Origin of the sequence: Pseudomonas sp. WJP1 (assembly GCF_028471945.1) — a bacterium.
Classification (GTDB): domain Bacteria; phylum Pseudomonadota; class Gammaproteobacteria; order Pseudomonadales; family Pseudomonadaceae; genus Aquipseudomonas.
Genome location: NZ_CP110128.1, coordinates 5,578,748 through 5,635,713, shown reverse-complemented (window position 1 = coordinate 5,635,713; position 56,966 = coordinate 5,578,748). Strand labels below are relative to the sequence as shown.

Here is a 56,966-nt window from a genome sequence, read left to right as displayed (position 1 = left end):
TGGTGTAATGGATTCGGTAAACCAGCGCACGCAACTGGTGGGGCAGAATCGCCTCGAGTTGCTGTTGTTCCGTCTCGACGGCCAGCAGCTGTATGGGATCAACGTGTTCAAGGTGCGGGAGGTGCTGCAATGCCCCAAACTGACGCTGATGCCCAAGTCCAGTCCTGTCGTGTGTGGCGTGGCGAATATTCGGGGGGCGACCATTCCGATCCTTGATCTGGCGATGGCGACCGGCTCCGGTGGCTTGAAGGACAAGAACAACCCCTTCGTGATCATCACGGAGTACAACACCAAGACCCAGGGATTCCTGGTGCGCTCGGTGGAGCGCATCGTCAACATGAACTGGGAGGAGATTCATCCGCCACCCAAGGGCACGGGACGTGATCACTACCTGACGGCTGTGACGCGGGTCGACAACCAGTTGGTGGAAATCATCGACGTCGAGAAGGTGCTGGCGGAAGTGGCCCCCACCCCGGAAGCGATTTCCGCTGGCGTGGTGGATGTCGAAACCCAGCACAAGGCGCTCTCCTTGCGGGTGCTGACGGTCGATGACTCGTCGGTGGCGCGCAAGCAGGTCACCCGGTGCCTGCAAACGGTCGGTGTTGAAGTGGTGGCGTTGAACGACGGTCGGCAAGCGCTGGATTACCTGCGCAAGCTGGTCGACGAGGGCAAGAAGCCGGAGGAGGAGTTCCTGATGATGATTTCCGACATCGAGATGCCGGAAATGGACGGATACACCCTCACGGCCGAGATCCGCAACGACCCCCGAATGCAAAAGCTTCACATCATCCTGCATACTTCGTTGTCAGGTGTGTTCAATCAGGCGATGGTCAGGAAGGTCGGTGCCGATGATTTCCTGGCCAAATTCCGTCCTGATGACCTGGCATCCCGGGTAGTCGACCGGATCAGAGCAGCAGACATCAGCTAGGGGCGTCCGGCCCCCGGCAGTCAACACGATTTTAGAGGCGGCAGCATTGTCTACGGGTAATTTGGATTTCGAACAGTTCCGGGTGTTCCTGGAAAAAGCCTGTGGCATTTTGCTCGGTGAAAACAAGCAGTATCTGGTCTCCAGCCGTCTCAACAAACTGATGGAGCAGCAAGGCATCAAGTCCCTGGGTGAGCTGGTCCAGCGCATTCAGACCCAGCCGCGCAGCGGGTTGCGCGAGATGGTGGTGGATGCGATGACGACCAACGAAACCCTATGGTTTCGTGATACCTATCCGTTTGAAGTCTTGAAGAACAAGGTGTTGCCCGAAGCGATCAAGGCCAGTCCCGGCCAGCGCCTGCGGATCTGGTCGGCGGCGTGCTCGTCGGGTCAGGAACCGTATTCGCTGTCGATGTCCATCGACGAGTTCGAGCGGTTCAATCCCGGGCAATTGAGGATGGGCGTGCAGATTGTGGCCACCGACCTGTCCGGCACCATGCTGAACAACTGCAAGACCGGCGAGTACGACAGCCTGGCCATCGGCCGCGGCCTGTCACCTGAGCGGCTGCAGCGTTATTTCGACCCCAAGGGGCCGGGGCGCTGGGCCATCAAGGCGCCGATCAAGAGCCGGGTCGAGTTTCGCTCGTTCAACCTGTTGGACAGCTACGCGAGCCTTGGCAAGTTCGACATCGTGTTCTGTCGCAATGTGCTGATCTACTTCTCCGCCGAAGTGAAGAAGGACATCCTGTTGCGCATTCACAGCACGTTGAAACCGGGTGGCTATCTGTTTCTCGGTGCTTCCGAAGCGCTGAACGGATTGCCGGATCATTACCAGATGGTCCAGTGCAGCCCGGGGATTATTTACCAGGCGAAGTGATTTTGTCGGTGTCATCAAAACGGGAGCCCCCAAGGGCTCCCGTTTTTTATGGCTGCTGATTTTTCACAGTCGCCGCATGACCCTGTGGGAGCGAGCCTGCTCGCGATTGCGGTGTGACAGATTGCATAGATGTCGACTGACATGACGCCATCGCGAGCAGGCTCGCTCCCACAGGGTAATGCGGTGTCCTTTCGAACGAGACAAGCGGCAGAAAAGCGGCATCCAGCGGAAACCGGTTGCCGCTTTTCTGTCGTTGCCTCCTGGGCCGGTGCCCGCAAAGCCCCGGTTTATGGGGATTTCTGAATTGGCATGACGCTTGCTATATCCATCGTACGAAAAATCAGGTCAGCCGAAGGTTTCCCGCCATGAGCATCAGCTTCGATAAAGCGCTCGGTATTCACGAAAAGGCATTGGGCTTCCGCGCCCAGCGTGCCGAAGTCCTGGCCAACAACATTGCCAACGCCGACACCCCGAACTACAAGGCGCGGGACCTGGAGTTCTCGAAGGTGCTCGAGGCGCAGAACGACAAGGCCAAAAATGGCACCTTCGCCTTGAACATGACCAACAGCCGTCATATCGAAGCCCAGGGCTTGGGCAATGGCGACGAGTCGCTGATGTACCGCACGCCGATGCAGCCGTCGATCGACCAGAACACCGTGGACGCCCAGCTGGAGCAGTCGAACTACGCGGAAAACTCGGTCAACTTCCAGGCCAGCTTCACCCTGCTCAACAGCAAATTCAAAGGGCTGGTATCAGCCTTGCGCGGAGAGTAAGTCATGTCTCTATCCAGTGTTTTCAACATTGCCGGTAGCGGCATGAGTGCCCAGACCACACGCTTGAACACCGTGGCCTCGAACATCGCCAACGCCGAGACGGTCTCGTCGAGCATCGACCAGACCTACCGTGCGCGTCACCCGGTGTTCGCCACCATGTTCCAGGGCGCTCAAGGCGGTGGCGGCGACTCGCTGTTCCAGAACCAGGACGCGGCCGGTCAAGGCGTACAGGTACTGGGCGTGGTCGAAGACCAAAGCAACCTTGAGGCACGCTACGAGCCGAACCATCCGGCCGCCGATGCCAAGGGCTATGTCTACTACCCGAACGTTAATGTCGTGGAAGAAATGGCTGACATGATTTCCGCGAGCCGTTCGTTCCAGACCAACGCCGAAATGATGAATACCGCCAAAACCATGATGCAGAAGGTCCTGACCCTCGGTCAGTGATAAGGGGCGACTCAGATGAGTGTTACCGATACCACCAGTGGTCTGAGCCTCAACGACATCCTGGCCAACTCGTCGATCAAGACCAATACCAATGCCGATAGCCTGACGTCGGCGGCCAGCAGTGCCACGGGCAAAAAGGCCCTGGGCAAGGACGCGTTCCTGCAATTGCTGGTGACCCAGCTGAAAAACCAGAACCCGCTGGAGCCTCAGGGCAACGGCGAGTTCGTGGCACAGCTGGCGCAGTTCAGCAGCCTGGAAGGCATCACCACGCTCAACGATACCGTGTCCGGCATCGCCGGCAACTACAACTCGTCCCAGGCGTTGCAGGCTTCGGCGCTGGTGGGGCGTTCAGTCATCGCGCCGGGCGACAAGGCTGTGGTCGACACCACGAAGGGCATGACCGGTGCGGTTGTCATACCGCAATCGGTGGCTGAAGTGGCGGTGAAAATCACCGACAAGGATGGCAAGACCGTCCGCACCATCACCCTGGACGATCAGAAAGCCGGCACCGGCAGCTTCACCTGGGATGGCAAGGACGATGCCGGCAAGGTCGTTGATTCGGGTACTTATACCTTTGCGGCGAACACCACCATCGATGACAAGGGCGTGGCACTGGTCACCAATCTGCCGGCAACGGTCAACAGCGTGACCATTAGCCAGACCGGCGGCGAGTTGATGCTCAACCTGGCCGGGCTCGGCAGTGTCGCCCTGTCCAAAGTGCAAACCATTGGTATATAGAGCCGACTAACGCGGCACAAAAGGAGTGGAATATGTCTTTCAACATCGGCCTTAGCGGTCTCTATGCTGCCAACAAACAACTGGACGTCACCGGTAACAACATCGCCAACGTGGCAACCACCGGCTTCAAATCGTCCCGCGCAGAATTCGAAGACGTGTACTCGGCGACCAGACTGGGTACGGGCAGCAAGGTCACCGGCAGCGGCGTGCGCCTGGCCAACGTTTCCCAGCAATTTACCCAGGGTGATATCACCTCCACCGGTAACGTGCTGGACATGGGCATCAATGGCTCAGGCTTCTTCGTACTGAACAACAGCGGCTCGCTGTCCTACACCCGTGCCGGTACGTTCAAGGTCGACAAGGAAGGCTACGTCACCAACACTGATGGTACCTCGCGCCTGCAGGGTTACGGCGTGGATGCCAATGGCAAGATTCTCAACGGCGTATTGACCGACCTGCGCATCGACACCTCCAACCTGGCGCCGAAATCCACTACCACGGTGTCGTCGACGATCAACCTGAACTCTACGTCTGCCGTGATCGATCAGACGGTGGCGACCAACAAGTTCGACCCAAGCAAGTCGGAAACCTTCAGCAAGCAGTTCAGTACTCCGGTGTTCGACACCCAGGGCAACCAGCACACCATGGATCAATACATGGTCAAGACTGGGCCCAACACCTGGGATACCTATACCCTGATCGACGATCGCAATCCGGACGGCAGCGACCCGACGGATGCGGCGACACCGCCAATCGCTTCGACCATGACCTTCGACACATCGGGCAAGCTGGTGTCGGTCAGCACGCCGGTTCCACCCACCGTGCCTCCGACCGTTCCAACGCCGGCTCCGGTGATCAGTAACGATCTTAAAATCACCAACTGGACTCCGGGCTCGGTCAAGGATGGCGTCTGGACGGCCAATGGTGCAGCCGCCGATCCGGCCGGCCTGACGATTGCCATGGGTAACACGACTCAGTTCAACGCTGACACCGCACGCTCCATTCCCGTGCAGAACGGCTATGCCACGGGTCAGATCACCAACCTGACCATCGACGGCAGCGGTGTGCTGTTGGCCAACTTCAGCAACTACCAGACCAAACCGATTGGCCAGCTGGCGTTGGCCAGTTTCACCAACGAACAAGGCCTGCAGCCCGTCGGTGGTACCAGCTGGAAGGAAACCTACGCCTCGGGCATCCCGGGCTACGATGCGCCGGAAACCGGCTCGCTGGGTACGATCCGCTCCAACTCCCTGGAAGAGTCCAACGTCAACGTGACCAATGAACTGGTCGACCTGATCAAGGCGCAGAGCAATTACCAGGCGAACGCCAAGACGATCTCTACCCAGAGCACCATCATGCAGACCATCATTCAAATGGCCTGATGCGGGTCAGCTCAAAGCGCTGCACAAGGAACCCCTCGCAAGAGGGGTTTTTTTTTTGATCAATAGATCGCAGCCTCGCTTCGCTCGGCAGCTCCTACATTGAAATACGATCCCTGTAGGAGCTGCCGAGCGAAGCGAGGCTGCGATCTTTTTCATGGACAAAAGAAAACCCCCGACAAGCCAGGGGCCCGTCGGGGGTCTTTATGTTACCGGCTCAGCTTATTGGCAAGCTTCGCAATCCGGCTCGTCGATGGCGCAGGCCTTCGGTACTGGAGCAGGGCCGGCTGGCGCTGCCAGGACTGAGTCGTCACCGTGGTTGCCGCCGCTGGAAACAGCGTTGAGCTTACCGGTGTTGATGGTCGACTTCTCGGTGCTGGTCGCGGCCAGGGCACGGAGGTAGTAAGTGGTTTTCAGACCACGGTACCAGGCCATGCGGTAGGTCACGTCCAGCTTCTTGCCCGAAGCGCCAGCGATGTACAGGTTCAGCGACTGAGCCTGGTCGATCCACTTCTGACGACGGCTGGCCGCGTCGACGATCCACTTGGTGTCCACTTCGAACGCGGTTGCATAGAGCTCCTTGAGTTCTTGCGGGATGCGCTCGATCTGCTGCACCGAACCGTCGTAGTACTTCAAGTCGTTGATCATGACCGAGTCCCACAGGCCGCGAGCCTTCAGGTCGCGAACCAGGTACGGGTTGATCACGGTGAATTCGCCCGACAGGTTCGATTTCACATACAGGTTCTGGTAGGTCGGTTCGATCGACTGCGATACGCCAGTGATGTTGGCGATGGTCGCGGTCGGTGCGATGGCCATGATGTTCGAGTTACGAATGCCTTTCTGTACACGGGCGCGAACCGGTGCCCAATCCAGGGTTTCGTTCAGGTCGACATCGATGTACTTCTGGCCACGGGCTTCGATCAGGATCTGTTGCGAATCCAGCGGCAGGATGCCCTTGGACCACAGCGAACCCTGGAACGTCTCGTAGGCGCCACGCTCGTCAGCCAGGTCGCAGGAAGCCTGGATCGCGTAGTAGCTGACCGCTTCCATGGACTTGTCGGCGAACTCGACGGCTGCGTCGGAACCGTAAGGGATGTGCTGCAGGTACAGCGCGTCCTGGAAGCCCATGATGCCCAGACCCACTGGACGGTGCTTGAAGTTGGAGTTCTTCGCTTGCGGCACCGAGTAGTAGTTGATGTCGATCACGTTATCGAGCATGCGCACGGCGGTGTTCACGGTGCGTTGCAGCTTGGCGGTGTCGAGCTGGCCATTGACGATGTGGTTCGGCAGGTTGATCGAGCCCAGGTTGCAAACGGCGATCTCGTCCTTGTTGGTGTTCAAGGTGATCTCGGTGCACAGGTTCGAGCTGTGGACCACGCCGACATGCTGCTGCGGGCTGCGCAGGTTGCACGGGTCTTTGAAAGTCAGCCATGGGTGGCCGGTTTCGAACAGCATGGACAGCATCTTGCGCCACAGGTCTTTGGCCTGGATGGTCTTGAACAGCTTGACCTTGCCCGGGTACTCGGTCAGGGCTTCGTAGTACTCGTAGCGCTCTTCGAAGGCCTTGCCGGTCAGGTCGTGCAGGTCCGGTACTTCGGATGGCGAGAACAGGGTCCACTTGCCGTCATCGAAGACACGCTTCATGAACAGGTCAGGGATCCAGTTGGCGGTGTTCATGTCGTGGGTACGACGACGGTCATCACCGGTGTTCTTGCGCAGCTCGATGAACTCTTCGATGTCCATGTGCCAGGTTTCCAGGTAGGCACACACAGCGCCTTTGCGCTTGCCACCCTGGTTAACGGCGACGGCGGTGTCGTTCACTACTTTCAGGAACGGTACGACGCCCTGGGACTTGCCGTTGGTGCCCTTGATGTACGAACCCAGCGCACGAACCGGGGTCCAGTCGTTGCCCAGGCCGCCGGCAAATTTCGACAGCATGGCGTTGTCGTGGATCGCGTGGTAGATGCCCGACAGGTCGTCCGGCACGGTGGTCAGGTAGCAGCTCGACAGTTGTGGACGCAGGGTACCGGCATTGAACAGGGTCGGGGTCGACGACATGTAGTCGAAGGACGACAACAGGTTGTAGAACTCGATCGCACGGTCTTCTTTCTGCTTCTCTTCGATCGCCAGGCCCATGGCCACGCGCATGAAGAAGATCTGTGGCAGTTCGAAACGCACGCCATCCTTGTGGATGAAGTAACGGTCGTACAGGGTTTGCAGGCCCAGGTAGGTGAACTGCTGGTCGCGCTCGTGGTTGATTGCCTTGCCGAGTTTTTCCAGGTCGAAGTCGGCCAGGACAGGGTTCAGCAATTCGAATTCGATACCCTTGGCGATGTAGGCAGGCAGGGCCTTGGCGTACAGGTCGACCATCTCGTGGTGGGTCGCGCTCTCGGCGACGCCGAGGAAGCCCAGGCCTTCGGCACGCAGGGTGTCCATCAGCAGGCGGGCGGTCACGAACGAGTAGTTCGGCTCACGCTCGACCAGGGTACGGGCGGTCATCACCAGGGCGGTGTTGACGTCGGTCAGGGCCACGCCGTCGTACAGGTTCTTCAGGGTTTCGCGCTGGATCAGCTCGCCATCGACTTCTTCCAGGCCTTCGCACGCTTCGGTGACGATGGTGTTCAGGCGGCCCATGTCCAGCGGCGCCAGGCTACCGTCGGCGCGGGTGATGCGGATCGACGGGTGAGCGTCGACCGCTGCTTCGGCTGGAGCGTGGGCGGCGCGTTCTTTCGAACGACCGTCACGATAGATCACGTAGTCGCGAGCGACTTTTTGCTCGCCGGCACGCATCAGGGCCAGTTCGACCTGGTCCTGGATCTCTTCGATGTGAATGGTGCCGCCCGATGGCATGCGACGCTTGAAGGTGGCGGTGACCTGCTCGGTCAGGCGGGCCACGGTGTCGTGGATGCGCGACGAAGCGGCAGCGGTGCCGCCCTCAACTGCAAGAAACGCTTTGGTGATGGCGACGGTGATCTTGTCATCGGTGTAAGGAACGACAGTGCCGTTACGCTTGATCACACGCAGCTGGCCCGGCGCGGTGGCGGACAGATCCGAATTCGAATCAGCGGCCTGCGGCAAGGTGCCCTGCGGGTTCTCGCGAGTTGTGTCGGTTTGCATCGGGGGGTGTCTCCACATTCTCTATGTTTGATTGGGCACCATCACGGTGCCCACCGTTCCGTCCTGAAGCACTACAACCGGCCAAGGCCGGGCATAACAACTCCGGGACAGTAGGAAGGGGGCTATTGGGCGCCGCTTCCATGCCGAAGTCTTGGTCTCACGCCTTGGGCCTGAGACCTTGGTCCTTTGAGGTGACAGTTGGGAGGTGGCAGTCGTGACTGCAACACCCGTACCGTTTTTCACCCCATGGGCCGAAATACAGTAGCCATCCGCGCGCGCGGTTTTGGGCTTTGGAAATTACGTTTGGTTCAACCGGAAAGAGGCAATAAAAGCGCTTGAATTTGGTATCCGGTTTGTGTTTGGTTTTTCATGGAAAACCCTACATCTAGGGTTTTTTTTACGCTGGGCTACAAGATAATGCGTTTTGGGGGGTGATTGCAACGTACTACCTGTGGATAAACCTGTGCGTAAATTGTGTGTTGTGAACGGAATCGGCGTGCAGGCCGCGATGCTGCTGGACCCGGCTTTTTTTCATCGATTTTCAAGCCGCGAAAACACTCGAGCGGATTTTTAAGGGCGCGAACCCTATCACAAAAAACTCTGTTGTCCGAACGCATTTACCGGCTTGTGTTCTGCGTGGGCGACGTTTATACAATCGGTCAGCGTGTATGCAATTTATCCACCCCTATCATTACAAAAAGACGGGCGGATCCTTCCTTATAAGTGTTCTGGCAAGTAGAGGTCACCGGTGGAGCAAGAAGCCTGGCAGGTATTGATTGTGGAGGACGATCAACGTCTGGCCGAACTGACGCGCGATTACCTGCAAGCCAATGGCCTGCGCGTATCGATCGAAGGCAATGGTGCGCTGGCGGCGGCGCGCATCATCAAGGAACAACCGGACCTGGTGATTCTCGATCTGATGCTGCCAGGCGAAGATGGCCTGAGCATTTGCCGCAAGGTGCGTGACCGTTATGACGGCCCGATCCTGATGCTGACCGCACGCACCGACGACACCGACCAGATCCTCGGCCTGGACCTGGGCGCCGACGACTACGTGTGCAAACCGGTACGCCCGCGCTTGCTGCTGGCGCGCATCCAGGCATTACTGCGACGCAGTGAGACGCCGGAGGTGACCCCGGAGAAACAACGGCGCCTGCAATTCGGCCCGCTGGTGGTGGACAATGCGTTGCGCGAAGCCTGGCTGCACGATAACGGCATAGAACTGACCAGCGCCGAGTTCGACTTGCTCTGGCTGCTGGTGGCCAACGCCGGGCGCATCCTGTCCCGGGAAGAAATCTTCACCGCCTTGCGCGGCATTGGCTATGACGGCCAGGACCGCTCCATCGACGTGCGCATCTCGCGCATCCGTCCCAAGATCGGCGATGACCCGGACCATCCGCGACTGATCAAGACCGTGCGCAGCAAAGGCTACCTGTTTGTCCCCGAGGCCTGCGTAGACCCGACCCTGTGAATTCGATCTTCCTGCGGATTTACGGCGGCATGTGCGCCGCGCTGATACTGGTGGCGGTACTCGGTGTGCTGGCCTTGCACCTGCTCAACCAGGTGCGCGGAGAGCAATACCGCGAGCGGCTGGCCCACGGTACCTTTTCGTTGATGGCCGACAACCTGCAACCGATGAACCAGACCGAACGCCACCGGGCGTTGTTGGTGTGGGAGCGGCTGTTGGGGATTCCCCTGGCGCTGAAAACTTTCAACGAGACCGACCTCGACCTGACCCAGCGTACCCGCGTGCTGCGCGGCCAGGCGCTGGTGGAGCAGACCGGTCCGCATGCGGCGAAGGTTTACCGCCTGATTAGTGACAAGGAACAGCTCGTACTCACAGGTGAAGTGCAGCAGATCAGCGAGCAATTGGCCCGGGCAACGATTTACCTGTTGGCCGACGAACTGGTGCGTTACCCGGTGGGTGAGCAACCGGTGCGCCTGGCGCAATTAAAGCAAGACAAGGGCTTTGGTTTCGACTTGCGGCTGGTCACGGTGGAAGAAGCCGATATGGACGAAGACCAGAGCCGCCGAGTGTCCGAAGGGGACACGGTGATGGCGCTGGGCAAGGGCGGTGATTCGATCCGGGTGTTCGCTGGCATGGTCGGCACGCCGTGGGTGTTGGAAATCGGCCCGTTGTACCAGATGAATCCTTATCCGCCAGAGTGGCTGGTGCTGATTGCCGCACTGGGGTTGAGTCTGATCGGCCTGATCGTCTATCTGCTGGTACGGCAACTGGAGCGCCGCTTGCGCGGACTGGAATCGGCGGCTACGAGGATCGCCAAGGGCAGCCTGGAAACCCGTGTGCCGACGCGGGGCGCGGACTCGGTGGGGCGACTGGCATCGGCGTTCAACGGCATGGCCGAGCATCTGCAACAGCTGCTGGCCATTCAGCGCGAGCTGGTGCGTGCCGTGTCCCACGAATTGCGCACCCCGGTGGCGCGCCTGCGTTTTGGCCTGGAAATGATCGGCTCGGCCAAGACACCGCAAGCCCTGGAACAATACTGCGAAGGCATGGACCACGATATCGAGGACCTCGACCGCCTGGTCGACGAGATGCTGACTTACGCGCGGCTGGAGCAAGGCTCGCCGGCACTGAATTTTCAGCGTATCGATCTGGATGCCTTGGTCAATCAGGTGATCGAGGAGCTGGCACCCTTGCGCGCCGACGTCACGGTGCAGCGAGGACTGTGCCTGTCGGCCGCCGATTGCGACGACGCGTGGGTCGAGGCCGAGCCGCGCTACCTGCACCGGGCGCTGCAGAATCTGGTGAGCAATGCCATGCGCCATGCTCAATCGCGGGTCACCATCAGTTATCAGGTGGGGCAGCAGCGCTGTCGGGTGGATGTTGAAGATGACGGGCCGGGCGTACCGGAAATGGCCTGGGAGAAAATTTTCACGCCGTTCCTGCGACTCGACGACAGCCGCACCCGGGCCTCGGGCGGCCATGGGTTGGGATTGTCGATCGTGCGGCGGATCATCCATTGGCACGACGGCCGGGCGTTGATCGGCAGGAGCAAAAGCCTGGGCGGCGCGTGTTTCAGCTTGAGCTGGCCGAGGAATCAGGAGAAGCGGTGAGGGCCTGGCGGACAGTGGAAATCTTCAGGCCTTGATACTGACCAGACTCAACAACTGCCCATCCTTGACTCCGAACTGCGCCTGCAGCTCGGTGCCGTTGCGCCATTCGCCGGACAGGTCGGTCAGCAACCGCAACCGCACCTCACCTGACTCGGTCCACTCCAGCACCTCGGCGTGTTCAAAATAGAAACGTTTCCGCACGATCGGGTAGAGCGCCTTGAACAGGCTCTCTTTCACTGAAAAAGTCAGGGTTACCAGCAACGCCAGCTGATCGCGACGCCCGGCGGCCATGCGCTGTAGTTCCGGTGGGGTGAGGATTTCCCCGGCCAGGCGTTCGGCGCGATCGGCATTGAGCAGGTTTTCCATGTCCATCCCCAACCCGCGCCAATGGGTTTTGTTCGCGACGATCGCCGCGGCCCGACCGGTGCTATGAGTGATCGAACCGGTGATGTGCGCCGGCCAGACAGGCGCCCGATCATCGCCGATGGCCGGGCTGAAATTCAGGCCCTCCAGCTGTTGCAGGGCGGCGCGGGCGCAGATCCGCCCGGCGAGAAATTCGGCCTGGCGTTTGGCGACCGAGCGCTGAATGCTCGCTGGCGCCTCGATGGCGCTGCGCTGGAAGTCATCGCTGAGCAGGCGCGAAGTATCGAAGTGGGTACTCAACAGCACAGTATCGGGCAGCACCAACGGCAGAGGCCAATGGGCATCGAGGGGCGTGCAGCAGACGGGCAGGGCGGGGACGGAATTCATGTCGGGCATTTTGCCGGGTTGCCTTGATGCTGGGTAGCCCTGGCGTCCGATAGCGTTATCGAGCATCACAGGTGATTTGACTACCCGCGATGGCCAGCCCGCTGACGGCGAGCAAGAAGAGGGCGAAGAGCATGCGCATGGTCGGTCTCCTGCAAGAAAATCATCGAAACAGCTGGGTGGATATGGTTCAGCTCAGGTTAAGCGCCTGTTCAGGGGGAGTTCAGGGCGGCGTGGGTAATCTTGCCCTGTAGCCAAAACAACGCTAACTCTTGAGGAGCTTCACCCATGACTGGATTCAAAAAATTACTGCTGGCATTCACCGTCTTCGGCGCGAGCACCGCAGCGTTCGCTTCCAACGACAATTTCGCCAGCCTTACTTATGGGCAGACCAGCGACAAGATCAAAAAGTCCCACGCCTTGAACGATAACCTCGACCGTCCGAACGCCGACGGCGTGATTGGCAAGGACAACACCTGGGGCTTGCGTCTGGGCCAGCAAAACAGCCAGGGCCGCTACTACGCCACTTACGATAACGTGTCGGGTTCGCACAATGGCATTAAACTGCGTCAGGAGAACCTGCTGGGCAGCTACGATCTGTTCCATCCCTTGAGTGCTGGCACCAAGTTGTTCGGTGGCGCCTCGGCCGGGTTGACCAAAATGACCCAGGAATCGCCAGGCTTCAGTCGCGACACCAACATCGGTTACGCGATTGGCGCACAGGCAGGGATTCTGCAACAGGTTTCGCAAAACACTTCGGTTGAACTGGGGTACCGTTACCTGCGCAGCAACGCCAGCACCGAAATGAGCGAGCGAGGTGCTGGCAAACAGGGTTCGCTGAGCTTGACCAGCAGCGCACAGACCTACCTTTCAGCCAACTACGCTTTTTGAGAAGTGTGAATGACCGCCGTGCCGGATCAATCCTGGAGATTGATCCGGCACGGCCTGTCAGCCGGAGGTGCGTCGATCGTGCCTCTGGCGTATTTGATTTGCCTGGGAGAGGGAAATGAAACTGCTGGTCGTCGAGGATGAGGCGCTGTTGCGTCATCACCTGCAAACCCGCCTGACGGATAGCGGCCATGTGGTCGAGTCCGTGGCCAACGCCGTCGATGCGCTGTATCAGACAGAGCAGTTCAATCACGACCTGGCGGTAATCGATCTGGGGTTGCCAGGCATGGGCGGGCTGGATCTGATCCGTCAGTTGCGCTCGCAGGGCAAGACCTTTCCAATCCTGATCCTCACCGCGCGCGGCAACTGGCAGGACAAAGTGGAAGGCCTTGCTGCCGGTGCCGACGACTATGTGGTCAAGCCTTTCCAGTTCGAAGAGCTGGAAGCTCGGCTGAATGCCTTGTTACGTCGCTCTAGCGGGTTTACCCAGTCAACGATCGTTGCCGGGCCGCTGCTGCTGGACCTCAATCGCAAGCAGGCGTCCCTGGATGAGCAGCCACTGGCATTGACCGCGTATGAATACCGGATTCTCGAGTACTTGATGCGCCACCATCAGCAGGTGGTGCCCAAGGACCGTTTGATGGAGCAGCTTTATCCGGATGATGACGACCGCGATCCGAACGTGATCGAAGTGCTCGTCGGCCGTCTGCGTCGCAAACTCGAAGGTACGTCCGGCTTCAAGCCAATTGATACGGTGCGTGGCCTGGGCTATCTGTTCACTGAGCGTTGCACTTGATCGGTTCTCTTCGCGTTCGCCTGATGCTCGCCGCCACGATCCTGGCGGTCTTGTTCATGCTGGCATTGCTGCCGGCGATGCAGGGAGCGTTCAGCCTGGCGCTGCAGGATGCCATCGAGCAGCGACTGGCGTCGGACGTCACCACGTTGATCTCTGCCGCACGGGTCGAGAACAACCGCTTGCAGATGCCGGAACAGTTACCCGATGAGCGCTTCAACCTGGCCGACGGCAATTTGCTCGGTTACATCTACAGCCGCGAAGGCCAATTGGTGTGGCGCTCGAAAGACACTTTGGACGAGAACATCAATTACACGCCGCGTTACGACGGGCGCGGTAATGAATTCGCCAGGATTCGCCAGGACAATGGCCGGGAATTCTTCGTCTATGACGTCGAGGTCAAACTGCTCGGCGGCAAAAGTGCGGCGTTCAGCTTCGTCGCGTTGCAACCGGCGCATGAGTACGATTCCACGCTCAGCGGCCTGCGGGACAACCTGTACCTGGGATTCGGCGCGGCGTTGCTGGTACTTCTGGCATTACTGTGGGTCGGCTTGACCTGGGGGTTGCAGGCATTGCGCCGGTTGAGCCAGGAGCTGGACGAGATCGAAAGCGGAACCCGCGAAAGCCTGAGCGAACAACACCCGCGTGAACTGCTGCGCCTGACCGGCTCCCTCAACCGCCTGCTGCACAGCGAGCGTGAACAGCGTAGCCGTTACCGCGATTCCCTCGACGACCTGGCCCATAGCCTGAAAACCCCATTGGCGGTATTGCAAGGGGTAAGCGAAGGCATGGCGCAACGCCCTGAGGACCGGGATCAGGCCTGGGTGCTGCAGACCCAGATCGAGCGCATGAGCCAGCAGATCAGTTACCAATTGCAACGCGCCAGCCTGCGTAAAAGCGGCCTGGTGCGCCATCAGGTACGTCTGCAACCGGTGTTGCAGAGCCTTTGCGACACACTGGACAAGGTCTATCGCGACAAACGGGTGCAGGTTAGTTTCGATTTGCCGGAGCAGTGCCGGGTCCCTATCGAGCAGGGCGCCTTGCTGGAAATGTTGGGCAATCTGCTGGAGAACGCTTATCGACTGTGCCTGAGCGAAGTGCGCATCAGCGTGCGTACCCTGAATGGTATCGAGATATGCGTGGAAGACGATGGACCAGGCGTCCCGCTCGATCAGCGCACGCGAATCCTGCAGCGCGGTGAACGCCTGGACCGCCAGCATCCGGGGCAGGGTATTGGCCTGGCGGTGGTCAAGGACATCATCGAAAGCTATAGCGCAAAACTGACCCTGGGAGACTCGCCCCTGGGCGGTGCGGCCTTCCGTATTCAGTTTCCGCTGGTGTGAGCTTGAACTCAGTGTTCCCGGGCCCGATAGGCCCCAGGCGTCAGTCCAGTCCACTTCTTGAACGCCCGGTGAAACGCCGATGGCTCGGAAAACCCCAATTGCTCGGCGATCTGTTGCAAGGGCAAGTCGTTGCGGCCGAGGTGATAAATGGCGATGTCGCGGCGTAGTTGGTCCTTCAGTTCCTGAAAACTGGTGTTTTCTTCACGCAGATGCCGGCGCAGCGTCTGTGGGCTGATATGCAGGTGTGCTGCCACGGCCTCCAGGTCCGGCCAGGGTGAGCGGTCGCGGCTGAGCAAGCGTCGCAACTGGCTGCTCAGGCTGTGGCCTTCATCCGGGCGCGATAACAGATCGGCAGGCGAGCGTTCAAGGAACTGCTTGAGCGTGCGCTCGTCCTGCAGCAGTGGCATGTTCAGGTAGCGGCCGTGAAACAGCAGGCTGCTCTGTTGCGTCGAAAACTCGAGCGGGCACGAGAACAGCAACTCGTATTCGGCGCCATGTTCCGGTCGCGGGTAGCTGAACGTGGCATGTTCCAGTCGAATACGCTGGCCGATCAACCAGCTGGCGAAGCGATGCCAGATCACCAATAGACTCTCGGTGAGGAAATGTTCCGGGTCCCAGAGCTGCGAATCGTCCAGGCTCAGTCTTATCATTTCGTCTTCGCGCGCCAGCGTCAGACGCGGGGCGTCCGGGAATAGGCTATAAAACATTAATCCGCGATGCAGTGCCTTATCCAGATTGCGGCAATGGATCACGGCATGACACATCATCGCGAAGCTGCCTGGCTTGCTGGCGCCCTGCCCGAAGCCCAGGTACTCATCGTCCAGTGCCAGCCACAGCGCCTGGATCAGGCGGGTGAATTGCTCTGGAGGGATGCGCGCCCGAGGCTCTTCAAGCAACTCGGGGCTGATCCCCAATTGCTGCAACAGTCTCGAATAATCGTAGCCACGCCGTTGTGCCCCACCGAGGACGGCACGGGCGAAATGACTGGCGATGGTGCGTTCGCGCATAGCAGGCAAGTCCTTCCATTGAACGACGGATGGTAGCCGTGCTTCGTACCCATGAACAAGGCGGATATCCGCCAGATTACCGGGGTGTGATTTGACGAGAGGGCGGAAATCCGCCATTGCGCAAACGTCTCGCGGTGATCCGGAAAAATCTGCAGCCCTTGATGTCAGAAGGCTTGCAGGCTTTTCCTACAAGGTGGCACGGGCTTTGCGATAGAACCAGCAGATGCCTGCCGTCGCGCAGCTCGAAAAAACAAATCCCTCCAGTGCAGGAGGGTTCGCCATTGGGTGAGGTGGGCAACAGTTGGATGTTGTCGCCGCGCACTCTTGAGGAACTTTGCAATGACGACTCGTCAGCCACTGTACAAATCCCTGTATTTCCAGGTGATCGTTGCAATTGTCATCGGTATCTTGCTCGGTCACTACTATCCACAGCTCGGTGTGGCCGTAAAACCGCTGGGTGACGGGTTCATCAAACTGATCAAGATGATCATCGCGCCGATCATCTTCTGCACCGTCGTCAGCGGTATCGCTGGCATGCAGGACATGAAATCGGTCGGCAAGACCGGTGGCTACGCATTGCTGTATTTCGAAATCGTTTCGACCATCGCGCTGCTGGTCGGCCTGGTGGTGGTCAACATCGTCCAGCCGGGCGCCGGCATGCACATCGACGTGTCCACACTGGATGCCTCCAAAGTGGCTGCCTATGTCTCGGCCGGTGCTGATCAAAGCGTCGTCGGCTTCCTGCTCAACGTGATCCCGTCCACCATCGTCGGTGCGTTCGCCACTGGTGACATTCTGCAAGTGCTGATGTTCTCGGTGATCTTCGGTTTCGCCTTGCATCGCCTGGGTGCCTACGGCAAGCCACTGCTGGACTTCATCGATCGTTTCGCCCACGTGATGTTCAACATCATCAACATGATCATGAAGCTCGCACCAATCGGTGCCTTCGGTGCCATGGCTTTCACCATCGGTGCCTACGGTGTTGGCTCGCTGGTGCAACTGGGCCAGTTGATGGCCTGCTTCTACATCACCTGCCTGCTGTTCATCCTGATCGTGCTGGGCGGTATCGCTCGCGCCCACGGCTTCAGCGTGTTGAAACTGATCCGCTACATCCGCGAAGAACTGCTGATCGTGCTGGGTACTTCCTCTTCGGAGTCGGTGCTGCCACGCATGCTGATCAAGATGGAGCGTTTGGGTGCGCAGAAGTCCGTGGTTGGCCTGGTGATCCCGACCGGCTACTCGTTCAACCTCGACGGTACCGCGATCTACCTGACCATGGCGGCCGTGTTCATTGCCCAAGCGACTGACACCCACATGGACATCACGCACCAGATCACCTTGCTGGTGGTGTTGCTGCTGTCTTCCAAAGGCGCTGCAGGTGTGACCGGTTCGGGCTTCATCGTACTGGCGGCGACCCTGTCCGCCGTAGGCCACCTGCCGGTTGCCGGCCTGGCGCTGATCCTGGGTATCGACCGTTTCATGTCCGAAGCCCGTGCACTGACCAACCTGGTCGGTAACGCCGTTGCCACCATCGTCGTGGCCAAGTGGGTCAAGGAACTGGACACCGACGTGCTGCAAGCGGAGCTGGCGTCTGGCGGTCGCGGCATTGCCGATGAGCCTAAGGACGATGTCCTGGGTCACGCCGAAGTGGCAACCACGACTAGCGCCAAGTAAGTCTGGTCGTCATGAAAAACCCGCTTCGGCGGGTTTTTTCTTGCCCGGATCTGAGCGCAACGGTCATTGCATGTGGCGCATAAGGTGATTGCTGCAAAGCGCTTGGCTGCCTAGGCTGGGGCATCATCCAGGGAGAACGCTCATGCTCGGTCCATTGGCATCACTCAAGGTTCTGGACTTCTCGACATTGCTGCCGGGGCCGTTCGCTTCGCTATTGCTGGCGGACATGGGCGCCGAGGTGTTGCGCATCGAATCGCCGGCCCGCATGGATCTGCTACGCGTGCTGCCGCCGCACGACCAAGGCGTATCGGCCAGCCATGCCTACCTCAATCGCAACAAACGCAGCCTGGCCCTGGACCTCAAGCAGCCCGAAGCGCTGGAGGTGATCAGGCAATTGTTGCAGGACTACGACATTGTGCTGGAGCAGTTCCGTCCCGGCGTCATGGAGCGTTTGGGCCTGGGTTATGAAGCGCTGAAGGCGATCAATCCGAAGCTGATTTATGTCTCGATCACCGGTTATGGCCAGACCGGCCCCTACAAGGACCGCGCCGGTCATGACATCAATTACCTGGCGCTGGCCGGGCTTTCGAGCTACAGCGGTCGCGCCGACAGTGGGCCGCTGCCGTTGGGCATGCAGGTGGCAGACATTGCCGGTGGCTCGTTGCACGGGGTGATCGGCCTGCTGGCCGCTGTCATCGCTCGACAGCAAACCGGGCAGGGCCAGCACCTGGACGTGAGCATGACCGATTGCGCATTCAGCCTGAACGCCATGGCGGGTGCCGGGTACCTGGCCTGTGGTGTCGAACCGGGTCGGGAAGACCAGATGCTCAATGGCGGCAGCTTCTATGACTATTACCGTTCCCGGGATGGGCGCTGGCTGTCGGTGGGCAGCCTGGAGCCGGGGTTCATGAACCAGTTGTGTGCGGCGCTGGGGTTGGAGGAGTGGGCGAGCCTGGGGTTATCCGGGCAACCTGCACAGCAACGCAAGCTCAAGGATGCGTTGAAGACTGAGTTCGAAAAGCATGACTTTGCCGATCTGTGCACGCTGTTCGCCGAGCTTGATGCTTGCGTAGAGCCGGTCTTGAGCCTGGGTGAGGCAGTGCGGCATCCGCAGTTGCAGGCGCGGGAGCTGGTGACGCAAGTACCGCGGGGCGATGGTTCGAGTCAGGCGCAGATGGCTTGTCCGTTGAAGTTTTCAGGCGGGTTGCCGCAGCCCAGGCATATTGGCGCGGCGCTGGGGCAGCATACGGATCAGGTGCTGGGGGAGTTGGGGTTCAGCGTTGAGCGGATCGCAGAGTTGCGGTTCGCGAAGGTAATTCTCTAGCGTCTGATAGATCGCCTTCGCCAGCAGGCTGGCGAAAAGGTCGACCCAGGCACCACAAATCCGACTTACTCAACCCGCATCTCGCCGCTGAACACCAACGTGTTGCGACAGCGCCGACACAAATACCGCCGCCCCTGCCGCACCAAACCATGACGTTGCGCCGAGAACGGGAAATCACTGTCGGCGCACGGGCACTTGTAGATGTAGCGGGTCACGCTGCGGCGCTTGACGTCGTAGGTGTGGCAGCGGTTGGGGGGCAATTCGTACACGCCGCGCATGATCAGTTGCCACTCTTCGCCATGGGGCTGGATGCGGTCACCGAACAGTTGATGGGCGATCAGGTGCGCGACCTCGTGGGCGACGGTCTGCTTGAGGAAATCTTCGGTGTTTTCACGGTACAACTGCGGATTGAAGCGCAGCAGGTTCTCGTGCAGGTGTGCGACACCGGCTTTCTGCCCACGCAGCTTGAAACTCACCACGGGACGTTTGAACGGTCGTTTGAAAAAGGCTTCGGCTTGTTGGAAACAGTCTTCGACGCGGGTATTGAGTTGCTCGGGCATGCTTGATGGATCTCCAGAGCAGTCGAGTATGCCGCAAGCCTGGGGCCTTGCGAATCTGCGAGGTGCCGAATGGTCTTCGGCGCTCTTTGTGCCTGGGCATTAAAAGGCCGCCTTGCGGCGGCCTGTGTCGGCAGATCTGATTTTTTTGTGGTGAGTTGCTAATTGGTATAGACCGGCCCCACGCCGAGTCCCCAGACAATCACGGTGAACGCCATGATGGCTACCAGCACCACCAGGCCTACGGCGAGCACCGAACTTGAAAACAGAAAGCCCTCGTCAGATGGTATGTTCATGAAGGTTGGCAGGCCCACATACAGCAGGTACACCGTGTAGCAGATGGCCGCCGTGCCGACGACCATCCCCAGCCACAAGTGGGGGTACAAGGCCGCGAGGCCGCCGATGAACAGCGGCGTAGCGGTATAGGTTGCGAACGCAATGCAGCGTGCGAGGCTCGGATTGGCGTCATAGGTGCGGGCCATCCAGTGGATGAATGCACCCATTACGGCCACTCCGCCGAGCATCGCCAGGTACGACATGACGGTCATCCATAGTGCGCTTTCCACGGTCAGCATCACCGGCGGGCGATTGCCGATGACCCAGCCCACCTGCGTGGTCCCGATGAAAGCCGATACCGCAGGTATCGCCGCCAGGATCAGCGTATGGGTCAGGTACATGTGGCTGATACTTTCTTCCTGATCGCCACGAATCTCTTTCCATTCTTGGTCAGGGTGGGTGAAGAGCCCCACTACGTGATGGATCATGCCAGTCACTCCTCTTGTTTTTACCGTCGCCCCCCAGTGGAGCGCCTACGGGCCAACGAGGCCAAGTAAGTAGTAGGTCTGTATGTGATTCGACCTTATGTCGCAGTATAGGAAGGTCTTAACCCTACAGGGGGTAGGGCTTAGAGCAAATTGCGCTGTAAAGCGCCGGGGTAATCGCTGTTGTGTCTGTAGGGCGCGCGATCCGTCGGGGCACTTCGTTCCTGAAGGGTTTTTGCGTAAAATGCCGGCCTTTCGTCACACCTCACGGATTTCGCGTCATGGGCACTCTTACGGTCAACCAGAACAAACTGCAAAAGCGCCTTCGCCGACAGGCCGGTGAGGCGGTCGCCGATTTCAACATGATTGAAGACGGTGACAAGGTCATGGTCTGCCTGTCCGGCGGCAAGGACAGCTACACCATGCTTGATGTGCTGATGCACTTGCAGAAGGTCGCGCCGATCAAGTTCGAGATCGTGGCCGTGAACATGGACCAGAAGCAACCGGGTTTCCCCGAGCATGTGCTGCCGGCCTACCTCAAGGAGCTGGGCATCGAGTACCACATCGTCGAGAAAGACACCTACTCGGTGGTCAAGGAGCTGATTCCGGAAGGCAAGACCACCTGTTCCCTGTGCTCGCGCCTGCGTCGTGGCACGCTCTACACCTTCGCCGACGAGATCGGCGCGACCAAGATGGCACTAGGCCATCACCGCGACGACATTGTCGAGACGTTCTTCCTGAACATGTTCTTCAACGGTTCGCTCAAGGCCATGCCGCCGAAGTTGCGTGCCGATGACGGTCGCAACGTGGTGATCCGCCCCCTGGCCTACTGCAACGAAAAAGACATCCAGGCCTACTCGGACCTCAAGCAATTCCCGATCATCCCTTGCAACCTCTGTGGCTCCCAGGAAAACCTGCAGCGCCAGGTGGTCAAGGACATGCTGCAGGATTGGGAGCGCAAGACCCCGGGTCGTACCGAAAGCATTTTCCGCAGCCTGCAGAACGTGATCCCGTCGCAATTGGCGGACCGCAACCTGTTCGACTTCACCAGCCTGAAGATCGACGAATCCGCCGCTTCGCGTTTCGTTAACGTGGTCAACCTTTAAACACCATCGCTGTGGGGGCCAGCCTGCTGGTTCCCACAGGTGTTGTTACATTTTTCAATCCTCAGGAGAGGGCATGCGCGACTACAAGTGGCTGAACGAATACTGCTTGAACCGCTTCGGTTCGGCGGCTGAACTGGAAGCCCATCTGCCCGTTCCCAAGACTGCAGCGCAACTGCGCGACATCACCGACGACCGCTACCTCTCGACCATGGCATTGCGCGTATTCCGCGCCGGGCTCAAGCACAGCCTGGTGGACGCCAAGTGGCCGGCCTTCGAAGAAGTGTTCTTCAAGTTCGACCCGGAAAAAGTCGTGCTGATGAGTGCCGAACACCTCGAGCGATTGATGCAGGACGCGCGGATCATCCGCCATCTGGGCAAGCTCAAGAGCGTGCCGCGTAACGCGCAGTTCGTGCTGGACGTGGCCCACGAGCAGGGTAGCTTCGGAGCGATGATCGCCGATTGGCCGGTGACCGACATCGTCGGGCTGTGGACCTTGCTGAAAAAACGCGGTCATCAGTTGGGCGGGCTGTCGGCGCCGCGTTTTTTGCGGATGGTCGGCAAGGACACTTTTGTGCCGAGTTATGACGTGGTGGCGGCGTTGAATGCCCAGGGCATCATCGACAAGGTGCCGAGCAGTCTGCGCGACCTCGCTCTGGTGCAGGACGTGTTCAACCAGTGGCATGAGGAAAGTGGCGGACGGCCAATGAGCCAGATTTCGATGATGCTGGCTTATACAGTGAATCATTAAGATCGAGTCACCCCAATCGCGGGCAAGCCCGCTTCCACAGGTTTTTGCGTCGATCACACGTTTGCGCTTCAACAATGATCCTGTGGGAGCTGGCTTGCCAGCGATGGCGGCGTGTCAGGCGACGGAAATCTCGCCCTCGCCAGCCAACTTGCGATTCAACTGATACCGCCACCGTACATACAACAGTGCCGAACAGAACACCGCCAGGCTCGCGGCCATCTCCAGCACGCCGAAGATCTGCCGGTTCGGGTCATAGGCGGCCAATGCGCCCTTGATAAAATACAGGTTCACCACAAAGCACATCCACGAATGCCCCCGGGCATTGCCGACGATCATCCCTGGCGTGAGCAACAGCAACGGCACCAGCTCAATCAGCAAAATCACCCACGGCCGCGCACCGTGCAGGTCGGCGACCATCAGGTAGTAAACGCAGAGCAATCCCACCAGGCCAAAGAAGCACAGCAGGCTGATGGCGCGCATCGCCTTGACCCGTGGTTCAAGCCATTCGATAGCGGGCAGGACCTTCGGCTTCTTGGCCACCCTCAACCCTCCAGTTTCTGTGCAGTCTTGGCCAGGCGCATGCCCAGTGCCCGGCACAGTGCCACTTCGTGGGCATCCAGCCCGCTTTTGCCATCGGCTCCGGCGTGATGGCTGGCGCCGTACGGCGTGCCGCCGCCCTGGGTTTCCAGCAATGCCGACTCGCTGTAGGGCAGGCCGGTGATCAGCATGCCGTGGTGCAACAGCGGCAGCATCATCGACAGCAGGGTGGTCTCCTGCCCGCCATGCAGGCTTGCGGTGGAGGTGAACACACCGGCGGGTTTGCCCACCAGGGCGCCGGTCAGCCACAGGTTGCTGGTGCCGTCGAGAAAGTACTTGAGTGGCGCTGCCATGTTGCCGAAGCGGGTCGGGCTGCCCAGCGCCAGGCCTGCGCAGTTCTTCAGGTCATCGAGGCTGGCGTAGAGCGCGCCTTCATCCGGGATATCCGGCGCCACGGCTTCGCACTCGGTGGAAATGGCCGGCACCGTGCGCAATCGCGCTTCAAGGCCGGCCTGTTCGACGCCACGGGCAATTTGCCGGGCCATTTCATTGGTCGAGCCGCTGCGGCTGTAATACAGCACCAGAATGTACGGCGCACTCACGGCAACAGCTCCAGGATCTGCTCTGGCGGACGGCCAATGATGGCCTTGTCGCCGACTTCGAGGATCGGTCGCTCCATCAGCTTCGGGTGGGCTGCGATGGCGGCGATCAATTGCGCCTCGCTCAGGCTGCTGTCGGCCAGGGCGAGGGCCTTGTATTCGTCTTCGCCGGTGCGCAGCAGTTGCCGCGCGCTGATCCCGAGTTTGCCCAGCAGGCTCTGGATTTGCGTGGCATCCAGCGGCGTTTCCAGGTAGCGGACCACCGTCGGGGCCAGGCCGCGGGCTTCAAGCAGTTCGAGCGCACCGCGGGATTTCGAGCAGCGCGGGTTGTGATAAAGCGTCAGATCGGTCATGAGCGGGTCGCATCTTGCGTAAGGTGGCGGCTATTCTAACTGGGCAGCGCATAATCCTGAACCTTGCCAGGCGATGGGTCACAGGCGCTTTCAATTTTTGACAAGGAACACGACATGACAAGGCGACTGGCAGCGGCATTGACCATTATCGGGGCGTTGATGCTGGGGGGCTGCGGTAACGACTACGGGATCGATCAGAACGGACAGAAGGTCGCCTCCGAGCGTCTGGACGGCAAATGGCTGGTGATCAATTACTGGGCTGAATGGTGCAGCCCGTGCCGTACGGAGATTCCGGAATTGAACGCGTTGGCCGACCAGCTCAAGGACAAGAAGATCGGCGTGTTCGGGGTCAACTTCGACAACGTTCAGGGCGAAGAGCTGAAAAGTGCCAGCGAGAAACTCGGGATCAAGTTCACGGTGCTGGCGCAGGACCCTTCCGAATTGTTCGAACTGCCGCGCAGTGAAGCGTTGCCGGTGACCTACATCATCGATAACAAGGGCAAGGTGCGGGAACAGTTGATGGGCGAGCAGACGGCGGCGGGGGTGGTGGCGAAGCTGGAGGCGTTGCAGGCTAAAAACTGATTACGCTGAACGTTCCCACGCAGAGCGTGGGAACGTTCAGGTAGAGGAGATCAACCCTCTTCCAGCCACCAGCGCAGTGGCTTGCCTTCGGCTGGCCAGAAACGCATCTGGTCGATAGACGAGACGTCCCAGCTCTGCACGTTTTCCAGCGCCTGGAGGAAACGTTTTTCCTGCTCCATCAGCGCTGGCGCACAGAGTTTGCGGGTGCTGCCGATCTTGCCGAAGCTCAGCTTGTTGCCTTCCAGGGAGTACGGCGCGAACCAGTGGTTGCAACCGCCGCTACCATAGGCGCGACCGTCGTCGCCCAAGGTAATGGTCAGGTGGCTGTAATCCATCAACGGACGTTCGCCGATCCACTCCAGGATGTAGCTGCGATTGTGCTCAAGCTGCACCGGGTCCGCGGCGCAGCCCAGCAGGCTTGCACCGACCAGCGCGGTCAGGGCGAGGCGTTTCATCACGCAGGCTCCTGGCATTTGGGGCACAGGTGTTTCTCGCCAACGGTGGTCCAGCCCAACTCGGCGATCCGCGCGGTGGCGGCAGGCTTCTCGGCCTTGTTGCCAAGCTTGGCGTCAACGGCGAACTCGAAACTCAGTTCCTTGGCGCAGCTGTCGCAGTTCACCTGCCAGGTATGGATCGCCAATTCGCCGAACACCGGGCCACTGGCCACCGCGACCCATTGGCCGGGCGGGTTGATCAGGTGGCGAACCGTTTCGACGGTCAGGCGCATGGACAAGTCCTTGGCGCCCTTGAGGGTCACGACCAGCACGTCGTTATTACGAATCGAGCCGCCGTTGCCGGTGACTTGATAACGCCCCGGCACCAGGGCGCGGCATTCGGTGAGGGTGTGTTGCGGGTTCATCAGGGTGTAGCGGAAATCGTGTTCGACCATGGGTCCTCCAAATATGCGCGATATGCTAGCACGGGCATACGCGCAGCATGGCGCGGGCATATGACCTTCGATCAGGTTCAATCACCCTCGACCTGATTCTCCGGCGCTCCGGCCGCCCAGGCCGCGATGTTCTGCAAGGTGGTCGCGGCGATCGCACCCAGGGCTTCGCGGGTCAGGAAAGCCTGGTGTGCCGTGACGATCACGTTGGGGAAGGTCAGCAACCGCGCCAATACATCGTCCTGCAATGGCAGATCGGAACGGTCTTCGAAAAACAGCTGGGCTTCCTCCTCATACACATCCAGTCCCAAATAACCCAGCTGGCCGTTCTTCAAGGCATCGATCAGTGCAGGAGTGTCCACCAGGCCACCGCGGCCGGTGTTGATCAACATGGCGCCTGGCTGCATGTGCGCCAGCGATTGGCAGTTGATCAAGTGCTTGCTCTGCTCGTTGAGCGGGCAGTGCAGGCTGATGATCTGCGACTCGGCCAGCAATTGCGGCAAGCTAAGGTAGCGGGCGCCAAGCGCTTCGACCTGCGGATTGGGGAAGGGGTCGTAGGCCAGCAGTTGGCAGCCGAACCCGTTCATGATTTTCGCGAAGGTCGCACCGATCTGCCCGGTGCCGACCACGCCGACGGTCTTGCCCACCAGGTCGAACCCCGTCAACCCGTGCAGGCTGAAGTCGCCTTCGCGCGTGCGGTTGTAGGCGCGGTGCAGGCGGCGGTTGAGTGCCAGGATCAGGGCTACGGCATGCTCGGCCACAGCGTGGGGCGAATAGGCCGGGACGCGCACGACTGCCAGCCCCAGGCGTTTGGCCGCCGCGAGGTCGACATGGTTGTACCCGGCCGAGCGCAGGGCGATCAGGCGGGTACCTCCCGCGGCCAGGCGTTCGAGCACCGGGGCGCCGAGGTCATCGTTGATGAAAGCGCAGACCACCTCGTGGTGCTCCGCCAGCGCGACGGTATCGAGGCTCAGTCGTGCCGACTGGAAATGCAACTCGATACCTGGCGGCAGGTTGGCGGCGAGAAAGCTGTCGCGGTCGTAGGTCTGGCTGCTGAAAAGAATCGTGCGCATGCGGTCCTCCTGGAAAGTGCATCAGGCATTGATACGCGCCTGGGCGGCCAGGCGGTTGATCGCCCGGTCGAGATCTTCAAGTGCGCGATAGGCCTTGGGGTCTTGCTGCTTGAGCAAGGTTTCACTGCGTTGGCAGGCGGCGCGCAGTTGCGGTACGCCGCAATAGCGGGTTGCGCCGTGCAGGCGATGAACCCGCTCGATCAGGGCGTTGTGGTCGTTGCTTTGCTGGGCCTGGCGGATGGCTTCGCGGTCGGCTTCCAGCGACGCCAGCAGCATTGCCAGCATGTCAGCCGCCAGATCGGCCTTGCCTGCGGCCAGGCGCAAGCCTTCTTCGTGATCGAGCACCTGCAACTCGTAGGTGCTGCCGTGGCTGTCGCCTGTGCGCTCTGGCGTGTGATTGCGCAGGGCCAGCCCGCTCCATTTGAGTACCACTTGCGCCAGTTGCCGCTCGCTGATCGGCTTGGTCAGGTAATCGTCCATGCCGCTTTGCAGCAAGGCGCGTTTTTCGTTGGCCATGGCATGCGCCGTGAGGGCCACGATCGGCAGCGGCGTGCAATGGCGCTCGCTTTCCCATTGGCGGATCGCTTCGGTACTTTGACGCCCATCCATGCCGGGCATTTGCACGTCCATCAGCACCAGGTCGAACGTCTCGTTCTGCACCGCCTTGATCGCCGCGTAACCGCTTTCCACGGCGAGCACCTTGGCGCCCATGTCTTCGAGCAGGGTCTGCACCAGCAGCAGATTGGCCGGGTTGTCGTCGACGCACAGCACCTTCGGCGCGCGGCTCGACAGCGGCTCGCTGGACTCGCTACGCGATTGCCGCGGGTTGACCAGATCGGACAACGCGCGCCGCAGCTTGCGGGTACAGGCGGGTTTGGCCTGGAGCTGGCTGTGGGGGTTGGGCACCGACAGGTGGAACAGCGTCTGTTCCGTGGTGGGGCACAGCACCAGCACTTTGCAGCCCAGGTGTTCGAGGTCCCAGATGTGCTGGTTGAGGCGTTCCGGTGGCATGTCGTTGCTGGTGATGCCCAGCACCGCGAGTTCGATCGCCTGATCGGTCTGATGCGCGCCGGTGACGCCGTTGGTCAGGCTTTCCAGGGTATTGAACGTGATGACGTCCAGGCCACAGTCTTCCAGTTGATGCTGCAACGCCTGGCGTGCCAGCTCATGATTTTCCAGCACCGCAACCCGGCGTCCGAGCAGCGGCGCGCTTGGCAGGTCCTCGGCATCGTCCCGGGTCTTGGGCAGGTTCAGGCTGATCCAGAACTCCGAACCCTCGCCCGGAGTGCTGTCGACGCCAATCTCGCCACCCATCTGTTCGATCAGGCGCTTGGAGATCACCAACCCCAGGCCCGTGCCGCCGGGTTGCCGCGACAGCGAGTTATCGGCCTGGCTGAAGGCCTGGAACAACGCGCGCACATCCTGGCTCGACAGGCCGATGCCGGTGTCCTGGATGCTGATGCGCAATTGCACGCTGTCTTCGTGCTCTTCTTCGAGCATGGCCCGGGCGACGATGGTGCCCTCGCGGGTGAACTTGATCGCATTGCTGACCAGGTTGGTCAGGATCTGCTTGAGCCGCAACGGATCGCCCACCAGCGACAGGGGGGTATCGCGATACACCAGACTGATCAGTTCCAGCTGCTTGGCGTGGGCGGCCGGGGCGAGGATGGTCAATGTGTCTTGCAACAGGTCGCGCAAATTGAACGGAATATGGTCGAGCACCAGCTTGCCCGCCTCGATCTTCGAAAAGTCGAGGATCTCGTTGATGATCCCCAGCAGGCTGTCGGCGGACTTTTCGATGGTGCCCAGATAATCGAGCTGGCGCGGGGTCAGTTCACTTTTTTGCAGCAGATGGGTGAAGCCGAGGATGCCGTTGAGCGGCGTGCGTATTTCATGGCTCATGTTGGCCAGGAACTCGGATTTGATCCGGCTGGCCTCCAGCGCTTCCATGCGCGCCAGGTCCAGTTCAATGTTCTGGATCTCGATGGTCTCGAGGTTCTGGCGCACGTCCTCGGTGGCCTGGTCGATGCTGTGTTGCAGTTCTTCCTGGGCATTCTGCAGGGTGCCGGCCATGCGATTGATGCCGGAGGCCAATTCATCCAGCTCCTGGCTGCCCAGTGGCGGCAGGCGGGTTTCCAGGTGGCCGTCCTTGAGTTGGGCCACGGCTTGTTTGATCTGGGTCAGCGGCCGATTGATCGTACGGCCCATGCGCAATGCCAGCAACGCCGCTCCACCGAGACCGCCAGCGATCATCAACAGGCTGGCAAACAGGCTGCGGTAGCCACGCAGCAGCATGCCGTTGTGGGACAGCTCGAGTTCGACCCAGCCGAGCAGACGGTCGGCTTCATCGGGGATCACGTCACCTGCCAGGTTACGGTGTTTGCCGAACACCGGCAGCAGGTACCGCGTTGCTTCGCTGCCAGTGCGGCGCTGCATCTGCGAGCCTTCGCCCATTGGCGCCTGGGTCAGCATGATCGGCCCGGCGTGGGCCCGCGGCGTGCGGTCTGGCGCAAGGAAGGTCACGGCTCGCACGTCCGGTTGTTCCAGGGACTGGGTGGCGATGCGTTCCAGCATTTCGTTGTTGTTGTGCCCCATGGCTGGCGCCACCAGCGGCGCCAGTTGCTCGGCGATCATTTCGCCGCGCTGCAGGAGTTGGGTTTGCAGGTCCGATTGCTGCATCCAGGTGAAATAGCCGCCCAGGACCAATGCCATGAGGCTGGTCGGCAGCAACGTCAGCAACAGCACGCGGCCCTTGATTCCCAGTTTCGTCAGCACGCCTCTCTCCTGCAACCGGCTATTTATCAGGCTGCGCGTGCATCCGGCACGCGCCACTTGCGCAGTGTAGCGATTTGCAGGCGGGCAATCCTCGATAATTGATGTCGTCATTCGTCGGTTGGTCATACGCATTTTCGCCCTGCGCAAACCCTTGGGTTGCCCCGGGCGAGGCAATCTTGAATAATTACCAACTGAGAATTATTTGCAGATACTAATGACGACCATCAGCGCTGGCCATCCCCGTATCCTCTCCATCGAAGACGACCTCGTACTCGGTGCCTATGTGCATGAACATCTGGGCCGCAGCGGCTTCCAGGTGACCTGGTGCCAGAACGGCCAGGAAGGCCTGGCCATTGCCCGCGAGCAAGCCTTCGATGTGGTGCTGATGGACATCCTGTTGCCGGGGATGGATGGGCTGGCGGTGCTGACGCAACTGCGCCGCAGCCATTCCACCCCAGTATTGCTGATGTCGGCACTCGGTGCCGAGGCCGATCGCATCAGCGGTTTTCGGCTGGGGGCCGATGATTACCTGCCCAAGCCCTTCAGCATGGTCGAGCTGCGCGTACGCATTGAAGCCATCCTGCGCCGCGTCGCGCTCGATCGCCGGCCGACCCCGGTGGCGATGGTGGCCGACGTGGACAGCCTGCGTTTTGACGACGAGCACTTCGACGTTTTTTATGGCCAGCAGCCTGCCGGCCTGACCCGAACTGAGTATCGCCTGCTGGAAACCCTGAGCCGCAGCGTTGATGAAGTGCTGAGCAAAGCCTTCCTTTATCAGCAGGTACTGCAGCGCGGTTATGCCGCCCACGATCGTAGCCTGGACATGCACATCAGCCAGATCCGCCGCAAACTCAAGGCCATCGGCTACACCGAGCGGGAGGTGCGTACGGTCTGGGGCAAGGGCTACATCCTGAGTGCCGTCGATGAAGTGTAAGTTGCCGGGGCGGCATTCACTGTTCTGGAAACTGGCGTGCCTGTTGGTGGCGTTCTGCCTGCTGATGATCTGGTTGAGTTGGTCCTGGGGCCGCTACATGGAGCAGCGCAACCAGTTCCTGTCGGACGAAGCGCGCGGCACGCTGACGCGCTATGCCGCCGAGGCTGAGCAAGCGTGGCAGCAGCGCCAGCAAGAGGGTGTCGATAGCTGGCTGCAGAGCATGCACAACCGCGAAACGGGGTGGGTCGGTGTCATTGGCGGTGATCTGCAGTCGTTGAGCAGCTATACGCTGACGGACAAGGAAATCGAGCGCCTGACCTTTCTACGCGGCCTGGATTGGCCCGTCCACAAGAAAGGCCGGCCATGGATGCGAGTGCCGTTTCCCGGCGATCCGGCCGCCGGCAGCCTGGTGATCGAACTGCCGAAACGGTTCGTGCCCGGGCGCTACCGGGTGTTCTGGCGGGTGATCACCAACGGCGTTATTCCGGGGTTGTTCACCTTGCTGTTGTGCGTCGGCTTGTACCGCTTGCTGGTGGTGCCGCTCAATCACTTGCGCGAACAGGCCAATGCCTGGCGTGCCGATCAGCTCAACGTGCGACTGTCGCGCCGCACCACCAACCGCGCCGACGAACTGGGGGAGTTGGGCAGGGCGTTCGATCACATGTCCGAACGCCTGCAAAGCACCGTGGCCCTGCAGCAACAACTATTACGCGACCTGTCCCACGAATTGCGCACACCGTTGAGCCGCCTGCGGGTGGCCAGTGAAAGCGAGCAGGGGCTTGAGCAATTGCGCGAGCGCATCGGCCGCGAGGTCGATGGCATGCAACGGCTGGTGGAAGACACGCTGCAACTGGCCTGGCTCGATACGGAGCGCACGCGATTGCCCGACGAAGCGATCCAGGTCCAGGCCTTGTGGGAAATGCTCACGGAAAACGCCTGCTATGAAAGTTGCTGGCCGGATGCGCAGTTGCAGTGCTCGGTGGACGCCTCCTGCTGGGTGCGCGGCCATCTCAATACCCTGGCCCAGGCCTTGGAGAACATGCTGCGTAACGCCATTCGACATTCACCCAAGGGCGGCATTGTCCACCTGGGCGGGCGGCGCGACGGCGACTACTGGCACCTGTGGCTGGAGGATCAGGGTGGTGGCGTAGCGGAAGCGGATCTTGAGCGGATTTTCCTGCCCTTTACCCGCCTCGACGGCTCGCGGCCGGGGGATGGCGGATTTGGCCTGGGCTTGAGCATCGCCAGGAATGCTGTGCGGCGTCAGGGCGGCAGGCTTTGGGCGCAGAACACCGGGAGCGGGTTGCGGATGAATATGCGCTTGGTGGCGGACGATGGAACTGTCAGTGACCACGCCTTTCCGAGCAAGCTCTCCGATCCTGCAACGCTCTGATATTGCGGGAGCGTTCCTGAGTTTCTGTACGACATTTCCCAAAGGGTATCACCGGTCATTTCGAGCATTCTTGACGGTTTAAGCTCACACTTTCACTCATGTTCAAGGATTCACGCATGACCGTACCCCAAGTGCCCGGCAGTACCACCGACGACCGCTTCACTGAAGTGCTTGTACTGATTCAAAGTGCCAGACGGCAGGCCATGCAGGCGGTGAATACCCAACTGATCGAGCTGTACTGGCAGGTTGGTGCTTATATCAGCTGCAAGCTGGAGAAAGCCGAGTGGGGTGATTCCGTTGTCGGTCAACTGGCGGAACATCTCAGTCAGACTCAGCCGGGGCTGCGTGGATTTACCCGGTCGAACCTGTTCCGCATGCGCCAGTTTTACGAAACCTACCGTACCGAATTAAAAGTCGCACCACTGGCGCGACAATTACCGTGGTCACACAACTTGATCATCTTCGGCCAATGCAAACGGCCGGAAGAACGAGAGTTTTACCTGCGAATGGCCGTTCAGGAAAAATGGTCAAAGCGCGAGCTGGAGCGCCAGTTCAAGGCGGCGCTGTTCGAACGCAGCGTGACCCAGCCGGCCAAAGTCTCCTCAGTACTGAAACAAACTCACCCCTCTGCGTTAGAGATATTTCGTGACGCCTACATGGTCGAGTTTCTCGACCTGCCCGGCGCCCACGGCGAAACCGATTTGCATCGGGGCTTGCTGGCACGTCTCAAGGAGTTTCTGATCGAGCTTGGTCGCGATTTCTGCTTTGTCGGCTCCGAATATCCGCTACAAGTCGGCGGACGTGATTTTGCGCTGGACTTGCTGTTCTTTCACCGCGGTCTCAACTGCCTGGTGGCCATCGAGCTCAAGGTCGGGCGTTTTGAGCCGGAGTATCTGGGCAAGCTGGGCTTCTATCTGGAGGCCCTGGATCGCGAAGAGCGCAAGACTCATGAAAACCCGGCAATCGGTGTTCTGCTCTGTGCCAGCAAGGATGACGAAGTCGTCGAGTACGCCCTTAACCGCAGCCTGTCGCCCGCGCTGATCGCGGAGTATCAGGTCCAGCTGCCGGACAAACAGTTGCTGCAGGCCAAGCTGCATGAGTTCTATGCCTTGAATGTCGCTCAGTCGGAAGATGGCTGAATCAGACGCTTATTCCCATAAACCATAAGCACCACACTTTGCGTGATATGGGCTTGCGAGGTTTGCCGGTATGATAGGCGCCCCCGCAGTCTGGATTGCGAATACGCCATGACCTTGCAGTACCCAACCATCGCCGATTGCGTCGGCAACACTCCGCTGGTCCGTTTGCAGCGCCTGCCCGGCGAAACCAGCAACACCCTTTTGCTCAAGCTCGAAGGGAACAACCCGGCGGGTTCGGTCAAGGACCGTCCGGCGCTGTCGATGATCACCCGCGCCGAGTTGCGCGGGCAGATTCACGCAGGCGATACGTTGATCGAAGCGACCTCGGGTAACACCGGGATCGCGCTGGCCATGGCCGCTGCGATCAAGGGTTACAAGATGATCCTGATCATGCCGGACAACTCCAGTGCCGAACGCAAGGCCGCCATGACCGCTTATGGTGCCGAGCTCATTCTGGTCAGCCAGGAGCAAGGCATGGAAGGCGCCCGCGACCTCGCCCAGCGTATGGAAGCAGAGGGTCGCGGCAAGGTGCTGGACCAGTTCGCCAACGGTGACAACCCGGAAGCGCACTACACCACCACCGGTCCGGAAATCTGGCGCCAGACCCAGGGCACCATCACCCATTTCGTCAGTTCCATGGGCACCACCGGTACCATCATGGGCGTCTCGCGCTTCTTGAAAGAGCAGAACGAGCGCGTGCAGATCATCGGTCTGCAACCGATGGAAGGTTCGGCGATTCCGGGTATCCGTCGCTGGCCCCAGGAATATCTGCCGAAGATCTACCAGGCCGATCGCGTGGACCGCATCGTCGATATGGCCCAGAGCGAAGCCGAAGACGTGACCCGTCGACTGGCCCGCGAAGAAGGCATCTTCTGTGGCGTCTCGTCCGGCGGTGCTGTGGCAGCAATGCTGCGCCTGTCCAAAGAAGTTGAAAACGCGGTGATCGTCGCGATCATCTGCGACCGTGGCGACCGATACCTGTCGACCGGCATTTTCGACGCGCCCAACTGATGGCCAAGCATGAGAGAGGCCTGCGCTTCCAGCCCACCGGCGGCAGCAAGGCCCCGCAAATCCCGACCGGCAAAAAACAGCGCCTGAACATCGAGCGCCTGGCCAACGACGGTCGCGGTATCGCGTTTTTCGAAGGTCGCACCTGGTTCGTCATCGGCGCACTGGCCGGTGAAGAAGTCGAGGCGCGCGTACTCGGCGCCCACGGCAAAGTGGTCGAGGCGCGTACCGAGCGGGTGTTCAAGGCCAGCGAACTGCGTCGCCCGGCACCGTGCGCCCATGCCAGCCGTTGCGGCGGCTGCAGCGTGCAACATCTGCCCCACAACGAACAACTCGCCCTGAAACAGCGCATGCTTGCCGAGCAATTGTCCAAGGTCGCCGGTGTCGAGCCCGAAGAATGGGCCGCGCCTTTGAGTGGCCCGGAATTCGCCTATCGTCGTCGCGCCCGGGTAGCGGTGCGCTGGGACATGAAAGCGAAGAAGCTCGAAGTCGGTTTCCGGGCTGCCGGCAGCCATGACATTGTCGGCATTGATGATTGCCCGGTACTGGTACAGCCCTTGCAGCCGATCATGAGCCGCTTGCCGGAAATGCTGCGGCGTTTGAGCAAGCCCCAGGCACTCGGGCACGTGGAATTGTTCAGCGGCTCATCGCTGGCGGTTTTGCTGCGGCACATGGCGCCGTTGTCCGAAAGCGACATGACCATCCTCAAGGATTTCTGCGCGTTCCATGAGGCTCAGTTGTGGCTGCACGGTGAGGGCGAGCCGCATCCGGTCGAGGCCGATCAGTCCCTGGGCTATCGTCTTGAACAGTGGGATTTGAACCTGGCGTATCGGCCTGGGGATTTCATCCAGGTCAATGCCGGGGTCAACGAAGCAATGGTGGCCCAGGCGCTGGACTGGCTGAAACCGCAAGCCGATGAGCGAGTTCTCGATCTATTCTGTGGGTTGGGTAACTTTGCCTTGCCGCTGGCCAAAGCCGTTCGCGAAGTCGTGGCGGTGGAGGGTGTGCAGGTGATGGTCGATCGCGCCGCCGCGAATGCTGTCAGCAACAATCTGAATAATGTGCAGTTTTTTCAGGCCGATTTATCCCAGCCTTTGACCGATGCCGAATGGGCGCGTGAAGGCTTTTGTGCGGTACTCTTGGACCCACCGCGTGACGGCGCTTTCGAGGTCGTGCGCAAGCTCAAGTCCCTGGGGGCCGAGCGGTTGGTGTATGTGTCGTGCAACCCGGCAACCCTGGCGCGCGACACCGTTGAATTGATCAAGCAGGGCTACCGGTTAAAACGTGCCGGGATTCTCGATATGTTTCCTCAGACGGCACATGTCGAAGCCATGGCGTTATTTGAAGCGAGCTAGGATGCTCGTCTGGTCCGACTGGCCCGCCCGTGCAGCCGCGTACCAGCCCGACGTGGGCTCATGGGCAACGAAGGTCAGCGATTTGACGCATTGAATCTGCGTCGTAGGGAAGGTAAGCAAGATGGTACAGGTGAGAGCACACCAGCCGATCAACACCGACGGCAGTATCAATCTCGAGGCTTGGCTCGATCACGCGGTCAGTGTCGATCTGGCACTGGATCGCGAAGCCTTGAAAGAAGCCTGCGAGTACGCTCGCGAGGCCGAACAACAAGCCAATGCGGCGAAGAACCTGTGGTCCGAAGGGACCTCGAGTTTCCGCACTGGCCTTGAGATCGCCGAGATCCTCGCCGACCTCAAGCTCGATCAGGATTCGCTGGTTGCCGCGGTTCTCTACCGTGGCGTGCGTGAAGGCCAGATCCCGTTGCCGGCGGTCAGCCAGCGCTTTGGTCCCGTAGTCGCCAAACTCATCGACGGCGTGCAACGCATGGCGGCGATCAGCGACAGCCTGAGCCCGCGTAAATCCATGGTGATGGGTACCCAGGGCCAGGTGGAAAACCTGCGCAAGATGCTGGTGGCCATGGTCGACGACGTTCGCGTCGCCCTGATCAAACTGGCCGAGCGCACCTGCGCGATCCGCGCGGTAAAAACTGCCGATGACGAAAAGCGCAACCGTGTCGCCCGCGAGGTGTTCGACATCTACGCGCCGCTCGCCCATCGTCTGGGTATCGGTCACATCAAGTGGGAACTGGAAGACCTGTCCTTCCGTTACCTGGAGCCGGACCAGTACAAGCAGATCGCCAAGTTGCTCCACGAGCGGCGACTTGATCGCGAGCGCTTCATCAGCGACGTGATGAGCCAGCTGAAGAACGAGTTGCAGGCCACCGGCGTCGATGCCGACATCAGCGGCCGGGCCAAACATATCTATTCGATCTGGCGCAAGATGCAGCGCAAGGGCCTGGAGTTCAGCCAGATCTACGACGTGCGCGCCGTGCGAGTGCTGGTTCCGGAGATGCGCGACTGCTACACCGCGCTCGGCATCGTCCACACTTTGTGGCGGCACATCCCCAAGGAGTTCGACGACTACATCGCCAACCCCAAGGAAAACGGCTATCGCTCGCTGCACACAGCGGTGATCGGGCCTGAGGGCAAGGTGCTGGAGGTGCAGATTCGTACCCATGCCATGCATGAGGAGGCCGAACTCGGCGTGTGCGCGCACTGGCGCTACAAAGGTACTGACGTCAAGTCTGGCTCCAATCACTACGAAGAAAAAATCTCCTGGCTGCGTCAGGTGCTCGAGTGGCACGAAGAGCTGGGCGACATTGGCGGGTTGGCCGAACAGTTGCGGGTCGATATCGAGCCCGACCGGGTCTACATCTTCACCCCGGACGGTCATGCCATCGACTTGCCGAAGGGGGCGACACCGCTGGACTTCGCCTACCGCGTGCACACCGAGATCGGTCACAACTGCCGTGGCGCCAAGATCAACGGGCGCATCGTGCCGCTCAACTACAGCCTGCAAACCGGTGAACAGGTCGAGATCATCACCAGCAAGCATGGCACCCCGAGCCGTGACTGGCTGAACCCGAACCTGGGTTACGTCACCACCTCGCGGGCGCGGGCGAAGATCGTTCACTGGTTCAAGTTGCAGGCCCGTGATCAGAACGTCGCCGCCGGTAAAACCCTGCTGGAACGAGAGCTCAATCGCCTCGGCCTGCCGGCGGTGGATTTCGACAAGCTGGCCGACAAGGCCAACATGAAGACTGCCGAGGACATGTTCGCCGCGCTCGGTGCCGGCGACCTGCGCCTGGCGCAACTGGTCAACCTGGCGCAGCAACTGGTCGAGCCGGAACGTGGCAACGAACAGCTGGAACTGATTCCACGCAAGGCTACCGGCTACAAGCCAGGCAAGCGTGGCGATATCCAGATCCAGGGCGTGGGCAACCTGATGACCCAGATGGCGGGCTGCTGCCAGCCGCTGCCGGGGGATGCGATCGTCGGCTACATCACCCAGGGCCGCGGCGTGAGCATTCACCGCCAGGATTGTGCCTCGGTGCTGCAATTGTCCGGGCGCGAGCCTGAGCGGATCATCCAGGTCAGCTGGGGGCCGGTACCGGTGCTCACCTATCCGGTGGACATTGTCATCCGTGCCTACGACCGTTCCGGATTGCTGCGTGACGTTTCGCAGGTGCTGCTCAACGAGCGGATCAACGTGCTGGCGGTCAATACCCGCTCGAACAAGGAGGACAACACTGCGTTGATGTCCCTGACCATCGAGATTCCGGGGCTGGACGCGCTGGGGCGTTTGCTGGGGCGGATTTCCCAGTTGCCGAACATCATCGAAACGCGGCGTAATCGTACGCCGTGAAGAGGCCCCTGTAGGAGTGAGCCTGCTCGCGATAGCGGTGTATCAGTCAGCATCAAAGGTGACTAATACACCGCTATCGCGAGCAGGCTCACTCCTACAGGGTATTGTGGTGAGACATAAATAATGTACAGCCTTGAAGACCTGCTACACCTGATGAACCGCCTGCGTGACCCGCAGTACGGTTGCCCGTGGGACATCAAGCAAACCTACGCGACCATCGTCCCGCACACCCTCGAGGAAGCCTATGAAGTCGCCGATGCCATCGAGCGGGGCGACTTCGATCATTTGCAGGGCGAGTTGGGGGATCTGCTGTTCCAGGTGGTGTATTACAGCCAACTGGCCCGGGAGGAGGGGCGCTTCGAATTCGCCGGCGTGGTCGACAGCATTACCCGCAAGCTGATCCGCCGTCATCCGCATGTATTTCCCACCGGCGATCTGTACGCGCCGCTGGATGTACCGCGCTTGAATGAAGAGCAGGTCAAGCAGCGCTGGGAAGAGATCAAGGCCGAAGAACGCGCGGAGAAATCCTCTGCACCGCAACAGTTGTCCTTGCTCGATGACGTCCCTGCTACGCTTCCGGCGTTGTCCCGGTCGGCCAAGTTGCAAAAGCGTGCAGGGCAGGTCGGTTTCGACTGGCCCGATGCGCTGCCGGTGCTGGACAAGGTTCGTGAAGAGCTCGATGAGATACTCGAAGCGATGGCCGACAACGACTCAGTGGCGATTGCTGATGAAGTCGGCGATCTGCTGTTTTCCGTAGTCAATCTGGCGCGTCACCTCAAGGTCGATCCAGAAACTGCGCTGCGTGGCGCCAACAGCAAGTTCGAACGACGCTTCCGTTTTATCGAACAGGCATTGCGCGACACCCACCGTCCCATGGAAGATTGCACCCTCGAAGAGTTGGACGCCCTGTGGGGCGAAGCCAAACGCCAGGAAAAGAATGTGCCCAGCTGCGGTTGAGCAGTTGCCTAAGTGAGTAATAAGCACCATGAGCATTTCCCTTCGCGACCAGTTGCTCAAAGCAGGGCTGGTCAACCAGAAGCAGGCCAAGCAGGTCAGCAAAGACAAACAGAAACAGCAGCGTTTGGCCCACAAGGGGCAGATCGAGCTGGATGATTCCCAGCAGCGAGCGGCCCAGGAAGCCATGGCCGAGAAGGTCAAGCGCGACCAGGAACTCAACCGCCAGCAGCAGGAAAAAGCCGAGGCCAAGGCCCGTGTCGCGCAGATCAAGCAATTGATCGAAGCCACGCGCCTGCCGAAGTTGACGACCGAGGACTACTACAACTTCGTCGACGACAAGAAGGTCAAGCGCCTCTCGGTCAACACCCTGATGCGCAACAAGCTGAGCAACGGTTCGCTGGCCATCGTGCATCACGCCGGCGGCTACGAAGTGATTCCCCGTGAAGCGGCCCTGAAGATCCAGGAGCGCGATCCGCAACGTATCGTGCAGCTGAATGTGAAGACCGAAGAAGTTGCCGCCGAGGATGATCCGTACGCGGCCTATCAGATCCCGGATGATCTGATGTGGTAAGCGGTTGACGGCTGCAACAACGACAAACCCCGCTCATGGCGGGGTTTGTCGTTTTCAATGCTGTCGTTGCTCAGGCGGAGCGAAGTTCTCTTTGCTGCTCCAGTGTTTCCAGTTCGGCCTTGTAGTTGCGGGCGTCAGTCTCGGAATGGAACATCCCGACCAGCAGGTCCTGTTGGTACACATCCCAGATCCGGATGCCGGCGGCTACGCCTTCATGGGACATGTGTGAATCGTCGCGTTCAGTTACTTTGACAGTCATCTGCTAGCTCCAATCTCTGTTATCTGCAGCAAGGCATGTGCAGGACTCTGTTATAGAGTTTGGTAGCTTGCTAAGTAAACGACTGAGTTTGGAAAGGGTTTGTTGCAGAATTGGAAACAGTCCTGCAGCCCGCGTAATCCGCGACATTCAGTCGCAGGTCGTTGAGTTCCATGACAAAAGCTTCATGTTCAGAGCGACGAAAGCGGCGGATGAACCCGGTACCTGTAGGAGCCAGGCTTGCCGGCGAAGGCGTCAGTTAGTGCGCCTTCGCCGGCAAGCCGGTCTCCTACAAAAGCAAAAGCAAAAGCAAAAATGAAAGACAAAAAAAACGCCCCGAACCAGTCGGGGCGTTTTCATGTGCAGCTCAACAGCGGGGAATTACTTGCCTTCCCAACGCTTCAGTACCAGCGTGGCATTGGTGCCACCGAAACCGAAGCTGTTGCTCATCACGGTGTTGATGGTGGCGTTCTCGCGGGTCTTGGTCAGCACCGGCAGGTCGGCCACTTCCGGGTCCAGCTCGTCGATGTTGGCGGAACCGGCAATGAAGTTGCCTTCCATCATCAGCATGCAGTAGATCGCTTCGTGAACGCCGGCGGCGCCCAGGGAGTGACCCGACAGGCTCTTGGTGGAGCTGATGGCCGGAGCCTTGTCGCCGAACACTTCACGCACACCTTTCATTTCCGCGACGTCGCCGACCGGAGTCGAAGTGCCGTGGGTGTTCAGGTAGTCGATCGGGGTGTCGACGGTGGACAGCGCCTGCTGCATGCAGCGGATCGCGCCTTCGCCACTCGGGGCAACCATGTCGTAGCCGTCGGAGGTCGCGCCGTAGCCAACGATTTCCGCGTAGATCTTCGCGCCGCGGGCCAGGGCGTGTTCCAGCTCTTCAACCACGACCATGCCGCCACCGCCGGCGATGACGAAACCGTCACGGTCGGCGTCATAGGCGCGGGAAGCTTGTTCCGGGGTGTCGTTGCGCTTGCTGGACAGTGCACCCATGGCGTCGAACAGGAACGACTGGCTCCAATGCTCTTCTTCACCGCCACCGGCGAACACGATGTCCTGCTTGCCCATCTGGATCTGTTCCATGGCGGTACCGATGCAGTGAGCACTGGTGGCGCAGGCAGAAGCGATGGAGTAATTCAGGCCCTTGATCTTGAACGGAGTGGCCAGGCAAGCGGAAACGGTGCTGCTCATGGTCCGTGTCACGCGGTATGGGCCAACGCGCTTGACGCCTTTCTCGCGCAGGATGTCCAGCGCTTCCATCTGGTTCAGAGTGGAGGCGCCACCGGAACCGGCGATCAGGCCGGTACGCGGGTTGGACACTTGCTCTTCGGTCAGGCCGGAGTCAGCGATGGCGTCTTTCATGGCCAGGTAGGCGTATGCCGCCGCGTGGCCGACGAAGCGATAGATCTTGCGATCGATCAGTTCTTCAAGGTTGAGGTCAATGGAGCCGGAAACCTGGCTACGCAGACCCATTTCGGCATATTCCGGGTTGAACCGGATGCCAGGGCGGCTTGCACGCAGGTTAGCGGAGACGGTCTCTTTGTCATTGCCCAGGCACGAAACGATGCCCAGACCAGTGATAACGACGCGGCGCATGCGGATAACCCTTAGAAGTTGTCAGTGGAGGTGAACACGCCGACCCGGAGGCCTTCGGCGGTGTAGATTTCGCGACCGTCGACAGTCACCGAACCATCGGCGATGGCCAGGTTCAGCTTGCCCTTGAGGACGCGCTTGATATGAATGTTATAGGTGACTTTCTTGGCGGTCGGCAGGACCTGGCCGAAGAATTTCACTTCGCCCGAACCCAGCGCACGGCCACGGCCCGGCAGGCCTTGCCAGCCCAGGAAGAAACCGACCAGTTGCCACATGGCATCGAGGCCCAGGCAGCCCGGCATCACCGGATCGCCTTCGAAGTGGCAGGCGAAGAACCACAGGTCCGGAGTGATATCCAGCTCGGCGACCAATTCACCTTTGCCGTACTTGCCACCCTCTTCGCTGATCAGGGTGATGCGATCGACCATCAGCATGTTCGGGGCGGGCAGTTGCGCGTTACCTGGGCCGAACAGCTCACCGCGACTGCAGCGCAGCAGGTCTTCCCGGGTAAAGGCGTTTTGTTTGGTCATGCGAGCTCCTCAATAGTCCCATGCGGCAGGTGGGGCAAATCTTCCCGGCCGATCGAAGCGTTCATGCCTCGAACCGGCAGCCTACTCATAGACTATTGCGTTGTAGTGAAAGTCACAGCACCAAGGACATGAATGTACACTTGTGCACTGAAATTTTTAATCAAGCCCCTTTTCGAGCTTGTACGGGTGCCTAAGACTGCCGCACTTTCGCCTTTCACGCCAGTCGCAGATGCTCGAAAGGCCTGTACTACTGCACCCATCGCTGCAGAATTTGCTGAAGATCAGTGCGTTTGAAGGGCTTGGCCAGGTAATCGTTCATTCCCGCCGACAGGCAGGCTTCGCGATCCCCCTGCAAGGCGTTGGCCGTCAGGGCAATGATCGGCAAGTCGGTGCAGCCGGGCAGTTCACGGATCTGCCGGGTGGCCTCATAACCGTCGATGACCGGCAATCGGCAGTCCATCAGGATCGCTTCGAAGATCAGACTCTCGGCACTGCGCACCGCCTGCGCGCCATCGGCGGCAACGCTGACAGTAAAGCCCAGGCTGCGCAGCATGGCTTCGATCACGGTCTGGTTGACCGGGTTGTCCTCGACCAGCAGCACATTGCGCCCTTCGCCGTCACCCTTGTGAGTCGATACGCGCGGTACCCGCGCCGGCAAGGCTTGTTGATACAACGCCAGCGGAATTTCCAGGGTGAACACCGAGCCACGGCCTTCCTCGCTCTGGGCGCGCAAGGTGCCCCCCATACGTTCGGCGAGCGTGCGTGCAATCGGCAGGCCCAGGCCAGTGCCGCCATAGCGTCTTGAAATGGAACTGTCGGCCTGCTGGAACGCATCGAACATCATTTCCAGGCTTTCGGGGGGAATGCCAATCCCGCTGTCGCGTACCGTGCAGGTGAACCACAGCAGTTCGTGATCCAGGGATTGCCACTGCGATTCGATGCGCACGCGCCCTTGTTCGGTGAACTTCAGGGCATTGCCGACCAGATTGACCAGTATTTGCCGGATGCGCGTTGGATCGCCCTGGACCTGCAGCGCGCGCATGTCCCCCGGAATCTGCAGCTGCAGATCGAGCCCGCGTTGCATGGCGCTGTGTTGGAACGACTGGGCGCAACTGCCGATCAGGTCCGCGAGGTTGAACGGAATATGCTCCAGTTCCAGTTCCGAGCGTTCGATACGCGAAAAATCCAGAATGTCATTGATGACTTTGAGCAGGTGCTCGGTGGATTCGGAGGCCAGCGCGGCGTATTCGAGCTGTTCTTCGGTCATTTTGGTGGTTTCCAGCAATTGCAGCATGCCCAGCACGCCATTCATCGGCGTGCGCAGTTCGTGGCTCATCATGGCGAGGAAATCGGACTTTGCGTTGTTGGCTTTTTCCGCTTCCTCGCGGGTCTGGATCAACTGCGCCATGGCCTGGTGCTGTTCGTGGCTGGCCTGCTCAAGCCCCCTGGCGAGGTTGTTGATGTGTTGCGACAGGGCGCCCAGCTCCGTGTCGTCAACGATGGGCAGGGGCGTTTTGTAGTCGCCGGCCTGGATCGCCTTGACCGCGTTGCCGATATCGCGGATCGGTTGCGACAGGCTCGCGGCCAGGCGCCGGGCAATCATGAAAGTGAACAGCAGGGCGAACAGCGCCAGAATGCCGGCCTTGAGCAGGATCTCCTGCTGGCGCTGGCTGAACGCATCACTGGACAGGCCAACGATCACCCGGCCCAGGTAATCCTCGGCGGGCGCCTTGGGCGCCGCGGTGCCGTCCTGGAAAAAATCATTGTGCAGCGCGATCCGTTGCAAGCGCACGGGGGCCTGGAAGACTTCGATCTGGTGCGGCTTCTGATAACTGGCCGACGGTTGCTCGACATACACCAGAATCCGGTCGGCGCTGTCCTGCACCTCCAAAAACCGTACGTTGGGCGTGGCCAGCGTGGCCTTGAGCAGGCTCTCGAGCACCTCGTTATTGCCCGAAATCACCCCGTATTCGGTGGCCGGCGCCAGTTGGTTGGCAATCAACTGGCCGGTGTGGTTGAGCTCCTGGCGCAGGTCCTGGATCCGCACGAAGGTGAAAAAACTGATCAACAGCAACGTCAGCAGTAGGGCGGGGCCGAGGCTGATGATTTGAGTTCGGGTACTGATGTCCCAGCGGCGACGGAAGGTCATGGGTGGCGTTCTCCTTCTGCCAACAGCGTGGCGACAGCCGCTTCGTTTACCTGTTCAAGACCCAGGGAACGAGACACCTGCGCATTGCTCGAGACTTTGAAACGGTGTGGGTACTGGGTGCGTGGCCACGTGGCGGGTGGCAGGTCGAGCAGTTCATCGAGAATCGCCAGCCAGTCGCTCTGATCACTGTAGGTGCTGGCCAGGCTCCCGGCCTTGACGAATCCTGCATTGGGGCCGATCAAGGCCAGCTGTCGCGCATAGCTGCTGAGCAACAGGTTCTTCGCGGTTTTCGGGTTGTACAGATCAGGGTCATCAAGGCCCAGCACGACATCGCTGTTGTCCAGCAAAGCCTGCAAGGGGCGACTGTCCTGGGTGTTTTCCCAACGCTCGGTGACCACTTCAAGGCCCAAGGGATGGGCGGCCTGGCGCAGTTCCCGCAACAGGAACTCGCTATGGCTGTCGTACAGGACGCCTACCCGTTTGACCTCGGGCAGAAGGACGCGGGTAAGGCGCAATTGGCGGTCCAGTGGCGGATCGCTCCAGAGCAGGCTGAGGTGCGCGGGCACGGCGTGCCCCAGATGTTGCCGTGCCTGCAGGCGGCTGATGCGCAGCACCAGTGTCGACGGGCCGCGGGGATCCTGCAGGCGCCAGTCGAGGCTGGGCAGGTCGAGCAGGATCAAGCGGGTGTCCGCCGGCAGCTTGTCCGGTGATGGCAGGCTGGCCAGGGGCTGGAAGCGCACGGTGTCGGCCGGTCGCAATTGTCCCAGCGCCTGGGCAAAGGACTGCACGCCGGGGCTATCGTCGACACCGGTGAGGAGAATGTCCGCGGCGCTGGCTGACAGGCTGTGTAGCCAGCCAGCGAATATCAGGCAAGCCAGGGCCAGCAGATGGCCAAGGGTTGGCGGATTGCGCGGCGGAAGATGCGGCATCTTAAAACGCCAACTGCGCGCTGAAATACATCAAGCGACGCTCGTCATAATTATTGTCGACAAAGGTGGTGGGCTGGTTGTCGAGGCGCTGCTGCAGCACACCGGCCAGTTCCAGATGCGTCTTGCCCAGGCGGATGCGCCGGGCGATGCGTGTGTCGACGCGTTCGAAGCGGTAGTCGTTGAGCGCGTCGTCAGCATAATAGAAGAGCGCACTGTTCCAGCCATGACCCCAGTCGCGCAACCAGGCGGCAGAGCCACTGTTGCGTGCGGTCTGTTGCGCATCCTGCAGGTTGCTCGCGTCAGCATCGACGTACGCATAGGTCAGGCGCAACCGGTCGGCGCTGCCGATTTTCCAGTCGAGTTGGGTTTCCGCTCCGCTGTAGCGCGCGGTGTTGGCATTGCTGGCGATGTACTGATTGTTGCGCAGCGGCTCGCTGATCATCCCGGTGATCTCGTCGTAGAACAGTTTCACATCGACGGCCAGCCCCGACTCGGCAAAGTAACCGTTGTAGCCCAGTTCCCGGGAGCGCATGTGTTCCTGGTCGAGGTCACCGGGCCCGCGAGTCTTGACGAAATAGCCGGCACTGGACTGGCCAAAGGCGCCGGGTTGCAGGTGGGTGACCTGGTAGCTCCAGTTGACGTTGTTCTCGAACATGTCCGGGGAGCGGATCGCTTCCGAGTACACCGCACGCAAGCCGTGGCGCGGATTGATCAGGTAATTGACCGCCATCCGTGGGGTCAGTGAGCTGCCGATCAACTGCGTATCCTCGAACATGGCTCCGCCCTGCAGTAGCCAGTGTTCGCTGGCGCGCCATTCGAGCTGGCCGAAGGCTCGCCAGGTGGTGTCGTCGAGGGTGCCATTGAAGTAGGTCTCGGAGTCTGCCCGGTCGTAACGATAGTTCAAGCCACTGACCAGCCGCAGGTTATCGGACAGGCTCAGGGTGTCCTGGACTTCAAGGTCGTAGCGCGTCTCCCGGGTGCTTTGGTCGATATCGCCGCAGACCGTTTGCCGGGCGCCGTTGCGCCATTGGTTTAGGGCTTGATTGGCCAGTGCGCGTTTAGCCGGATCGCCCTCGGGTGCTCCTGAGCCAAGAAAGCTCTCGATGTTGCGTGCCAGGCGTTCAGTGTAGTTCGGGTCGAGTCGCCAGAGCTCGGTGAGTTCGGGGCTGAACGATACTTCGGCATCACAGGCGCGCCAGGTTTGCTGACGGTCCCAATGCTGGGCCGAACCCTGGATATAAAGACTGTGCTCGGTATTGAAGTCGAAGTTCCAGCGCAGTGAGCCGGCGTAATCCTTGGCGTTGACGTCGGAATTGTCTCCGGCGCGGGTAATCCCCGAAAACACCGGGCGGTAGGTATAGGGTCGCTGATTGGTGCCATCCTTGGCGTTCACTTGCCAATCGATGCTTTGCCGTTCGTCGAGCGTCTGACTGACGGCAAGGTTGAAGCGCTTCAGGCGTCGGCTGTCATGGTAGTCACCGCCGTTGCGGTCGACGTCGAAGCCATCGTCTTGCTGGCCAGACAGGGACAGACGTAAATCGCCGTCGTCCCAACCCACGCCCTGGCTGGCATAAAAGTCGTCGATGCCACGCTGGCCGCGTGTGACTTTCAGGCGCGTACCATGGCTGTCGGCCGGGTTGCGCGTGATGATGTTGACCACCGCCATCAGCGCGTTGGCGCCATAGCTGACGGTGTTCGGGCCGCGGAAAACCTCGATTCGCTCGATGTCTTCCATGGCCACCGGAATATCGCTCCAGTCCACTGTGGCCAGCCCCGCGCGGTACACCGAGCGGCCGTCGATCAATACCTGCATGCGTCGCGCCTCGGTGGCGCTGGTGCCGTGGTAATTCACCGTGGCCTGGTTGCCGCTGATGTTGCCGACCATCATGCCCGGTACCAGGCGCAGTACCTCGCTGATATCCCGGGCGCCACTGGCAGTGATCAGCGCACTGTCGAGCACCGTCATGCTGCCCGGCACGGCAGCCGGCGACTGTTTCAGCCGGGTGGCCGTGAGCACTTGCGGCAACGGTTCGCTGTCGAGAAACAGGTCATCGGCCAGCACCGGCGAGCTGAACACCAGCGCCAGGACCAGCGGCGAACGGGGTGAAGACGAACCCAGGGACACAACACATCCTTGTCAACGATCGATGGCGCGCATGTTAACCGAGCTCGTTGACTTTTCCAGTCACGATGTAAGCATTTTCCTGGGTATTACCGGACTTCTTCCTACGCAAGCCGGTAATTGACGCGGGGACTGGCCGACACCGGGGCGCTCCGTATAATGCGGGCATTGCCACTGGTATGGATTAACGGATTACATATGACTCAACAGCGCCCGATCGCGGTCTTGGGAGGCGGAAGTTTTGGTACCGCCGTGGCTAACCTGCTGGCTGAAAATGGTCATCAAGTCCTGCAATGGATGCGTGACCCCGAGCAGGCCGAGGCCATCCGGGTCAACCGCGAGAACCCGCGTTACCTCAAAGGCATCAAGATTTTGCCCGGCGTGACGCCAGTTACCGACCTGCTGGCCACCCTGGAGGCGTGCGACTTGAGTTTTGTCGCGCTGCCCTCCAGCGCGCTGCGCTCGGTACTGGCCCCGCACGCCGAACGTTTGAGCGGCAAAATGCTGGTGAGCCTGACCAAGGGTATCGAAGCCCACACCTTCAAGCTGATGAGCCAGATTCTCGAAGAGATCGCGCCGCTGGCACGCATCGGTGTGTTGTCGGGGCCGAACCTGGCCCGTGAAATCGCCGAACACGCGTTGACTGCCACGGTGGTCGCCAGCGAAGACGAGGCGCTCTGCCAGAATGTCCAGGAGGTGCTGCACGGCCGCACCTTCCGCGTGTATGCCAGCGCCGACCGTTTTGGCGTGGAGCTGGGCGGAGCGTTGAAAAACGTCTACGCGATCATTGCCGGCATGGCGGTGGCGATGGGCATGGGCGAAAACACCAAGAGCATGCTGATTACCCGGGCGTTGGCGGAAATGACGCGCTTCGCGGTGAATCAGGGCGCCAACCCGATGACCTTCCTGGGCCTTGCAGGCGTGGGTGACCTGATCGTGACCTGCTCGTCGGCAAAAAGCCGTAACTATCAGGTCGGTTTCGCCCTCGGCCAAGGCTTGAGCCTCGAAGAGGCGGTCAATCGCCTGGGCGAAGTCGCCGAGGGTGTGAACACGCTCAAGGTGCTCAAGGCCAAGTCTCAGGAGGTGGGCGTGTACATGCCGTTGGTCGCCGGGCTGCACGCAATTTTGTTCGAAGGGCGCACGCTTGAGCAGGTGATCGGGCTGTTGATGCGCGGCGAGCCGAAGACCGATGTCGACTTTATTTCCACCAGCGGCTTCAACTGAACCCTTATTTCACAGGAACGGAGCGAGACATGAGTGATCAAAAAGTAGAAGCCAGATACGAGTCCATTCTGCTTCGAGTGCTGTGGATGGTGGTGTTCCTGCTGGTCTGGCAGGTGGCGCAATTCATGCTTGGCGCGGTGGTGCTGGTGCAGTTGATCTATCGTTTGATCTATGGCGCCCCGAGCGCCAGCCTGATGAACTTCGGCGACAGTCTGAGCCAGTTCCTGGCACAGATCGGTCGTTTCGGCAGTTTCCACAGCGACCAGAAACCCTGGCCGTTCGCCGATTGGCCAACGCCGCGTACGCCGGAAGGTGAAGCGCCGCACGTCGTGGCGCCTGCACCGCATCCGGCCCGAGATGAGGAACCCAAGCTATGAAACTCTGGGTATTGCGTCATGGTGAAGCCGAGCCACACGGTTCCAAGCCCCACGATTCGGAGCGGGAGCTGACCGACAATGGACGTAAGGAAGTGCTGCTCGCGGCCGCCAATCTGGCTGGCCAGCCGCTAACAGCGATATACGCCAGCCCCTACATGCGAGCGCAGCAAACCGCACACCTGGTGAAAGAGGCGTTGGGTTTCGAACCGGAAATCCGCACGGTTGAGTGGCTGACCCCGGATTTCGATCCCGATCGAGTCACCGATCAACTGAAGTCGGTGACCAACGTGCTGCTGGTTTCCCATAATCCGCTGGTGGGGAACCTGCTCAGCTATCTGCAACATGGCGCCGGGCATCCGCCCGAAAGAGTCAGCACCGCTGGCTTGGCGGAGCTTGAAAGCAATGAACTGCTGATCGGCGCGATGAAGCTCAACAGCATCAAGCACCCGTAACCGATCTGCTTGTTGATTTTGTAGGAGCGAGGCTTGCCCGCGAAGCTTTTGGCTGCCTTTAGGGCCTCTTCGCGGGCAAGCTTCGCTCCTACGGATCCTATCTCGTTTGAAAAATGGTAGGAAATAGCTAACCAAGCATTTGCTTGGTTGGCTACGCTTGCTCCAGACCCCCAAACAAAGGAGCGAGTCGCATGCCTGCCGCTTTTCGTTTGCCCCTGGACATTTTCTACGAACGCGAGGCCCGTCATCCCCGCCAGCGCTTTCTTGTCCAGCCCCTAGGCGGTGGTCATGTCGAGACCTTGACCTGGGAAGACGTCGGTCACCAGGCCCGCTGCGCGGCACACTGGCTGCGATCCCGGGAACTGCCCCAAGGCAGTCACATCGCCCTGATCTCGAAAAACTGCGCGCACTGGATCATTGCCGACCTGGCGATCTGGATGGCCGGGCATGTCTCGGTGCCGCTGTACCCCAACCTCACCGCCGAGTCGGTGGCCCAGGTGCTCGAGCACTCCGAGGCGGCGCTGGTATTCATTGGTAAACTCGATGACTGGCCTGGCATGTCCCGGGGGGTGAATCCCGACCTGCCGACCATCAGCCTGCCGCTGCATCCGCCCGGCACCTTCGATTTCAGCTGGGACGACCTACAGCGTAGCTCGCCGATCCAGGACGATCCCAAGCCCGCCGCCAATCAACTGGCGACCATCATCTACACGTCCGGCACCACCGGCATGCCCAAAGGGGTGATGCACAGCTTCGGCAATCTGGGGTTTGCCACCGCGCGCGGCACGCAGTTGTTTGGCCTGAATGACTCGGATCGCCTTTTGTCATATTTGCCGTTATGCCATGTTGCCGAACGTATGTTCGTCGAATTGGCATCGATTTATACCGGACAAACCGTGTTTTTTGCTGAAAGCCTCGACACCTTCCTCACCGATCTGCGCCGTGCCCGGCCAACGGCGCTGTTTGGCGTACCGCGCATCTGGACCAAATTCCAGATGGGGGTGTACAGCAAGATTCCGGAGAAGCGCCTGGATTTCCTCCTCGGATTGCCGATTATCGGCAAGCGGGTCGGGCACAAAGTCCTCGCCGGGTTGGGGCTCGATGCCTTGCGCGTTGCCTTGTCCGGTGCCGCGCCGGTGCCCCTGAGTCTGCTGCTGTGGTACCGCAAGCTCGGCTTGGACGTGCTGGAGGTCTATGGCATGACGGAAAGTTGCGGCTACTCGCACATTTGCCTGCCGGGACAGAACAAACCCGGCTGGATTGGCATGCCTTGCCCGGAGGTCGAAGTGCGCATCGACGAATCGGGCGAGGTGATGGTGCGCAGCGGTGCGACCATGCTCGGGTATTTCAAGGATCCGCAGAAAACCGCCGACACCCTCACCGAGGACGGCTTCCTGCGCACCGGCGACAAGGGCGAGGAAGATGCCGAAGGCAACCTGCGCCTGACCGGGCGCCTGAAGGAGATTTTCAAGACCAGCAAAGGCAAGTACGTCGCGCCGGCGCCGATCGAAAATCGCCTGGCGGTGCATTCGCGCATCGAGCAGGTGTGCGTGGTCGGTGATGGCTTGAGTGCGCCACTGGGTCTGTGCGTGCTGTCTACCGTCGGGCAGCAGGAGGCGCGGGCCGGTTTGCATTCAAGCCTGGAAAAACTGCTGGAAGAGGTCAACAACGCCCTCGACAAGCACGAACGCTTGCGGCGACTGGTGGTGGTCAAGGACAGTTGGGCGGTGGAAAACGGCTTTCTCACGCCAACCCTGAAGATCAAGCGCAACGTGATCGAAGCCACCTATGGCGCTCGCTTCGAAGAATGGAGCGAGCGCAGCGAAGCGGTGCTGTGGCAGGATTGAGCCATGAATAAAATCAACGAGGAAAACCTGCTATGAGTTTGTGGCGTACCCTTCCCAACATCGAACAGCTGAACGCGATTCAGAAAAACACCATCGGCGAACTGCTGGACATCCGTTTCGAAGCCTTCGATGAAGAGTCCCTGACGGCGAGCATGGTCATCGACCATCGCACTCACCAGCCTTATGGCTTGCTGCATGGCGGCGCTTCGGTGGTGCTGGCTGAATCCGTCGGTTCCATGGCCAGCTACCTGTGCATCGATGCCAGCAAATTTTACTGCGTGGGGCTGGAAATCAACGCCAACCACCTGCGCGGCTTGCGCAGCGGGCGAGTGACGGCGGTGGCCAAGCCGATTCACATCGGGCGTACCACCCATGTCTGGGATATCCGTTTGACCAGCGACGAAGGCAAGGCCAGTTGTGTTTCGCGGTTGACCATGGCCGTGGTGCCGCTGGGTGAGAATCCGCCGGCCCGTTGAGGTCCGCGTTCCTTTATTCGCATGGCCGGACTGTCATCATTCCTGTCAGTTACGGTCATTGCTCAAGAACGCGGTCTTGCGGACAATCGGGCTTTGTTTTCGTTGATGGATCGACCGGTATGTCGCAACAGATATTTTTCGCCCACGCCAATGGTTTTCCTTCGGGAACCTACGGCAAGTTGTTTGCGGCGCTGGCACCCGAATTTCAGGTGACGCATCTGGAGCAACATGCCCACGACCCGCGTTTCCCGGCGGACGACAACTGGTACAACCTGGTGGATGAACTGATCCACCACCTGCAGCAACAGGCGCAGCCGGTGTGGGGTGTCGGTCATTCCTTCGGTGGCGTACTGCATCTGCACGCGGCGTTGCGTTGCCCCGAGTTGTATCGCGGCGTGGTGATGCTCGATTCGCCGGTGCTGACGCGCACCGATCAATGGGTCATCCGCGCGGCCAAACGCCTGGGTTTCATCGACCGCCTGACCCCGGCCGGTCGCACCCTGGGTCGTCGTGAAGAATTCGCCGACCTCGAGAGCGCCCGCCGGTATTTCGCCGGCAAAAGCCTGTTTCGCAGCTTCGATCCGGAGTGTTTCGATGCCTACCTGCACCATGGTTTGCAGGAAGTCGGCGACAGGTTGCGCCTGCGTTTCGACCCGGCCACGGAAATCAGCATCTACCGGGGCGTACCGCACACCAGCCCTGGCCGCTTACGGCAGTTGAAAGTGCCGCTGGCGGTCGTGCGTGGGCACGAGAGCCGGGTGGTGATGCGCCATCACACCAGTTCGGTCGGGCGCATGCCCAATGGCGAGGCCCTGAGCATGCCTGGCGGGCACATGTTTCCTCTGGAACGTCCGCAGGAAACGGCGGTGCTGCTGAAAAACCTGTTCAACCGCTGGGACGGTCGCCAGCAACAGGATTGCGCATGAGCCAGGTCGTCGAAGAAGTGCGCCTGAGCCTGCCGCACATCGAGTTGGCGGCGCACTTGTTTGGCCCCGAAGACGGGTTGCCGGTGATCGCCCTGCATGGCTGGCTGGACAACGCCAACAGCTTCGCCCGCCTGGCACCCAAGCTCAAGGGCCTGCGCGTGATCGCCCTGGACATGGCCGGCCACGGGCATTCGGGGCACCGCCCGCCGGGCGCCGGTTACGCCATGTGGGACTACGCCCACGATGTGCTGCAAGTGGCAGAGCAGCTTGGGCTGAAGCGGTTTGCGTTGCTGGGGCACTCGATGGGCGCCATCGCATCGTTGATCATTGCCGGCTCGTTTCCTCAGCGTGTCACTCACCTGGCATTGATTGACGGTGTCATTCCGCCCACGGACAAAGGCGAAAACGCTGCCGAACGCATGGGCATGGCCCTGCAGGCGCAACTGGACCTGCGGGAAAAGCGCAAACCGGTCTACAGCACCCAGGACCGCGCCATCGAAGCGCGCATGAAAGGCCTGGTGGCGGTCAGTCGCGAAGCCGCCGAACTGCTGGCCCAACGTGGCTTGATGCCGGTGCCGGGCGGCTACACCTGGCGCACCGACAATCGCCTCACGCTGCCATCGCCGCTGCGCCTGACCACCGAACAGGCAATGGCCTTCGTCCAGCGGGTCGCTTGCCCGGTGAAACTGGTGGTCGCCGCCGACGGCATGCTCGCCAAACATCCGGAGTTGCTGGAGCGTCTACCCTTTAGCCTTGAACAGCTGCCCGGCGGCCATCATTTGCACCTGAATGACGAACCCGGTGCCGACCTTGTCGCAGACTGTTTCAATCGGTTCTTCGCCATTCCTTGACTTGCGCCGGGCAACTGTCGAGGCTGGGTGGGTTGAAAAGGGAGACAACCATGACAGACCTCTACACCGCTACGACCCCGAATGGCCACAAGGTCATGCCGATCTGATGAGTCTATCCATGCGCTCACTCAGTTTGCTGATGCTCTGTTGTTTCAGTCCTCTATCGTTAGCCGCCGATCTGCCTGGCAGTCAGGACTTGCCGATCGTGCCGCGCATGACCGATGCGCAGATCGTCGATTATCGCCCCTCGGCTGAGCTTGAGCGGATTTACCCACTCGGCTCGATCCGCAAGATCAGCGGTCAGCTGCGCTTTGACGGACAGGTCAGTGCCCGTGGGAACGTCACCTCAGTGACCTATGAATTGCCGGCGGAACATTCCGCAACCCAGGCCTTCACCGCCGCGCGCGAAGCGCTTCAGCAGCAGGATGCCCAGTTGCTGTTCTGGTGCCAGGCTCGAGATTGCGGCGAAAGCAGCCTGTGGGCCAACGAAGTGTTCGGTAACGCCAAGCTCTATGGCGCCGATAATGAGCAGGCGTACCTGCTGCTGCGCCTGGCCGCCCCTCAGGACAATACGCTGGTGGCGCTCTACAGCATCACCCGTGGCAATCGCAAAGCCTATCTGCACGTCGAACAATTCGACGCCATCGCCCCGCTGGGGGATTTGCTGCCGACGTCCGCGACTTTGCTGCGCGAGCTCAAGAGTACCGGTGAACTCGACTTCCCCAAACTGACGCAAGCACCCGATGACACCTGGCTGCGCCTGATCTCCCGGGGCTTGAACCTGGACACGACCTTGCGGGTCAGTGTGTCGGGGCCTAACGCCGAAGCCTGGCGTCAGTCGTTGATCGAACAGGGCGTACGCGCGGCACGGATGGAAACCGGTGGTGTCGAGGGCTCTGGCCTGCATATCAAACTGCTGCGATAGCGATATCCGGCGAACACGCGCGGCGTGTTCGCCTACTCTTTTTGCTGAATGATTTTTTCGAGACTGTGATGATCAATAACGATCGGCTGTTGGTGCAGATCCTGCTGCTGGTGCTGTTTGGCGCGAGCTTCTGGGTGATGGCACCGTTCTGGTCGGCCCTGTTCTGGGGCGCGGTGCTGGCCTTCGCCAGTTGGCCACTGATGCGCCTGCTGACCCGCTGGCTCAATGGCCGCGAGTCCCTGGCGGCAGCCCTGCTGACCGTGGGCTGGATGGTGCTGGTGGCGGCACCGCTGGTGTGGCTGGGGTTCAACCTGGCGGACCACGTGCGCGACGCCACGGCGTTCATCAAGGATGTACAGGTCGATGGCCTGCCTGAAGCACCGACCTGGCTGGGCGGCATTCCCCTGGTAGGCGAGCGGCTGGTGGTCATCTGGAACAGTGTCGATCAGCAGGGCGCGGCGATGATGGTGTCGCTCAAGCCTTATCTGGGGCAGGTCGGCAACTGGTTGCTGGCGCGTAGCGCGCAGATTGGCGGCGGCATCCTCGAGCTGACCCTGAGCATTGTCTTCGTGTTCTTTTTCTATCGCGATGGGCCACGGTTGGCGGCCTTTGTTCATGGTTTGCTGGAGCGGCTGATCGGTCAACGTGCCGGGTACTACATCGAGTTGGTGGCGGGCACGGTGCAACGGGTGGTGAACGGCGTGATCGGCACCGCCGCGGCCCAGGCGGTCCTGGCGCTGATCGGATTCCTGATTGCCGGCGTCCCCGGGGCACTGGTGCTCGGTATCGTGACCTTCCTGCTCAGCCTGATTCCCATGGGGCCGCCGCTGGTATGGATCCCGGCCACGGCCTGGTTGGCCTGGAAGGGTGAGTACGGCATGGCGGTGTTCCTCGGCATCTGGGGCATGTTCATCATCAGTGGCGTGGACAACGTGCTCAAACCCTACCTGATCAGCCGGGGCGGGAATTTGCCGCTGGTGATTGTGTTGCTTGGGGTGTTTGGCGGATTGATCGCGTTCGGATTCATTGGCCTGTTTATCGGGCCGACTTTGCTGGCCGTGGCTTACAGCCTGTTGACCGACTGGAGCAAGAGCCAGTCCCGGGTCGATGACCGTCGCTGAGTTCAACCTGTAGGAGCGGGCTTGCCCGCCTGACAATCTGTCTTCTACGATGCGGCGACCCGACAAGCCAGCTCCTGCAAGGATCGGGAAACGCCTGATCAGGTCGCCACGTTCAGGTACTTGCCGACACTGGCCGCTTTGTCGAGCGAGTACTGCTTGCTCAGGTTGGCGATCATTTTCTCCAGGGCTTCGCGTGTGGTCGATTGAGCCGTGGCGCCTACGTTGCCGACACTGTCGGTGCCGGAGCTGCTGGATACCGCTTCGCCGGACTGTTGCGGTGGCGGTGGCGGTGCGAAGCTGGCGGCCAATTCATCCTTGCTGACGGTACCGTCCTGGTTCTTGTCCAGCGCCGAGAAGATTGCCGTGCTGTCGGCGGTACTGCCAATGCCGCTCAGGCCGCTGGCAAGTTCGTCGCTGCTGAGAGTGCCATCACCGTCCGAATCCAGCGCGCTGATCAGTGTGTCAGCAAGTTCGGAGTCCGCAGCCTGGTCCCGTGGTGGCGGTGGCGGGGGAGCCATCGCGGCCATTTCTTCGCTGCTGAGGCTGCCGCTGGCGTCACTGTCGAGGTCAGCGAAGTTCTCGCTCAGGCTGACCAGTAATCCGTCATCGGTTTTTTGCGACAGGGCACTGTTGAGTTCGTCCTGATCCACCGCGCCGTCGCTGTTCGCATCGAGTTTGCTGAGCAGATCTTTCTGGAACTGTTGCGAACGGGCATTACTGGTCGTGGTGCTCGTGCTGCCGATGTAGCTTGTGTAGTTGCTGACACTACCAATCATTGGGCTCACTCCCTGGAATGGAAAACCGGTGGGTGTACCGGCTTATGCAGCCTCGGGGGGCAAGTTGTCGTGGGTGTGTGGAGTTTGTACCCAGTGTCACACAGGCGGCTATTTTTGAAGGTGCTGCGTCATGGCGAGCCCGTGCACGCATTCAAGGTCTGGGCAAGCGGATGATCGCCGTCAGCCCACCACCGGGCGTCTGTTCCAGGCTTAGCTGCCCGCCCAGCCGTTGCGCCGCTTCGCGAGCAATGGTCATGCCCAGACCGACGCCGCCGGAGTTGCGATTGCGTGAGCCCTCCAATCGAAAGAACGGTTCGAACACCGCTTCGCGTTTATCCGCCGCGATCCCCGGACCGTGGTCGATGACCCGGATCACCAATTGTTCGCGATTGTCCTCGAGGGTGATCAGCGCATTCCCGGCATAACGCAAGGCATTGTCCAGCAGGTTGTTGATACAGGAGCGCAACGCCATCGGCTGGACTTGCAGCGGCGCGCAATGACCGCTGGCCTGGACGTCGGCACCCTGGTCCTGGGCGTTTTCGCTCAGGGATTCGACCAGCGCCTGCACATCCATCCACTGTGAAGCCTCGCTGGTGCGCTGTTCGTGCAGGTAGCCGAGGGTCGCATCGAGCATGCTGATCATGTCGTCCAGGTCCTGGCGCATCTGCCCTTGCAGCTTGTCGTCGTCGATCTGTTCCAGGCGCAGTTTGAGGCGCGACAGGGGCGTGCGCAGGTCGTGGGACACGGCGCCGAGCATGCGCGAGCGCTGCTTTACCTGCTCGATGATGCGTTGCTGCATCTTGTTGAACGTATGCGCCGCTTGCCGCGCTTCCCGCGGGCCGGACTCCTCCAACGGCACACTGTCGAGGTTTTCACTCAGGCGCTCGGCCGCATCGCTCAGGCGCTGGATCGGTCGGCTGAGCAATTTGGCGCCGTACCAGGCGGCAATGATCAGCGAGATCAGTTGAAACGTCAGCGGCACCAGCGGTCCACCGAACCAAGGCCTTGGAGGGCGATTGGCCAGGCGCGGGTCCATCGGTGGGCGTTGACCCTCCAGCTCTTCGGAAAACGCCGGTGGCGCAGGGGGAGGGGGCGGCGGGCCGTAATAGTGAAACCAGGCAAATGCCAGCAGGTGCGCCAGGATAATCGCGATCAGCAGGACGCCAAACAGGCGGCCGAACAACGTATCGAAGCGAGCCCGCATCAGCCGATGTCCCGGGCGTCGAACAGGTAACCCTCGCCCCGGACGGTTTTGATCAGTTGCGGGGCCTTGGGGTCGTCACCGAGTTTCTGCCGCAGGCGCGACACCAGCAGGTCAATGCTGCGATCGAAGGCTTCGATCGAACGGCCGCGAGCCGCATCCAGCAGTTGCTCGCGGCTCAGGACCCGGCGCGGACGTTCAATGAACACCCACAGCAGGCGAAACTCGGCATTCGACAGCGGCACCACCAGGCCATCGGCTGCAATCAATTGGCGCAGCACGCTGTTCAGGCGCCAATTGTCGAAGCGGATGTTCGCCCGTTGTTCGCTGCGGTCGTCCCGCACCCGGCGCAGGATGGTCTGGATGCGCGCGACCAGCTCGCGGGGCTCGAACGGC

The 56,966-nt window shown here is 60.5% G+C and carries 54 protein-coding genes (2 of these 54 running past the window's edge); 33 read left to right on the top strand and 21 right to left on the bottom strand.

Features of this window, described 5'->3' with window-relative positions:
• The 6 genes from OH720_RS25270 to flgE form a co-directional block, all read left to right on the top strand.
• Positions 1-928, top strand: the 3' portion of a protein-coding gene (locus OH720_RS25270; RefSeq protein ID WP_008054776.1) for a chemotaxis protein CheV. It extends 5 nt beyond the left edge of the window; 928 of the gene's 933 nt are visible here — the last part of the coding sequence; its start codon lies off the left edge, out of view; it ends in the stop codon at positions 926-928.
• A gap of 46 nt (positions 929-974) precedes the next feature.
• Positions 975-1,802 (top strand): protein-glutamate O-methyltransferase CheR, encoded by an 828-nt coding sequence (cheR, locus tag OH720_RS25265; RefSeq protein WP_046817752.1) that lies wholly within the window; start codon positions 975-977, stop codon positions 1,800-1,802.
• Positions 1,803-2,167: 365 nt separating this feature from the next.
• The gene (flgB, locus tag OH720_RS25260) at positions 2,168-2,575 is read left to right on the top strand and encodes a flagellar basal body rod protein FlgB (protein ID WP_020800602.1); all 408 of its coding nucleotides are present in this window, start codon (positions 2,168-2,170) and stop codon (positions 2,573-2,575) included.
• A gap of 3 nt (positions 2,576-2,578) precedes the next feature.
• Complete coding sequence (gene flgC, locus OH720_RS25255; RefSeq protein WP_272603329.1) at positions 2,579-3,022, top strand: flagellar basal body rod protein FlgC; 444 nt, start codon at positions 2,579-2,581, stop codon at positions 3,020-3,022.
• 15 nt (positions 3,023-3,037) lie between these two features.
• The gene (gene flgD / locus OH720_RS25250) at positions 3,038-3,760 is read left to right on the top strand and encodes a flagellar hook assembly protein FlgD (protein WP_272603328.1); all 723 of its coding nucleotides are present in this window, start codon (positions 3,038-3,040) and stop codon (positions 3,758-3,760) included.
• 32 nt (positions 3,761-3,792) lie between these two features.
• Complete coding sequence (gene flgE, locus OH720_RS25245) at positions 3,793-5,142, top strand: flagellar hook protein FlgE (protein ID WP_272603327.1); 1,350 nt, start codon at positions 3,793-3,795, stop codon at positions 5,140-5,142.
• Positions 5,143-5,361: 219 nt separating this feature from the next.
• Here the strand turns inward: flgE and OH720_RS25240 are convergent, their stop codons facing one another.
• Positions 5,362-8,256, bottom strand: a complete 2,895-nt coding sequence (locus OH720_RS25240) for a ribonucleoside-diphosphate reductase subunit alpha (RefSeq protein ID WP_272603326.1) — start codon at positions 8,254-8,256, stop codon at positions 5,362-5,364.
• A gap of 748 nt (positions 8,257-9,004) precedes the next feature.
• On the opposite strand from OH720_RS25240, the gene OH720_RS25235 reads away from it, so the two are divergent.
• A complete protein-coding gene (locus tag OH720_RS25235; protein ID WP_008054783.1) occupies positions 9,005-9,727 on the top strand; it encodes a winged helix-turn-helix domain-containing protein in 723 nt (240 codons plus the stop codon).
• Entirely contained in the window at positions 9,724-11,334 is a 1,611-nt protein-coding gene (locus OH720_RS25230; protein WP_272603325.1) for an ATP-binding protein, read from the top strand. The genes OH720_RS25235 and OH720_RS25230 overlap by 4 nt, the downstream gene beginning before the upstream one ends.
• A gap of 24 nt (positions 11,335-11,358) precedes the next feature.
• Here OH720_RS25230 and OH720_RS25225 read toward each other — a convergent pair whose 3' ends face one another.
• Positions 11,359-12,084 carry a 4'-phosphopantetheinyl transferase family protein gene (locus tag OH720_RS25225; RefSeq protein ID WP_272603324.1) on the bottom strand — a complete coding sequence of 242 codons (726 nt, stop codon included), beginning with the start codon at positions 12,082-12,084 and terminating at the stop codon, positions 11,359-11,361.
• A gap of 285 nt (positions 12,085-12,369) precedes the next feature.
• Here OH720_RS25225 and OH720_RS25220 point away from each other — a divergent pair, with 285 nt between their 5' ends.
• From OH720_RS25220 to OH720_RS25210, 3 genes are all read left to right on the top strand, one after another.
• Entirely contained in the window at positions 12,370-12,972 is a 603-nt protein-coding gene (locus tag OH720_RS25220) for a hypothetical protein (RefSeq protein ID WP_272603323.1), read from the top strand.
• Positions 12,973-13,087: 115 nt separating this feature from the next.
• On the top strand, positions 13,088-13,765 hold the full coding sequence (locus tag OH720_RS25215) for a response regulator (protein ID WP_272603322.1): 678 nt from the start codon (positions 13,088-13,090) through the stop codon (positions 13,763-13,765).
• The gene (locus OH720_RS25210) at positions 13,762-15,105 is read left to right on the top strand and encodes an ATP-binding protein (protein ID WP_272603321.1); all 1,344 of its coding nucleotides are present in this window, start codon (positions 13,762-13,764) and stop codon (positions 15,103-15,105) included. Before OH720_RS25215 ends, OH720_RS25210 begins: the two co-directional genes overlap by 4 nt.
• Before the next feature lie 8 nt (positions 15,106-15,113).
• On the opposite strand, the gene OH720_RS25205 is transcribed toward OH720_RS25210, so the two are convergent.
• Positions 15,114-16,112 carry an AraC family transcriptional regulator gene (locus OH720_RS25205; protein ID WP_272603320.1) on the bottom strand — a complete coding sequence of 333 codons (999 nt, stop codon included), beginning with the start codon at positions 16,110-16,112 and terminating at the stop codon, positions 15,114-15,116.
• A 339-nt stretch (positions 16,113-16,451) separates the two neighbouring features.
• On the opposite strand from OH720_RS25205, the gene OH720_RS25200 reads away from it, so the two are divergent.
• Positions 16,452-17,786 (top strand): dicarboxylate/amino acid:cation symporter, encoded by a 1,335-nt coding sequence (locus OH720_RS25200; protein WP_272603319.1) that lies wholly within the window; start codon positions 16,452-16,454, stop codon positions 17,784-17,786.
• A 142-nt stretch (positions 17,787-17,928) separates the two neighbouring features.
• Positions 17,929-19,110 carry a CaiB/BaiF CoA transferase family protein gene (locus OH720_RS25195; protein ID WP_272603318.1) on the top strand — a complete coding sequence of 394 codons (1,182 nt, stop codon included), beginning with the start codon at positions 17,929-17,931 and terminating at the stop codon, positions 19,108-19,110.
• Between the two features lie 65 nt (positions 19,111-19,175).
• Here OH720_RS25195 and OH720_RS25190 read toward each other — a convergent pair whose 3' ends face one another.
• Together OH720_RS25190 and OH720_RS25185 are read right to left on the bottom strand one after the other, a co-directional pair.
• Entirely contained in the window at positions 19,176-19,670 is a 495-nt protein-coding gene (locus OH720_RS25190) for a SprT family zinc-dependent metalloprotease (protein WP_008054813.1), read from the bottom strand.
• Positions 19,671-19,828: 158 nt separating this feature from the next.
• Positions 19,829-20,431, bottom strand: coding sequence for a Yip1 family protein (locus tag OH720_RS25185; protein ID WP_008054814.1), 603 nt, complete (start codon positions 20,429-20,431; stop codon positions 19,829-19,831).
• Between the two features lie 278 nt (positions 20,432-20,709).
• On the opposite strand from OH720_RS25185, the gene ttcA reads away from it, so the two are divergent.
• Entirely contained in the window at positions 20,710-21,534 is an 825-nt protein-coding gene (gene ttcA / locus OH720_RS25180; protein ID WP_007946825.1) for a tRNA 2-thiocytidine(32) synthetase TtcA, read from the top strand.
• A 73-nt stretch (positions 21,535-21,607) separates the two neighbouring features.
• Entirely contained in the window at positions 21,608-22,282 is a 675-nt protein-coding gene (locus OH720_RS25175; RefSeq protein WP_272603317.1) for a DNA-3-methyladenine glycosylase I, read from the top strand.
• Positions 22,283-22,396: 114 nt separating this feature from the next.
• Here OH720_RS25175 and OH720_RS25170 read toward each other — a convergent pair whose 3' ends face one another.
• From OH720_RS25170 to arsC, 3 genes are read right to left on the bottom strand one after another with little or no spacing between them, the layout of a single operon-like run.
• Positions 22,397-22,822, bottom strand: coding sequence for a DUF2069 domain-containing protein (locus OH720_RS25170; RefSeq protein WP_272603316.1), 426 nt, complete (start codon positions 22,820-22,822; stop codon positions 22,397-22,399).
• Positions 22,823-22,824: 2 nt separating this feature from the next.
• Positions 22,825-23,421: an NAD(P)H:quinone oxidoreductase gene (wrbA, locus tag OH720_RS25165; protein ID WP_008054817.1), complete on the bottom strand. Its 597-nt coding sequence runs from the start codon at positions 23,419-23,421 to the stop codon at positions 22,825-22,827.
• Entirely contained in the window at positions 23,418-23,771 is a 354-nt protein-coding gene (gene arsC / locus OH720_RS25160; protein ID WP_180202738.1) for an arsenate reductase (glutaredoxin), read from the bottom strand. The genes wrbA and arsC overlap by 4 nt, the downstream gene beginning before the upstream one ends.
• Positions 23,772-23,885: 114 nt before the next feature.
• On the opposite strand from arsC, the gene OH720_RS25155 reads away from it, so the two are divergent.
• Complete coding sequence (locus OH720_RS25155; RefSeq protein ID WP_008054820.1) at positions 23,886-24,353, top strand: TlpA disulfide reductase family protein; 468 nt, start codon at positions 23,886-23,888, stop codon at positions 24,351-24,353.
• A gap of 50 nt (positions 24,354-24,403) precedes the next feature.
• On the opposite strand, the gene OH720_RS25150 is transcribed toward OH720_RS25155, so the two are convergent.
• The 4 genes from OH720_RS25150 to OH720_RS25135 all read right to left on the bottom strand — a co-directional run bounded on the left by OH720_RS25150 (position 24,404) and on the right by OH720_RS25135 (position 29,087).
• The gene (locus OH720_RS25150) at positions 24,404-24,808 is read right to left on the bottom strand and encodes an META domain-containing protein (protein WP_272603315.1); all 405 of its coding nucleotides are present in this window, start codon (positions 24,806-24,808) and stop codon (positions 24,404-24,406) included.
• Positions 24,808-25,242, bottom strand: coding sequence for a hypothetical protein (locus OH720_RS25145; protein WP_020799714.1), 435 nt, complete (start codon positions 25,240-25,242; stop codon positions 24,808-24,810). The genes OH720_RS25150 and OH720_RS25145 overlap by 1 nt, the downstream gene beginning before the upstream one ends.
• Before the next feature lie 77 nt (positions 25,243-25,319).
• A complete protein-coding gene (locus OH720_RS25140; protein ID WP_272603314.1) occupies positions 25,320-26,312 on the bottom strand; it encodes a 2-hydroxyacid dehydrogenase in 993 nt (330 codons plus the stop codon).
• 21 nt (positions 26,313-26,333) lie between these two features.
• Positions 26,334-29,087 (bottom strand): response regulator, encoded by a 2,754-nt coding sequence (locus OH720_RS25135; RefSeq protein WP_272603313.1) that lies wholly within the window; start codon positions 29,085-29,087, stop codon positions 26,334-26,336.
• Positions 29,088-29,301: 214 nt separating this feature from the next.
• Here OH720_RS25135 and OH720_RS25130 point away from each other — a divergent pair, with 214 nt between their 5' ends.
• The 8 genes from OH720_RS25130 (at position 29,302) to OH720_RS25095 (ending at position 38,809) form a co-directional block, all read left to right on the top strand.
• Positions 29,302-30,021: a response regulator transcription factor gene (locus OH720_RS25130; protein ID WP_272603312.1), complete on the top strand. Its 720-nt coding sequence runs from the start codon at positions 29,302-29,304 to the stop codon at positions 30,019-30,021.
• On the top strand, positions 30,011-31,414 hold the full coding sequence (locus tag OH720_RS25125; RefSeq protein ID WP_272603311.1) for a sensor histidine kinase: 1,404 nt from the start codon (positions 30,011-30,013) through the stop codon (positions 31,412-31,414). The genes OH720_RS25130 and OH720_RS25125 overlap by 11 nt, the downstream gene beginning before the upstream one ends.
• 116 nt (positions 31,415-31,530) lie before the next feature.
• Entirely contained in the window at positions 31,531-32,553 is a 1,023-nt protein-coding gene (locus OH720_RS25120) for a PDDEXK nuclease domain-containing protein (protein ID WP_272603310.1), read from the top strand.
• Positions 32,554-32,661: 108 nt separating this feature from the next.
• Positions 32,662-33,564 (top strand): cysteine synthase CysM, encoded by a 903-nt coding sequence (cysM, locus tag OH720_RS25115; protein WP_272603309.1) that lies wholly within the window; start codon positions 32,662-32,664, stop codon positions 33,562-33,564.
• Positions 33,564-34,916: a 23S rRNA (uracil(1939)-C(5))-methyltransferase RlmD gene (gene rlmD / locus OH720_RS25110; RefSeq protein WP_272603308.1), complete on the top strand. Its 1,353-nt coding sequence runs from the start codon at positions 33,564-33,566 to the stop codon at positions 34,914-34,916. The genes cysM and rlmD overlap by 1 nt, the downstream gene beginning before the upstream one ends.
• Positions 34,917-35,037: 121 nt before the next feature.
• Positions 35,038-37,281 carry a GTP diphosphokinase gene (relA, locus tag OH720_RS25105; RefSeq protein WP_272603307.1) on the top strand — a complete coding sequence of 748 codons (2,244 nt, stop codon included), beginning with the start codon at positions 35,038-35,040 and terminating at the stop codon, positions 37,279-37,281.
• Positions 37,282-37,404: 123 nt separating this feature from the next.
• Positions 37,405-38,238, top strand: coding sequence for a nucleoside triphosphate pyrophosphohydrolase (gene mazG, locus OH720_RS25100; RefSeq protein ID WP_272603306.1), 834 nt, complete (start codon positions 37,405-37,407; stop codon positions 38,236-38,238).
• Positions 38,239-38,266: 28 nt separating this feature from the next.
• Positions 38,267-38,809, top strand: coding sequence for a DUF2058 domain-containing protein (locus OH720_RS25095; RefSeq protein WP_180202728.1), 543 nt, complete (start codon positions 38,267-38,269; stop codon positions 38,807-38,809).
• A gap of 70 nt (positions 38,810-38,879) precedes the next feature.
• On the opposite strand, the gene OH720_RS25090 is transcribed toward OH720_RS25095, so the two are convergent.
• The 6 genes from OH720_RS25090 to OH720_RS25065 form a co-directional block, all read right to left on the bottom strand.
• Positions 38,880-39,068 (bottom strand): hypothetical protein, encoded by a 189-nt coding sequence (locus OH720_RS25090; RefSeq protein WP_272603305.1) that lies wholly within the window; start codon positions 39,066-39,068, stop codon positions 38,880-38,882.
• Between the two features lie 378 nt (positions 39,069-39,446).
• Positions 39,447-40,667, bottom strand: coding sequence for a beta-ketoacyl-ACP synthase I (fabB, locus tag OH720_RS25085; protein WP_007957797.1), 1,221 nt, complete (start codon positions 40,665-40,667; stop codon positions 39,447-39,449).
• An 11-nt stretch (positions 40,668-40,678) separates the two neighbouring features.
• A complete protein-coding gene (gene fabA, locus OH720_RS25080; RefSeq protein ID WP_003179264.1) occupies positions 40,679-41,194 on the bottom strand; it encodes a 3-hydroxyacyl-[acyl-carrier-protein] dehydratase FabA in 516 nt (171 codons plus the stop codon).
• A 247-nt stretch (positions 41,195-41,441) separates the two neighbouring features.
• Complete coding sequence (locus OH720_RS25075) at positions 41,442-43,343, bottom strand: ATP-binding protein (RefSeq protein ID WP_272603304.1); 1,902 nt, start codon at positions 43,341-43,343, stop codon at positions 41,442-41,444.
• Complete coding sequence (locus OH720_RS25070; protein WP_272603303.1) at positions 43,340-44,272, bottom strand: ABC transporter substrate-binding protein; 933 nt, start codon at positions 44,270-44,272, stop codon at positions 43,340-43,342. Before OH720_RS25070 ends, OH720_RS25075 begins: the two co-directional genes overlap by 4 nt.
• Position 44,273: 1 nt before the next feature.
• Positions 44,274-46,397, bottom strand: a complete 2,124-nt coding sequence (locus tag OH720_RS25065) for a TonB-dependent receptor plug domain-containing protein (protein ID WP_272603302.1) — start codon at positions 46,395-46,397, stop codon at positions 44,274-44,276.
• A 195-nt stretch (positions 46,398-46,592) separates the two neighbouring features.
• Between OH720_RS25065 and OH720_RS25060 the strand changes: the two genes are divergently transcribed.
• The 9 genes from OH720_RS25060 to OH720_RS25020 all read left to right on the top strand — a co-directional run bounded on the left by OH720_RS25060 (position 46,593) and on the right by OH720_RS25020 (position 54,593).
• Positions 46,593-47,618 carry an NAD(P)H-dependent glycerol-3-phosphate dehydrogenase gene (locus OH720_RS25060; protein WP_272603301.1) on the top strand — a complete coding sequence of 342 codons (1,026 nt, stop codon included), beginning with the start codon at positions 46,593-46,595 and terminating at the stop codon, positions 47,616-47,618.
• 29 nt (positions 47,619-47,647) lie between these two features.
• Positions 47,648-47,995 carry a DUF4389 domain-containing protein gene (locus OH720_RS25055; protein ID WP_008062869.1) on the top strand — a complete coding sequence of 116 codons (348 nt, stop codon included), beginning with the start codon at positions 47,648-47,650 and terminating at the stop codon, positions 47,993-47,995.
• Positions 47,992-48,447: a phosphohistidine phosphatase SixA gene (sixA, locus tag OH720_RS25050; RefSeq protein ID WP_272603300.1), complete on the top strand. Its 456-nt coding sequence runs from the start codon at positions 47,992-47,994 to the stop codon at positions 48,445-48,447. Before OH720_RS25055 ends, sixA begins: the two co-directional genes overlap by 4 nt.
• A gap of 191 nt (positions 48,448-48,638) precedes the next feature.
• On the top strand, positions 48,639-50,294 hold the full coding sequence (locus OH720_RS25045) for an AMP-binding protein (protein ID WP_272603299.1): 1,656 nt from the start codon (positions 48,639-48,641) through the stop codon (positions 50,292-50,294).
• A 32-nt stretch (positions 50,295-50,326) separates the two neighbouring features.
• Positions 50,327-50,770, top strand: coding sequence for a hotdog fold thioesterase (locus OH720_RS25040; protein WP_272603298.1), 444 nt, complete (start codon positions 50,327-50,329; stop codon positions 50,768-50,770).
• A gap of 119 nt (positions 50,771-50,889) precedes the next feature.
• Positions 50,890-51,696, top strand: a complete 807-nt coding sequence (locus OH720_RS25035; protein WP_180202720.1) for an alpha/beta fold hydrolase — start codon at positions 50,890-50,892, stop codon at positions 51,694-51,696.
• A complete protein-coding gene (locus OH720_RS25030; RefSeq protein WP_272603297.1) occupies positions 51,693-52,547 on the top strand; it encodes an alpha/beta hydrolase in 855 nt (284 codons plus the stop codon). The genes OH720_RS25035 and OH720_RS25030 overlap by 4 nt, the downstream gene beginning before the upstream one ends.
• Positions 52,548-52,665: 118 nt before the next feature.
• Entirely contained in the window at positions 52,666-53,472 is an 807-nt protein-coding gene (locus OH720_RS25025; RefSeq protein WP_272603296.1) for a DUF4892 domain-containing protein, read from the top strand.
• Between the two features lie 68 nt (positions 53,473-53,540).
• Positions 53,541-54,593 carry an AI-2E family transporter gene (locus OH720_RS25020; RefSeq protein ID WP_008062887.1) on the top strand — a complete coding sequence of 351 codons (1,053 nt, stop codon included), beginning with the start codon at positions 53,541-53,543 and terminating at the stop codon, positions 54,591-54,593.
• A gap of 98 nt (positions 54,594-54,691) precedes the next feature.
• Here the strand turns inward: OH720_RS25020 and xopAW are convergent, their stop codons facing one another.
• The 3 genes from xopAW to OH720_RS25005 form a co-directional block, all read right to left on the bottom strand.
• Positions 54,692-55,369: an EF-hand domain-containing protein gene (gene xopAW / locus OH720_RS25015; protein WP_272603295.1), complete on the bottom strand. Its 678-nt coding sequence runs from the start codon at positions 55,367-55,369 to the stop codon at positions 54,692-54,694.
• Positions 55,370-55,520: 151 nt separating this feature from the next.
• Entirely contained in the window at positions 55,521-56,573 is a 1,053-nt protein-coding gene (locus OH720_RS25010; RefSeq protein WP_272603294.1) for a sensor histidine kinase, read from the bottom strand.
• Positions 56,573-56,966, bottom strand: the 3' portion of a protein-coding gene (locus OH720_RS25005) for a response regulator (RefSeq protein WP_032831861.1). 365 nt of this gene lie beyond the right edge of the window; 394 of the gene's 759 nt are visible here — the last part of the coding sequence; its start codon lies off the right edge, out of view; the stop codon is at positions 56,573-56,575. Before OH720_RS25005 ends, OH720_RS25010 begins: the two co-directional genes overlap by 1 nt.

What these genes read in the sequence shown, in the direction of transcription:
- flgB (WP_020800602.1), top strand. Translation starts at nt 2,168, where the DNA reads ATGAGCATCAGCTTCGATAAAGCGCTCGGTATTCACGAAAAGGCATTG.
- flgC (WP_272603329.1), top strand. Translation starts at nt 2,579, where the DNA reads ATGTCTCTATCCAGTGTTTTCAACATTGCCGGTAGCGGCATGAGTGCC.
- flgD (WP_272603328.1), top strand. Translation starts at nt 3,038, where the DNA reads ATGAGTGTTACCGATACCACCAGTGGTCTGAGCCTCAACGACATCCTG.
- flgE (WP_272603327.1), top strand. Translation starts at nt 3,793, where the DNA reads ATGTCTTTCAACATCGGCCTTAGCGGTCTCTATGCTGCCAACAAACAA.
- OH720_RS25240 (WP_272603326.1), bottom strand. Translation starts at nt 8,256, where the DNA reads ATGCAAACCGACACAACTCGCGAGAACCCGCAGGGCACCTTGCCGCAG.
- OH720_RS25225 (WP_272603324.1), bottom strand. Translation starts at nt 12,084, where the DNA reads ATGAATTCCGTCCCCGCCCTGCCCGTCTGCTGCACGCCCCTCGATGCC.
- OH720_RS25220 (WP_272603323.1), top strand. Translation starts at nt 12,370, where the DNA reads ATGACTGGATTCAAAAAATTACTGCTGGCATTCACCGTCTTCGGCGCG.
- OH720_RS25215 (WP_272603322.1), top strand. Translation starts at nt 13,088, where the DNA reads ATGAAACTGCTGGTCGTCGAGGATGAGGCGCTGTTGCGTCATCACCTG.
- OH720_RS25205 (WP_272603320.1), bottom strand. Translation starts at nt 16,112, where the DNA reads ATGCGCGAACGCACCATCGCCAGTCATTTCGCCCGTGCCGTCCTCGGT.
- OH720_RS25200 (WP_272603319.1), top strand. Translation starts at nt 16,452, where the DNA reads ATGACGACTCGTCAGCCACTGTACAAATCCCTGTATTTCCAGGTGATC.
- OH720_RS25195 (WP_272603318.1), top strand. Translation starts at nt 17,929, where the DNA reads ATGCTCGGTCCATTGGCATCACTCAAGGTTCTGGACTTCTCGACATTG.
- OH720_RS25190 (WP_008054813.1), bottom strand. Translation starts at nt 19,670, where the DNA reads ATGCCCGAGCAACTCAATACCCGCGTCGAAGACTGTTTCCAACAAGCC.
- OH720_RS25185 (WP_008054814.1), bottom strand. Translation starts at nt 20,431, where the DNA reads ATGATCCATCACGTAGTGGGGCTCTTCACCCACCCTGACCAAGAATGG.
- ttcA (WP_007946825.1), top strand. Translation starts at nt 20,710, where the DNA reads ATGGGCACTCTTACGGTCAACCAGAACAAACTGCAAAAGCGCCTTCGC.
- OH720_RS25175 (WP_272603317.1), top strand. Translation starts at nt 21,608, where the DNA reads ATGCGCGACTACAAGTGGCTGAACGAATACTGCTTGAACCGCTTCGGT.
- arsC (WP_180202738.1), bottom strand. Translation starts at nt 23,771, where the DNA reads ATGACCGATCTGACGCTTTATCACAACCCGCGCTGCTCGAAATCCCGC.
- OH720_RS25155 (WP_008054820.1), top strand. Translation starts at nt 23,886, where the DNA reads ATGACAAGGCGACTGGCAGCGGCATTGACCATTATCGGGGCGTTGATG.
- OH720_RS25150 (WP_272603315.1), bottom strand. Translation starts at nt 24,808, where the DNA reads ATGAAACGCCTCGCCCTGACCGCGCTGGTCGGTGCAAGCCTGCTGGGC.
- OH720_RS25145 (WP_020799714.1), bottom strand. Translation starts at nt 25,242, where the DNA reads ATGGTCGAACACGATTTCCGCTACACCCTGATGAACCCGCAACACACC.
- OH720_RS25140 (WP_272603314.1), bottom strand. Translation starts at nt 26,312, where the DNA reads ATGCGCACGATTCTTTTCAGCAGCCAGACCTACGACCGCGACAGCTTT.
- OH720_RS25130 (WP_272603312.1), top strand. Translation starts at nt 29,302, where the DNA reads ATGACGACCATCAGCGCTGGCCATCCCCGTATCCTCTCCATCGAAGAC.
- OH720_RS25125 (WP_272603311.1), top strand. Translation starts at nt 30,011, where the DNA reads ATGAAGTGTAAGTTGCCGGGGCGGCATTCACTGTTCTGGAAACTGGCG.
- OH720_RS25120 (WP_272603310.1), top strand. Translation starts at nt 31,531, where the DNA reads ATGACCGTACCCCAAGTGCCCGGCAGTACCACCGACGACCGCTTCACT.
- cysM (WP_272603309.1), top strand. Translation starts at nt 32,662, where the DNA reads ATGACCTTGCAGTACCCAACCATCGCCGATTGCGTCGGCAACACTCCG.
- rlmD (WP_272603308.1), top strand. Translation starts at nt 33,564, where the DNA reads ATGGCCAAGCATGAGAGAGGCCTGCGCTTCCAGCCCACCGGCGGCAGC.
- relA (WP_272603307.1), top strand. Translation starts at nt 35,038, where the DNA reads ATGGTACAGGTGAGAGCACACCAGCCGATCAACACCGACGGCAGTATC.
- mazG (WP_272603306.1), top strand. Translation starts at nt 37,405, where the DNA reads ATGTACAGCCTTGAAGACCTGCTACACCTGATGAACCGCCTGCGTGAC.
- OH720_RS25095 (WP_180202728.1), top strand. Translation starts at nt 38,267, where the DNA reads ATGAGCATTTCCCTTCGCGACCAGTTGCTCAAAGCAGGGCTGGTCAAC.
- OH720_RS25090 (WP_272603305.1), bottom strand. Translation starts at nt 39,068, where the DNA reads ATGACTGTCAAAGTAACTGAACGCGACGATTCACACATGTCCCATGAA.
- fabB (WP_007957797.1), bottom strand. Translation starts at nt 40,667, where the DNA reads ATGCGCCGCGTCGTTATCACTGGTCTGGGCATCGTTTCGTGCCTGGGC.
- fabA (WP_003179264.1), bottom strand. Translation starts at nt 41,194, where the DNA reads ATGACCAAACAAAACGCCTTTACCCGGGAAGACCTGCTGCGCTGCAGT.
- OH720_RS25075 (WP_272603304.1), bottom strand. Translation starts at nt 43,343, where the DNA reads ATGACCTTCCGTCGCCGCTGGGACATCAGTACCCGAACTCAAATCATC.
- OH720_RS25070 (WP_272603303.1), bottom strand. Translation starts at nt 44,272, where the DNA reads ATGCCGCATCTTCCGCCGCGCAATCCGCCAACCCTTGGCCATCTGCTG.
- OH720_RS25060 (WP_272603301.1), top strand. Translation starts at nt 46,593, where the DNA reads ATGACTCAACAGCGCCCGATCGCGGTCTTGGGAGGCGGAAGTTTTGGT.
- OH720_RS25055 (WP_008062869.1), top strand. Translation starts at nt 47,648, where the DNA reads ATGAGTGATCAAAAAGTAGAAGCCAGATACGAGTCCATTCTGCTTCGA.
- sixA (WP_272603300.1), top strand. Translation starts at nt 47,992, where the DNA reads ATGAAACTCTGGGTATTGCGTCATGGTGAAGCCGAGCCACACGGTTCC.
- OH720_RS25045 (WP_272603299.1), top strand. Translation starts at nt 48,639, where the DNA reads ATGCCTGCCGCTTTTCGTTTGCCCCTGGACATTTTCTACGAACGCGAG.
- OH720_RS25040 (WP_272603298.1), top strand. Translation starts at nt 50,327, where the DNA reads ATGAGTTTGTGGCGTACCCTTCCCAACATCGAACAGCTGAACGCGATT.
- OH720_RS25035 (WP_180202720.1), top strand. Translation starts at nt 50,890, where the DNA reads ATGTCGCAACAGATATTTTTCGCCCACGCCAATGGTTTTCCTTCGGGA.
- OH720_RS25030 (WP_272603297.1), top strand. Translation starts at nt 51,693, where the DNA reads ATGAGCCAGGTCGTCGAAGAAGTGCGCCTGAGCCTGCCGCACATCGAG.
- OH720_RS25025 (WP_272603296.1), top strand. Translation starts at nt 52,666, where the DNA reads ATGCGCTCACTCAGTTTGCTGATGCTCTGTTGTTTCAGTCCTCTATCG.
- OH720_RS25020 (WP_008062887.1), top strand. Translation starts at nt 53,541, where the DNA reads ATGATCAATAACGATCGGCTGTTGGTGCAGATCCTGCTGCTGGTGCTG.
- xopAW (WP_272603295.1), bottom strand. Translation starts at nt 55,369, where the DNA reads ATGATTGGTAGTGTCAGCAACTACACAAGCTACATCGGCAGCACGAGC.
- OH720_RS25010 (WP_272603294.1), bottom strand. Translation starts at nt 56,573, where the DNA reads ATGCGGGCTCGCTTCGATACGTTGTTCGGCCGCCTGTTTGGCGTCCTG.